The sequence below is a fragment of the Flavobacterium luteolum genome, from assembly GCF_027111275.1.
In the GTDB taxonomy this organism is placed as follows: domain Bacteria; phylum Bacteroidota; class Bacteroidia; order Flavobacteriales; family Flavobacteriaceae; genus Flavobacterium; species Flavobacterium luteolum.
Map to the genome: position 1 here is coordinate 3,272,501 of NZ_CP114286.1, position 57,671 is coordinate 3,330,171.

The 57,671-nt window shown below is 34.5% G+C and carries 35 protein-coding genes (2 of these 35 running past the window's edge); 30 read left to right on the forward strand and 5 right to left on the reverse strand.

The window, feature by feature from the left end:
• Window positions 1-1,010: the 5' end (the start) of a tetratricopeptide repeat-containing sensor histidine kinase gene (locus tag OZP10_RS14065; protein WP_281631420.1), read on the reverse strand. It extends 1,180 nt beyond the left edge of the window; only the first 1,010 of its 2,190 coding nucleotides appear in the window; the start codon lies at window positions 1,008-1,010; its stop codon lies beyond the left edge, outside the window.
• Window positions 1,011-1,308: 298 nt separating this feature from the next.
• Between OZP10_RS14065 and OZP10_RS14070 the strand changes: the two genes are divergently transcribed.
• The 20 genes from OZP10_RS14070 to OZP10_RS14165 all read left to right on the forward strand — a co-directional run bounded on the left by OZP10_RS14070 (window position 1,309) and on the right by OZP10_RS14165 (window position 34,631).
• The gene (locus OZP10_RS14070; protein ID WP_281631421.1) at window positions 1,309-1,746 is read left to right on the forward strand and encodes a PepSY-like domain-containing protein; all 438 of its coding nucleotides are present in this window, start codon (window positions 1,309-1,311) and stop codon (window positions 1,744-1,746) included.
• Window positions 1,747-1,885: 139 nt separating this feature from the next.
• A complete protein-coding gene (locus OZP10_RS14075; RefSeq protein ID WP_177210597.1) occupies window positions 1,886-2,917 on the forward strand; it encodes a LacI family DNA-binding transcriptional regulator in 1,032 nt (343 codons plus the stop codon).
• Between the two features lie 283 nt (window positions 2,918-3,200).
• A complete protein-coding gene (locus OZP10_RS14080; protein WP_281631422.1) occupies window positions 3,201-5,354 on the forward strand; it encodes an alpha-glucuronidase family glycosyl hydrolase in 2,154 nt (717 codons plus the stop codon).
• Between the two features lie 15 nt (window positions 5,355-5,369).
• Complete coding sequence (locus tag OZP10_RS14085) at window positions 5,370-6,107, forward strand: SDR family NAD(P)-dependent oxidoreductase (RefSeq protein ID WP_281631423.1); 738 nt, start codon at window positions 5,370-5,372, stop codon at window positions 6,105-6,107.
• A gap of 118 nt (window positions 6,108-6,225) precedes the next feature.
• Window positions 6,226-7,389: a mannonate dehydratase gene (gene uxuA / locus OZP10_RS14090; RefSeq protein ID WP_281634764.1), complete on the forward strand. Its 1,164-nt coding sequence runs from the start codon at window positions 6,226-6,228 to the stop codon at window positions 7,387-7,389.
• Window positions 7,390-7,714: 325 nt separating this feature from the next.
• Window positions 7,715-10,585: a glycosyl hydrolase 115 family protein gene (locus OZP10_RS14095; protein ID WP_281631424.1), complete on the forward strand. Its 2,871-nt coding sequence runs from the start codon at window positions 7,715-7,717 to the stop codon at window positions 10,583-10,585.
• A gap of 46 nt (window positions 10,586-10,631) precedes the next feature.
• Window positions 10,632-11,741, forward strand: coding sequence for an endo-1,4-beta-xylanase (locus OZP10_RS14100; protein WP_281631425.1), 1,110 nt, complete (start codon window positions 10,632-10,634; stop codon window positions 11,739-11,741).
• A 275-nt stretch (window positions 11,742-12,016) separates the two neighbouring features.
• Complete coding sequence (locus OZP10_RS14105) at window positions 12,017-13,450, forward strand: MFS transporter (RefSeq protein ID WP_281631426.1); 1,434 nt, start codon at window positions 12,017-12,019, stop codon at window positions 13,448-13,450.
• A gap of 21 nt (window positions 13,451-13,471) precedes the next feature.
• Window positions 13,472-14,506, forward strand: coding sequence for a glycoside hydrolase family 43 protein (locus OZP10_RS14110; protein WP_281631427.1), 1,035 nt, complete (start codon window positions 13,472-13,474; stop codon window positions 14,504-14,506).
• A 3-nt stretch (window positions 14,507-14,509) separates the two neighbouring features.
• Window positions 14,510-16,246, forward strand: a complete 1,737-nt coding sequence (locus tag OZP10_RS14115; protein WP_281631428.1) for a glycoside hydrolase family 43 protein — start codon at window positions 14,510-14,512, stop codon at window positions 16,244-16,246.
• Between the two features lie 502 nt (window positions 16,247-16,748).
• Window positions 16,749-17,756 (forward strand): GntR family transcriptional regulator, encoded by a 1,008-nt coding sequence (locus OZP10_RS14120; protein ID WP_281631429.1) that lies wholly within the window; start codon window positions 16,749-16,751, stop codon window positions 17,754-17,756.
• A gap of 1 nt (window position 17,757) precedes the next feature.
• Window positions 17,758-19,239, forward strand: coding sequence for a xylulokinase (locus tag OZP10_RS14125; protein WP_281631430.1), 1,482 nt, complete (start codon window positions 17,758-17,760; stop codon window positions 19,237-19,239).
• A 9-nt stretch (window positions 19,240-19,248) separates the two neighbouring features.
• Window positions 19,249-20,574, forward strand: a complete 1,326-nt coding sequence (xylA, locus tag OZP10_RS14130; RefSeq protein WP_281631431.1) for a xylose isomerase — start codon at window positions 19,249-19,251, stop codon at window positions 20,572-20,574.
• 600 nt (window positions 20,575-21,174) lie between these two features.
• Complete coding sequence (gene fsa / locus OZP10_RS14135; protein WP_281631432.1) at window positions 21,175-21,831, forward strand: fructose-6-phosphate aldolase; 657 nt, start codon at window positions 21,175-21,177, stop codon at window positions 21,829-21,831.
• Between the two features lie 575 nt (window positions 21,832-22,406).
• Window positions 22,407-25,574, forward strand: a complete 3,168-nt coding sequence (locus tag OZP10_RS14140; RefSeq protein ID WP_281631433.1) for a SusC/RagA family TonB-linked outer membrane protein — start codon at window positions 22,407-22,409, stop codon at window positions 25,572-25,574.
• A gap of 10 nt (window positions 25,575-25,584) precedes the next feature.
• Window positions 25,585-27,216, forward strand: coding sequence for a RagB/SusD family nutrient uptake outer membrane protein (locus tag OZP10_RS14145; RefSeq protein ID WP_281631434.1), 1,632 nt, complete (start codon window positions 25,585-25,587; stop codon window positions 27,214-27,216).
• A 31-nt stretch (window positions 27,217-27,247) separates the two neighbouring features.
• Window positions 27,248-28,612, forward strand: coding sequence for a glycan-binding surface protein (locus tag OZP10_RS14150; RefSeq protein WP_281631435.1), 1,365 nt, complete (start codon window positions 27,248-27,250; stop codon window positions 28,610-28,612).
• Window positions 28,613-28,627: 15 nt separating this feature from the next.
• The gene (locus tag OZP10_RS14155; RefSeq protein WP_281631436.1) at window positions 28,628-30,838 is read left to right on the forward strand and encodes an endo-1,4-beta-xylanase; all 2,211 of its coding nucleotides are present in this window, start codon (window positions 28,628-28,630) and stop codon (window positions 30,836-30,838) included.
• A 115-nt stretch (window positions 30,839-30,953) separates the two neighbouring features.
• On the forward strand, window positions 30,954-32,603 hold the full coding sequence (locus tag OZP10_RS14160; RefSeq protein WP_281631437.1) for a GH35 family beta-galactosidase: 1,650 nt from the start codon (window positions 30,954-30,956) through the stop codon (window positions 32,601-32,603).
• Between the two features lie 120 nt (window positions 32,604-32,723).
• A complete protein-coding gene (locus OZP10_RS14165; RefSeq protein ID WP_281631438.1) occupies window positions 32,724-34,631 on the forward strand; it encodes a sialate O-acetylesterase in 1,908 nt (635 codons plus the stop codon).
• Between the two features lie 260 nt (window positions 34,632-34,891).
• Here OZP10_RS14165 and OZP10_RS14170 read toward each other — a convergent pair whose 3' ends face one another.
• Entirely contained in the window at window positions 34,892-35,767 is an 876-nt protein-coding gene (locus OZP10_RS14170) for a LysR substrate-binding domain-containing protein (RefSeq protein ID WP_281631439.1), read from the reverse strand.
• Window positions 35,768-35,870: 103 nt separating this feature from the next.
• Here OZP10_RS14170 and OZP10_RS14175 point away from each other — a divergent pair, with 103 nt between their 5' ends.
• On the forward strand, window positions 35,871-36,620 hold the full coding sequence (locus tag OZP10_RS14175) for an MBL fold metallo-hydrolase (protein ID WP_281631440.1): 750 nt from the start codon (window positions 35,871-35,873) through the stop codon (window positions 36,618-36,620).
• Between the two features lie 43 nt (window positions 36,621-36,663).
• On the opposite strand, the gene OZP10_RS14180 is transcribed toward OZP10_RS14175, so the two are convergent.
• Window positions 36,664-37,275: an RNA polymerase sigma factor gene (locus OZP10_RS14180; RefSeq protein ID WP_281631441.1), complete on the reverse strand. Its 612-nt coding sequence runs from the start codon at window positions 37,273-37,275 to the stop codon at window positions 36,664-36,666.
• A 280-nt stretch (window positions 37,276-37,555) separates the two neighbouring features.
• On the opposite strand from OZP10_RS14180, the gene OZP10_RS14185 reads away from it, so the two are divergent.
• The 7 genes from OZP10_RS14185 (at window position 37,556) to OZP10_RS14215 (ending at window position 51,573) form a co-directional block, all read left to right on the forward strand.
• Window positions 37,556-38,707, forward strand: a complete 1,152-nt coding sequence (locus OZP10_RS14185) for a FecR family protein (protein ID WP_281631442.1) — start codon at window positions 37,556-37,558, stop codon at window positions 38,705-38,707.
• A gap of 192 nt (window positions 38,708-38,899) precedes the next feature.
• A complete protein-coding gene (locus OZP10_RS14190) occupies window positions 38,900-42,487 on the forward strand; it encodes a SusC/RagA family TonB-linked outer membrane protein (protein WP_281631443.1) in 3,588 nt (1,195 codons plus the stop codon).
• A 17-nt stretch (window positions 42,488-42,504) separates the two neighbouring features.
• Window positions 42,505-43,908 carry a RagB/SusD family nutrient uptake outer membrane protein gene (locus tag OZP10_RS14195; RefSeq protein WP_281631444.1) on the forward strand — a complete coding sequence of 468 codons (1,404 nt, stop codon included), beginning with the start codon at window positions 42,505-42,507 and terminating at the stop codon, window positions 43,906-43,908.
• Between the two features lie 66 nt (window positions 43,909-43,974).
• Entirely contained in the window at window positions 43,975-45,180 is a 1,206-nt protein-coding gene (locus tag OZP10_RS14200) for a TlpA disulfide reductase family protein (RefSeq protein WP_281631445.1), read from the forward strand.
• Window positions 45,181-45,258: 78 nt separating this feature from the next.
• The gene (locus OZP10_RS14205) at window positions 45,259-46,398 is read left to right on the forward strand and encodes a TlpA disulfide reductase family protein (protein ID WP_281631446.1); all 1,140 of its coding nucleotides are present in this window, start codon (window positions 45,259-45,261) and stop codon (window positions 46,396-46,398) included.
• A 100-nt stretch (window positions 46,399-46,498) separates the two neighbouring features.
• Entirely contained in the window at window positions 46,499-49,288 is a 2,790-nt protein-coding gene (locus tag OZP10_RS14210; RefSeq protein ID WP_281631447.1) for a M16 family metallopeptidase, read from the forward strand.
• Between the two features lie 272 nt (window positions 49,289-49,560).
• On the forward strand, window positions 49,561-51,573 hold the full coding sequence (locus tag OZP10_RS14215) for a protein-disulfide reductase DsbD family protein (RefSeq protein WP_281631448.1): 2,013 nt from the start codon (window positions 49,561-49,563) through the stop codon (window positions 51,571-51,573).
• Between the two features lie 62 nt (window positions 51,574-51,635).
• On the opposite strand, the gene OZP10_RS14220 is transcribed toward OZP10_RS14215, so the two are convergent.
• Window positions 51,636-52,553 (reverse strand): bifunctional helix-turn-helix transcriptional regulator/GNAT family N-acetyltransferase, encoded by a 918-nt coding sequence (locus OZP10_RS14220; RefSeq protein ID WP_281631449.1) that lies wholly within the window; start codon window positions 52,551-52,553, stop codon window positions 51,636-51,638.
• 103 nt (window positions 52,554-52,656) lie between these two features.
• Window positions 52,657-54,267, reverse strand: a complete 1,611-nt coding sequence (locus tag OZP10_RS14225) for a class I SAM-dependent methyltransferase (protein WP_281631450.1) — start codon at window positions 54,265-54,267, stop codon at window positions 52,657-52,659.
• Window positions 54,268-54,650: 383 nt separating this feature from the next.
• Between OZP10_RS14225 and OZP10_RS14230 the strand changes: the two genes are divergently transcribed.
• Together OZP10_RS14230 and OZP10_RS14235 are read left to right on the forward strand one after the other, a co-directional pair.
• Window positions 54,651-55,661, forward strand: coding sequence for a LacI family DNA-binding transcriptional regulator (locus tag OZP10_RS14230; protein ID WP_281631451.1), 1,011 nt, complete (start codon window positions 54,651-54,653; stop codon window positions 55,659-55,661).
• A gap of 201 nt (window positions 55,662-55,862) precedes the next feature.
• Window positions 55,863-57,671, forward strand: the 5' portion of a protein-coding gene (locus OZP10_RS14235; protein WP_281631452.1) for a SusC/RagA family TonB-linked outer membrane protein. 1,284 nt of this gene lie beyond the right edge of the window; the window shows 1,809 of its 3,093 coding nt (coding positions 1-1,809); the start codon lies at window positions 55,863-55,865; its stop codon lies off the right edge, out of view.

Genomic DNA, 57,671 nt, shown 5'->3' on the forward strand with positions numbered 1-57,671 from the left:
GCATTTTTAAAATCATCTTGTTTGATAGCAATTTTTCGCAACTCATCACAGATATCTATTTGATTTTGAAGTAATCCGAAGCTGGCTGATTTTTGTAGAGCTTCTGAAAGAATTAATTTTGCCTCATTATATTTTTTTTCAGAAATATAACAGTTGGCAATGGTGCATCTTGAAATAATAGCCAATTGGTTTAGTTCGTTTTCATCAGCAATAACAACTGCTTTTTGATACATTTTTAATGCACGATCGTATTTGTTCTGCAATTGATAGTTTTCGCCTAAACCAAGTAGAATAATGGCTTTTCCTTGAAAGTTATTGGTTTTTTCGCAGAGTATTTTTCCTTTTTTATAATAGATAATTGCGTTATCATAATCTTTCAGTCTCGAATAAAGGTCGCCAATATTGATATAACTTCCGAGAATTATTTCTGAATCATCTTTATATTCCAAACATTGCTTAAATAATTTTAAAGCATTTTGATAATCGCCCAGCTCTGTATACGTTTGTGCTAAACCATGTGTATGAGTATAAAAAAGATTTTTTTCATTGTATTTTTGAGAAGCCTCGATACCTTTAAGATGCCATTTTTTACTTTCATTAAACAATCCTTTTTTATTGTAATTAATAGCCAAAAGATTAAAACCTAATGAAAAAAGTCGGCTTTTTAAAGAGTCATTTGGAGTTGTATTGTATTTAAAAGCTTGATTGGTATAATAAATAGAAGAATCGATTATTGCTCTTTTATTGAAGTAGTAAGCAAGAAGAAGATTTGTACTCGCAATTGATCGGTTATCTATTTTCGATTTTAAAAGCAAATGCGCTTTTCTGAATGCTTTTTTTTCTTCGCCGTTATTATACAAATCATAAAGACTCAGAATTTGAGAATTCTGCTTAGTATTTAATGATTTTTTGACATCAAATGTCTTCTTTTTATTTTCAATCTGTGCTTGGAGACTGAAAGATAAAAAGACGAATAGCATTAAATAAAACCTTTCCGACCAGATTGCCATACGTTTTTGGTTTGTACTCTAAATGGTATTAGAATAAATTTTAAAGTTTTGTAAACTTGGGGTTTAAGGACTGCTTCTCTTGATTGGTAAGTAAAAGTACTACAAATCAATCGAAAAAATCTTCTAAAAAAATAAAATTTTTAAAGGAAGTTGTGAAACGGAAAACTGTATAAAATGATTTAAATTATTTGTAAATCAGTGTTTTATGATTTTTGAAAAGACTAAATGTTTCTTAAATAAATTTGAATGTAAATTTTCTTACAGTAAATTAGTGAGGCTATATTTAAACGAATGAATCATGAAAAAGAGAATATTTTTAGTCATAGGATTGTTAGTATTATCAATCTCGACTAGCGCACAAAAGAAAATAGAAGTGACAGAACTGCCAAAACCAGCACAAGATTTTTTAAAGAAGTATTTTAGTCATACAACTGTTGAAATTGCTAAAAAAGACGCAGAGCATGGAGAAAAGGGGTACGAAGTGAAACTGAAAGACGGCACGGAAGTAGAGTTCTGGAAAGATGGATCATATAGAGAAGTGGACGGCGGAGACAATCCAATTCCGACCGCTTTTATTCCAGAAAATGTAAAAGCTTATGTAGCCAAAAATCACCCGAACGAAAAAATAACGCACATCGACTATGGACATAAAGATTTGGATGTCGATTTGACTAATAATATTGATTTGGAATTTACTAAGGATGGTAAGATTTTAAAAGATAAGAAGGATGATTAATTTTTTAATTTATTCTAAAATGCTCTGGTTTGTTTTCACTTTCATGCTTAAATCAGGACATCTTAATTTGTAGCCTATTTTTTTGTAAATAGTAACGTGAAAGAAAATAGTTTATATTTACATTTCTATTTTTTATTTCATGGAAGAAAATAAACATGTAACGATTTACGATATTGCCGAGAGACTTAATCTGGCAACATCTACTATTTCACGAGCTTTAAAAGACCATCACACTATAAGTGATAAGACGATAAAAAAAGTGAAAAAAACTGCTGAAGAAATGGGATTTGTCCCAAATACTTTAGCAGCAGGTTTGCGTGGAAATAAAACAAGAACCATTGGTGTTTTAATTCCCACTGTTACACAGCCCTTTTTATCTTCTTTAATTAGCGGAATCGAGATCACAGCTCAAAAATCGGATTATACCGTGATCATTATGCAATCGCATGACTCGTATGAAGAAGAAGTAAATATGGCTAAATCTTTGTATTCCAATCGTGTGAGTGGTGTAATCTGTTCTTTGGCAATGGAAACTAGAGATACAGCACATTTTCAGCAGTTTTCAAACAATAATATTCCATTGGTTTTTGTTGACAGGGTTCCGAAAGATTACAATACTTTTAGGGTTGTAATTGATAATTATACAGCTGGTTATAAAGCGACAAAACATCTTATTGAACAAGGTTGCATTCGTATTGCCCATTTAACGGCTGGTTCAGAATTAGGTAATTTATATAACGAAAGAAAAAGAGGTTACATAGAAGCCTTAAAAGATCATAACATCGAGGTAGAAGAAGAATTGATCATTAGCTTAAATTCTGTTACTTACGAAGATGGAGTAAAAGCCAGTAACGCTTTGTTTGATTTAGATCCAATTCCTGACGGTTTATTTGCACCTGGAGATATTTTGGCCGTGAGTGCTATTCAGACTGCTAAAAAACGTGGCATTAAAGTGCCGGAGGAATTCAAAGTAATTGGTTTTAATAACGACCCGATTTCGCAGATAATAGATCCGAATTTATCGACTATTACGCATCCTGCCGAAAAGATGGGAAAAGCAGCAGCAGATATTATTATAAAAAATTTGAAATCATCTAAAAATGATGATGATGCCAAAGAAATTACATTCTTAAATACAGAAGTCTTGGCAAGAGAATCTTCGCAGAAATAGAGTCAAAAAAGAAAGGATTTAAATAGTAAATCCACCCCGTTAAAGCAGGATAGTTTTTATAATTATCCTGCTTTTATTTGTTATATAAATTATTTTTTTGAAAAAAAGACGGCTAAAATTTTTTTCTTAAATAACAATCTTATATTTTTACGCAACCGATTGCAATTGTTGTTTTATTTAGAATAATGTATTTTTTGAATTAAATTTTTGTCAAATACTTTTAAACGGAAATAAAATATTTGATTCTTTCGGAAAGATGTTTTGAAGAATTAAATTTAAGCCAATGACCTTATTAAGATTTGTATTATTGTTTTTTCTGGTTTCCTTTTCGGCTTTAGCACAAAAGGATTATAAATTGTGGCTTCAGTATAATACGGTAGTTAATTCTACAATAGCTGCAGAATATAAAAACACCTTTAAAGGAATTGTTCTTTTAGGAAATTCCGAAACCATAAAAATTGCAGGAAAAGAACTCAAAACAGGATTTTCGGATATGTTAGGAAATATTCCTCAAATCAATCCAGATATAAAAGGAGAAAATAATCTTATTGTTGGTTCAGAACCGAATTTAAATACCGAAATCAAAAACGAATTAAAGTCTGATTTTGATAAAATAAATAGCGAAGGATTTATCATTAAATCTATTTCGATTAAAAACAAAAAACAAATTATTATCACAGGAAAAAATGATGTAGCGGTTTTATATGGAGTTTTTAATTTTCTGAGAATATTGCAAACCAATAAATCTGTTAAGAATTTAAATAGTACTGATTCCCCGAAAACCAATATTAGAATCCTTAACCATTGGGATAATTTGGACCGAACAGTTGAAAGAGGTTACGCTGGATTTTCGCTTTGGAACTGGCAGAAATTGCCTGATTTTATTGATCAGCGCTATATTGATTATGCTAGAGCGAATGCCTCAATCGGAATCAACGGAACGGTTTTGACCAACGTAAACGCCAATGCTTTAATTCTGACTCCTCAATATTTAGAAAAAGTTGAAGCCTTAGCCGATGTTTTTAGACCTTATGGTATAAAAGTTTATTTAACTGCAAGATTTTCGGCTCCTATTGAAATTGGAAAACTAAAAACTGCCGATCCAAAAGATCCTGAAGTGATTGCTTGGTGGAAAAATAAAGCTGCAGAAATTTATAAACGAATTCCTGATTTTGGGGGTTTTTTGGTAAAAGCCAATTCAGAGGGTCAGCCTGGTCCACAAAATTATGGACGAGATCATGTCGATGGCGCTAATATGCTGGCAGATGCTGTTGCTCCTTTTGGCGGTATAGTTATGTGGAGAGCGTTCGTCTATTCAGAACATGATGCAAATGATCGCGCCAAACAGGCTTATGCTGAATTTCAACCGTATGATGGAAAATTCAAAGAAAATGTAATCGTTCAGGTTAAAAATGGAGCTATCGATTTTCAGCCAAGAGAACCTTTTCATCCTTTATTTGGAGCAATGCCGAAAACGCCTTTAATGATGGAATTTCAAATCACGCAGGAATATTTAGGTTTCAGCACACATTTGGTTTTTCTGCCAAAATTATTTCAGGAAGTTTTAGAATCTGATACATATCAAAAAGGAAAAGGTTCAACTGTTGCTAAAGTTATTGACGGCACTTTATATCAAAATAAATTAACGGGAATTGCAGGCGTTGCAAATATTGGAAATGATTTAAATTGGACAGGCCATCCTTTTGCACAGGCAAATTGGTATGGTTTTGGGCGATTGGCTTGGAATCCGTATTTAGATTCTGAAATTATTGCTGATGAATGGTTAAGAAGTACTTTTTCAAACGATGAAAATTTCATAAAACCTGTAAAAGATATGATGATCAAATCGCGTGAAGCAGTTGTTAATTATATGACACCACTTGGTTTGCATCATATTATGGATACGGGACATCATTATGGACCTGGGCCTTGGGTTTCTAATTTATCAAGACCAGAATGGAATCCGACCTACTATCATAAAGCAGATAAAAACGGAATTGGTTTTGACCGCTCAAAATCTGGCACCAATGCTGTTTCGCAATATGCACCAGAAGTTGCAAATGTTTTTGATAATTTAGAAACCTGTCCAGAGAAAGATCTATTATGGTTTCATCATGTTTCGTGGGATTATAAATTGAAAAACGGTCAGACGCTTTGGAACGGTATGGCGTTGAAATATCAGGAAGGTGTAAATCAGGTTGCAGCAATGCAAAATGTTTGGAATAAGGCAGAAAAATATGTTGACAGCGAACGTTTTAACGAAGTAAAAATGTTGTTAGAAATTCAGCATAAAGAAGCAGAATGGTGGCGTGATGCCTGCTTATTATATTTTCAGCAATTTTCAGGAAAAGAACTTCCGGCTGGAGTTGAAAAACCAACAAAAACTTTAGAGTATTTTAAATCATTAAAATTTCCATTTGCCCCTGGAAATGGATAGTATATAGTAAAAATTATGAGTAAAAAAACGGCAATAGTAACCGGAGGAAATTCAGGTTTAGGATTCGCAACAGCAAAGAAATTATGTGATAACGGAATCACGACCTACATCATCGGAAGATCAAAAGAAAAAACTGAAGATGCCTGCAAAGAAATAGGCGAGAATGCCATTCCGGTAATTTTTGATTTAAATGATCTAAAAGGAATTCCTGCGATGATTGAAAGTATCACAAAAGAAAACCCAATCGATATTTTGGTAAACAATGCCGGAATCAATATGAAAAAGGAATTTGCAGATGTGACTGATGAAGAATTTTTATCAATTATTCACACGAATCTTTTGAGTGTTTTTGCGGTGAGTAGAGAAGTCGTAAAAAACATGAAAGAAAACGGAGGCGGAAGTATTGTCAATATAAGTTCAATGGCATCACAATATGGAATTCCAAAAGTAATTGCGTATTCGTCAAGCAAAGGCGCAATCGAAGCTATGACTCGTGCTATGGCGGTTGAATTGGCTCAGTTTGGCATTCGTGCCAATTGTATTGCTCCGGGATTCATCAAAACTAAAATGTCATCGACAGCTTTAGACAATGATCCTGAAAGAAAAAATAAAGTGTTAGGCAGAACGCCAATGGGATATTTAGGAGAACCGTCTGATATTGCAGATGCAGTTTATTATTTCGCTTTAAGCGAATCAAAATATACTACTGGTACGGTTTTACCTGTTGATGGCGGAAATAGTATAGGATTTTAAGTCTAGATGAAATAGCTCGCAAAGGCGCGAAGCCGCAAAGTATTTTTTCTTTAAGTTTTTTTAAATAAAACTTTGTGACTTAGCGCCTTCGTGGCATAAAAAGAGAAGTATGATAAAAATGCAGCAAACCATGAGATGGTTCGGTTCAAACGACAATGTAAAGCTGATTGATATTCGACAAGCTGGCGCAACAGGAATTGTAACGGCATTGCATCAAATTCCCGTTGGTGATGTTTGGACAATTGAAGCGATAAAAGAAAGACAAGAAATCATTCGCAAGTATGGTTTGGAATGGACTGTGGTTGAAAGTCTTCCTGTTCACGAAGAAATCAAACGTGCTTCGGGAAATTATCTGCAATACATTGAAAATTATAAAATCAGCTTGCAGAATCTGGCCGAATGTGGAATCAAAATTATAACCTATAATTTCATGCCGATTTTGGATTGGGTAAGAACCAATCATAATTTTATAAATGAAGATGGAAGCAGAGCTTTACTTTACAATCAGGATGCATTTACTTATTTTGACGTTTTTCTTTTAAAAAGGCCAAATTCAGAAAATGATTATTCAGAAACTGAAAAAGAGAAAGCTTTGCAGTTTGGAAATCAATTGGCTGAAGATGAAAAAGCATTGTTGTTTAAAAATGTTTTATTAGGACTTCCTGGAAGTAAAATCAATTTTACAGCAGAACAGATTTTGTCCCTTTTAGAAAACTATGCCCAAATCGACAATCAAAAGCTGCGAGAAAATCTGATTTATTTTTTATCTGAAGTAACTCCAATTGCGGAGAAAAACGGGCAAAAATTAGCGATTCATCCAGACGATCCGCCGTTTTCGGTTTTAGGACTTCCAAGAATTGTTTCGACAGAAGCTGACTTGAAAGCTATTTTCAGCGCCGTTCCTTCAACAGCAAATGGATTGTGTTATTGTACAGGTTCTTTAAGTGCCGATCCAAAAAATAATCTTGAAAAAATAATAGACGATTTTGGAGACAGAATTCACTTTTTGCATCTGAGAAATACTATCCGCGAAAGCGAAACTATTTTCAGGGAATCAGAACATTTAAACGGCGATGTTAAAATGGAAGTGATTATAGAAAAATTACTTTTATTAATGAATAAAACGAAAACAAGTCTCCCAATGCGACCAGATCACGGTTTTCTGCATAGAGTTGATGAAGAAACGGAAACTTATCCAGGTTACTCTTTAACGGGAAGACTGAAAGGCTTGGCTGAGTTAAGAGGTTTGGAAATGGGAATTGGTTATAAATTGGGTTTATAAATAAAGTTAAGTATCCTAACATTTTTTTTAATCTGTTAGGTTTAAGATTATAAATGTACTGTTTTGTCATTTCGACGTAAGGAGAAATCTTCGCAAGAAACTCTACAAAGATTGGGTTTACGTTGCGGAGCTACTAACGAAGATTTCTCCTTACGTCGAAATGATAAAATGAGCAAAAAAGAAAAACGCACTGCTTGTCATTCCGAGGAACGAGGAATCTCCGTGAGAAACTCTACAAAGATTGGATTCTCGTTATGGAGCTACTTGCGGAGATTCCTCGTTCCTCGGAATGACAAAACATAACGAAAAATTGAAATATATTTCTATGTTTTTAAAAATTAAAACTTCATATCTAATTGTATTACTTCTCCTAATCGGATTAAGTACAAATTCGTACGCTATAAATCCTGATAAATATGTAGTAAATCAGGCTTCTGCTGAAAACTTTCCTTTAGTCAGTAAAGGAAAAACGGCTTCGATTTTAGTTGATGATAAAGATTATTCAGGAGTTTTAAAAGTAACAGGACATTTAGAAAATGACATTTTTCAGGTCTCCGATTTACATCCGAAAAGAATTAAAAAGATTTCGGAAGCAGAAGATTTTGTTGTTATAATTGGAACATTAGGGAAAAGTAAAATTATCGATCAATTAGCGAAAGAAGGCAAAATAGATGCTAGAGAACTTCAAGGAAAATGGGAGAAATTTACAACCCAAATTGTCGAAAATCCGTTTAAAGGAATCAAAAAAGCGTTGATAATTGCAGGTTCAGATAAACGAGGAACGATTTACGGAATCTACGATTTATCCAATCAAATAGGTATTTCGCCTTGGTATTATTGGGCAGATGTTCCAGTTAAAAAACAATCAGAACTATATGTTTTGCCTGGAATTTATTCGCAAGGAGAACCAAAAGTAAAATACAGAGGAATTTTTATAAATGATGAAGCGCCTGCACTTACAGGCTGGGCATTTGAGAAATTTGGCGGATTCAATTCAAAATTCTACGATAAAGTTTTTGAATTGATTCTGCGAATGAAAGGCAACTATTTATGGCCAGCAATGTGGGGCAGAATGTTTTATGTCGAAGATCCGCAGAATGCTGTTTTGGCTGATGAATATGGAATTGTAATGGGAACTTCGCATCACGAACCATTAACAAGAGCACACGCCGAATGGGGAAAATCAAATGGAAAATGGGATTTTAATTCCAATTCGGATGCTTTGATTAATTTCTGGAAAGACGGAATTAAACGAATGGGAGACAAAGAAACTATCGTTACAATCGGAATGCGTGGCGATGGCGACGAACCTATGACCGAAGGAACTGCGATTGAATTATTAGAAAATATCGTAAAAACTCAAAGAAATATTATTGCAGAAGTTACGAAAAAACCTGCTGAAGAAACGCCACAAATGTGGGCGCTTTATAAAGAAGTTCAAGATTATTACGACAAAGGAATGACTGTTCCAGACGATGTAACACTTTTATTGTGTGATGATAATTGGGGAAATATTCGAAAACTTCCTGAACTAGATGCAAAATCAAGAAAAGGCGGTTACGGAATTTACTATCATTACGATTATGTTGGTGGGCCAAGAAATTATAAATGGATCAACACCAATCAAATTGAGCGAACTTGGGAACAAATGGATTTGGCATATCAATACGGTGTCGATAAAATCTGGATTGTAAATGTCGGCGATATCAAACCAATGGAATTTCCGATTGAGTTTTTCCTAGATATGGCTTGGAATCCTGAAAATTTCAATGCTGGAAATTTGGAGCAATATTATGTGGATTGGGCAAAAGAGAATTTTGGCGATCAGTTTGCGGGAGAAATTGCTGAAATTTTAAAGTTATACACTAAATATAATTCACGAAGAAAACCAGAATTGCTAGATGCTAAAACGTACAGCATAACAAATTATAATGAAGCAGATAGAGTTGTAGCAGATTACCAAAAATTGGTTGAAAAAGCCAATTCAATAAATGAAAAATTAAAACCAGAATATAAAGATGCTTTTTACCAGCTGGTTTTATTTCCTGTTTTGGCAAGTTCGAATTTGAATGAAATGTATGTGGCACAGGCTAAAAATCAATTATATGCAGAACAGGGAAGAGCATCAGCAAATGATTATGCTAAAAAAGTAAAAGAGTTATTTGAAAAAGATGCCGAACTCACGAATTATTATCATGCCCAATTAGCAAATGGAAAGTGGAATCACATGATGTCACAAACGCATATTGGATATGATAATTGGCAGCAGCCTGAAAAAAATGTGATTCCGAAAACAAGAACTATCGAAATCCCGAATAAAGCAGAAGCTGGAATTTCTATTGAAGGTTCTTCAAAATATTGGATTGATAATAAAGAAGAAATTGTAATGACAACTTTGAATTCATTTGAAGGAAGTAAAATTACATATGTAGATTTATTTAACAGAGGAAATAAAGCCTTTGACTTTAAGATTACTTCAAAAAACAATTGGCTAGAGGTTTCAAAATCAGAAGGAAAAATTGATAAAGACGAAAGGATTTTTGTTGTAATTAATGGAGAAAAAGCGCCAAAAGGTAAAATTAGATCGAAGCTTATTATCACAACCGGAAAACAAAAAATTGAAGTTATTGTAAAAGCGGAAAATAATGATTTAAAGAATGCAAAGGGTTTTGTAGAGAGTGAAGGTTTTGTGGCCTTTGAAGCTCAAAGTTATTCGAAAGCAGTAAATGCTGATTCAATAAAATGGACTCTAATCTCGAATATTGGAAAAACATCATCAGGAGTAACCTTAAAACCTTCGAATAGTAAACAGATTGAAATCTCGGAACAGTCTCCAAGATTAGAATATAACGTTTATTTTTTTAATAAAGGAAAGATAAAAGTAAATGCCTATTTTTCGCCAACAATCAATTTTAAAAAAGGAGATGGTTTGAAATATGGAATTGGCTTTGACGATGAGAAACCGCAAATAATGAACCTCAATGCAGATTCTTCAGAAAAGGCATGGGCAGAATCGGTTGCGAATAATATTAAGGTTATAAGCTCCACGCATGAAATCGAAAAAGCAGGAAGTCATGTTTTGAAAATCTATGCAATTGATCCAGCTTTGGTGCTTCAAAAAATTGTAATTGAAACTGAAGAAGGAAAAGTTTTGCAGTCGTATTTGGGACCGCAAGAGAGTTTTAGGAAGGAATGACAAAACTAAACGAATAAAAAACGATTAACTATTTAAACCAAAAGATATGAAATGTATTAAACCTTATTTATTTGCCGTCACGGTTTTGCTGACTGTCAGCTGTACGTCGCAAAAAGAAACTGCTTCACTAAAAGATGCTTACAAAGATGATTTTTACATTGGAACAGCTTTAAGCGCGAATCAAATCGAACAAAAAGACAAAAAAGAAGATTCTTTGATTCGAAAAGAATTTAATGCAATTACGGCAGAAAACATCATGAAATCTATGTTTACGCATCCGCAAAAGGACAAATATGATTTTACTTTGTCTGATAAATTTGTGGCGTATGGAGAAAAGAATAAAATGTTTATTCACGGACATACTTTGATTTGGCACAGTCAATTGGCACCTTGGATGGAGAAGATTGCCGACAGTACAGAAATGAAAGCGTTTATGCAAGATCATATTACGACGATAGTTTCGAAATACAAAGGCAGGATCAATTCTTGGGATGTTGTAAACGAGGCGTTGAATGAGGATGGAACTTTGAGACAATCTGTTTTTTTTAAAACACTTGGAGAGAAATATCTGGTGGATGCTTTTAAATTAGCTGCAAAAGCAGATCCTAAAGCAGAATTGTATTACAACGATTATAATATTGAAGAACCAGCAAAAAGAGCAGGAGCGATTGCCTTAATCAAGAAAATAAAAGCAGAAGGCGGAAAAGTAGACGGCGTTGGGATTCAGGGACACTGGAGATTGCAAAGTCCGTCAATTGAAGAAATTGAAAAAAGCATTTTGGAATATTCAGCATTAGGAATCAAAGTAGCTTTTACAGAATTGGATATTACCGTTTTACCAAACCCGTGGGATTTAAAAGGAGCAGACGTAAATCAGAAATTTGAAGGAAATGCCAAAATGAATCCATATCCAGAAAAATTGCCAGATTCTATTCAAAACAAGCTCGCAGAACGTTATGAATCGATTTTTAAGCTATTTTTAAAACATAAAGACAAAATCAGCCGTGTGACTTTTTGGGGAGTTCATGATGGACAATCCTGGTTAAATGACTGGCCAATAAAAGGAAGAACCAATTATCCGCTTCCGTTTGACAAAGATTTAAAACATAAACCAGCTTACGACAGTATTTTAAAGTTAAAAGAAACTAAAGAATAAATACTAAAAAAGCGTAGGTTTTGAGAAAATGATCAACAATCGGTTGTGATATGAAAAATTACTTAAATAAAGTAAACTAAATTTGCATAATATGTTTTTTTGTCTAATTTTACACAACCGATTGTTTAAAATATAGTTCGCTTTCCTGCAAGGTTTTCTTAACCTTGCAGGTATAAAATTGAAGAGCAGTTTTAATCAATAGGAAACCTACAAGGTTATGAAAACCTTGCAGGAGTAAAAACTAACTAACCAACAAAATGACCACAAACCCACCAATGACTAAAATTTCACAAAAACTATCCATTAAAGAAAAAATTGGATACAGTTTAGGAGATCTTGCTGCCAATCTCGTTTTTCAGACTTTGATGACGTATCTAGCATATTTCTACACCGACATTTACGGATTATCACCAACAGATTCGTCGATCATTATGCTGATTGTTGGATTAATAGCAGCTTTTATTTTTAATCCGATCATTGGGGTTTTGGCAGACAGAACGAATACCAAATGGGGAAAATTTAGGCCTTGGATTTTATTAACTGCAATTCCACTCGGAATAGTCGCGCTATTAGCATTTTCAACACCTGATTTCTCATACAAAGGAAAAGTGATTTATGCGGTTATCACCTATACTTTGCTGCTGCTTTTTTATGCCGGAAACAATCTGCCGTATTCTGCTTTAAGCGGTGTTATTACGGGCGATATGAAAGAACGAAACAGTATGTCGTCCTATCGTTTTGTGGCAGTTATGTTTGCTCAGTTTTTTGTTCAGGTTTTTATGCTTGGCATCATCAAAAGTGCCGGAAACGGAGATAAAGCTATCGGAATCGAAAAAGTAATGACTGCATTGGCGATTATTGGAACTATCATGCTTTTAATTACCTTTTTAACTACAAAAGAAAGAATCATTCCGAAACCAGAACAAAAGTCAAGTGTAAAAGAAGATTTAATCGATTTAATCAAAAACAGACCTTGGGTAATTATGCTTTCGCTAACGACTTTGGTTTTTGTGACTTTGGCAATGAAAGGTGGTTCTTATGTGTATTATTTTGAGAATTATGTTGATAAAGAACAATTAGCCATTTTTATTCAGCCTATTCTCGATACTTTATCCAATATCGGATTGAATCATTTTGGAAATGATCCTGTTTCTGCAGGTTTCGGTTTATTCAACGCAGGCGGAATTATCTTTATGATTGTTGGCATTACACTTTCTAAAAATCTGGCAGACAAATACGGAAAACGAAATGTTTTTGGGGTGTTTTTATTCATTTCGACTTTATTCATTATTGCATTCTATTTTTATCCGCCAACATCAATTAGTCTGATGTTTTTCTCTCAAATATTACATGGATTTTTCTACGGAATCACCATCCCGATTCTTTGGGCAATGATTGCCGATGTAGCCGATTATTCAGAATGGTTAAATAACCGCCGCGCAACTGCTATTATATTCTCGGCAATGATGGTTGGGCTAAAAACGGGATTAAGTGTTGGAGGTGCTTTAACTACTTTGTTTTTAGGTTATTTCCATTACGTTCCAAATGCGCCTGAACAGTCTCAAACAGCCATAAACGGAATCAAATTACTAGTGAGTATTTTCCCTGCAATCCCTTTTTTAATTGGAGCTGGATTGCTGTTTTTCTATAAAATCAATAAAGAAATGGAAGTGCAAATCGAAACAGAACTAAAAAAAAGAAGAACTTAATTATTTAAACAAAATATAACTATGCCTGAAGATAGCATTGAACACATTAATTTTGAGGAAATTAATGACCTGGCGATTTCAAAGCCTTTAGTGTCCCATATGTACACAGCCGATCCTTCGGCGCATGTATTCAACGGAAAAATTTACATTTATCCATCTCATGACATTGATGCCGGAATTCCGTTTAATGATAATGGAGATCATTTCGGAATGGAAGATTACCATGTTTTTTCTATGGAAGATATTTCATCAGAAGTAGTTGATAATGGTGTTGCGTTGCATGTAAATGACGTTGCTTGGGCTGAAAAGCAAATGTGGGCACCTGATGCGGCTCATAAAAACGGAAAATATTATTTGTATTTCCCAGCTAAACGGGCTAACGGAATTTTCCAGATAGGAGTTGCCATTTCAGATTCGCCAGTTGGACCTTTTGTTCCTGAAAAAGAAGCAATAAAAGGAAGTTACAGCATTGATCCAGCCGTTTTTGAAGATGAAGATGGCAAACATTATATTTATTTTGGAGGAATATGGGGCGGACAGCTTCAGAAGTACCGTAATAATCAATACGATCAAAATAACGAAGAACCTTTGGCAGCAGAAAAAGCTTTAGGACCAATCGTAGCTTTATTAAGAGATGATATGCTTGAATTTGCGGAAGAACCAAAAGAGATTAAAATTTTGGATGAAAACGGAAATGAGATTCTTGCAGGCGATAACGACCGTCGTTTTTTTGAAGCTTCATGGGTTCATAAGTATAAAGGAAAATATTATTTCTCGTATTCAACGGGAGATACCCATTTTATCTGTTATGGTATTGGAGATAACCCTTATGGACCGTTTACGTATCAGGGAAGAATCCTGAATCCTGTTGTAGGCTGGACATCGCATCATTCAATTTGCAAAGTAGAAGGTGAATGGTATTTGTTTTATCACGATTCTAGTTTGTCAAAAGGAGTAACGCATTTGCGAAGCATGAAAGTTACCAAAATCGATTATTTAGAAGACGGTTCGATTATCACAATAGATCCTTACGGCATAAGAAGATTATTTGATTAAGTTATGAAAAGAAAAACAGGCTTTAAAATTGTTGCAGCAGTCATTTTGATGAGTGCGTTTTCTTCGTGTAAAAAAATTTCGCAAAAATCACAATCGGTTGTGTATTCCGATTATGCTTCTTTTGATTGGTTTGATTACAGAGGAAATGACGACGCATATCAAAATCTTACAAAATCTGATGGCGATTATTTAAATCCTGTTTTAGCTGGTTTTTATCCTGACCCTACGATTTGCAGAGTGGAGGATAAGTTTTATCTCGTCAATTCTTCTTTCTGCTATTTTCCGGGATTGCCCATTTTTGAAAGTACCGATTTAGTGCATTGGAAACAAATTGGAAACATCATCGATCGCCCTGAACAGGCCGATTTTGGAAACTCTCGTTTGTCTGGCGGAATGTACGCACCAACAATTCGCTATAACAAAGGAACATTTTATGTGATTTGCACCAATGTAAGCGGAGTAGGTAATTTTATTGTTACCGCTAAAAATCCTGCAGGACCTTGGTCAGACCCAATTGTGCTTCCAGATGTTAATGGAATCGATCCTGACATTTTCTTTGATGAAGATGGAAAAGTTTATATTACGCATAACGGACCTCCGCCAAATAATGTTTCGCTTCATGATGGCCATCGCGCCATTTATATGCTGGAATACGATTTGGAAAAACAAAAAACCACAACAAGCCCCAAATTGGTTATTAACGGCGGAACCGATATGTCTAAGAAACCAGTATGGATCGAAGGTCCGCATGTGCTTAAAAAGAACGGATTTTATTATTTGCTTTGCGCACAAGGAGGAACGGGTTTTAATCATTCTGAAGTAATTTTTAGAAGTAAAAACATTTATGGTCCTTATGAAAGTTATGCTAACAATCCGATTTTGACACAGTTGCATTTAGATCCGAATCGTAAAAATTTGGTTTCGACAACGGGACATGCCGATTTTGTTGAACTTCCAAACGGAGATTGGTGGTCAGTGTTTTTAGGATGCCGACCATACGAAGGAGATTTCTACAATATGGGAAGAGAAACCTTCATGATGCCTGTAGAATGGAAAAACGATTGGCCAGAAATTGTAGGCGGAAATGAACCAATTCCGATGATTCATAAACGTCCAAATCTTCCGCTTTCTAAAGAAAAAATAGAGCCATTGAATGGAAATTTCGTTTCGAAAGACGATTTTGACTCGAATAAATTAGATCTTAAATGGAGTTTTATTAGGACGCCAAAGGAAAAATGGTATGATTTGATTAATAGAAAATTATTAATTAAACCAAGACCAGAATCGATTCATAGCGAAACGAATTTTTCTTTTATTGGAAGAAGACAGCAACATTTAAAATTTGAAGCTTCAGTAAAGTTTGAATTCAATGCAAAAGATAATTTACAGGCTGTAGGTTTAACCGCTTTTCAAAACGAAAAACATTATTTGTTGATTGGAAAACGAATGAATGCTGATCATAAATTGGAAGTTTTTGTTGAAAGAACAGCAGATAAAATCAATAATGGGAAATCGGAAATTATTACGAAAAAAGAACTTTTAGATTCTGGTAAACCATTGTTTGTAAAGATTGAAGGAAACGGAAGATGGTATAGTTTTTATTATAAAACGACAGAAAAACAAGATTGGATTTTATTGATTAAAGATGTTGACGGGGTTATTTTGAGTACAAAAGAAGCAGGAGGATTTGTGGGGACGTATTTGGGGATGTATGCTTCGAGTGAGCATTTTAAGCAATAGTTTTTTCCGTCTAGTTTGTCATCCTGACGAAGGAAGGATCACACGCGGGATTCGACAAAAGTTGGTAGCGTTCTGTATAGTTTTTCGACCAGTTTGTCATTTCGACGAAGGAGAAATCTTCACGAGTAGCTCGACAAAGATTGGATTTTCGTTCCGGAGCTACTTGTGAAGATTTGCTTCGCCTGTTCACTATCGCTCGGGTCTCCTTCGTCGAAATGACAAGATTGTGTGGATTCCCGTTATGGAGTTGCTTGCGAAGTCCCAGAGGGACGAAATATTTATAGAAGGTTTGTTTTGCAACTTTACAAAAGCCCCAGCGGGGCGATATATTATTATGACAAATGTGTCGCTCCGCTGGAGCTTTTAATCTGTAACGATTGGAATTTTCTATAAATATTCCGCTCTTCCAGAGCTTAAAAAAAAATAACATAATTCATTTGAAAAATAATTTTTTATAAAATATTTTTAGCTACTTTAGCATAACAGAACGGAACAGAACGGTATGCTAAAAGAAGAAGAAAAATTTGAGTTTATAATTAATCACGATAGTGATATTCCGAAGTATCAGCAGTTGGTTGACGGAATTACGAATGCTATTGCCGAGAATATTTTACAAAAGGGAGATTTGCTTCCGTCGGTGAATGTAATCTGCAAGACGTATCAGCTTTCGAGAGACACGGTTTTTAAGGCTTATACGATTTTAAAAGACCAGAATACAATTGATTCTGTACCCAATAAAGGCTATTATGTGGCAGGCGAAACGAGAAAAGTGCTTTTGGTTTTGGATACGTTTAAGGCTTATAAAGAGGTTTTGTACCATTCGTTTGTGAATAATCTGCCAGATAATGTAATTACAGATGTGCAGTTTCATCATTATAATATTGATGTTTTTAAAACGATCATTAATAATGGAATTGGAAAGTACTACAAATACGTAGTCATGAATTTTGATCACAAGGATATCGCTCCGGCTTTGTCGGCAATTTCAAAAGATAAATTGCTTTTGATTGACTGGAATATTCAGGCAAAAAAGACAAATAATTATATTTTTCAGGATTTCGGGAAAGCATTTTACGAGTCATTGACAGAAGTAGCCGATTTGTTTAAAAAGTATAAAAAAATACAGTTTGTATATCCAGATTTTACAAATCATCCGTGGGAAACGGTAGAATATTTTAAGAAATTCTGTGCCGATTTTGGTTTTGAATATGAAGTGATTACAGATCCGAAAAAGTTCAATATTGAAAAAGGAATTGCTTATATCAGTGTAAGCGACAGGATTTTAGGGCACTTTTTAGAACAGTGTAAAGAAAAGGATTTTGAACCTGGGAAAGACGTTGGATTTTTATCGTACAACGAAACCCCAATGAAGAAATTTATATACAAAGGAATTTCGGTTGTTTCAACCGATTTTAAAGAAATGGGAACCAAAGCAGCGGCATTTATTACGCATGACGAAGAAACGAAGTGTTATGTGCCGACAAAATTAATAATAAGAGAATCATTATAGTATGTATTATATCGGATATGATATTGGAAGTTCTTCTGTCAAGGCGGCCTTGGTAGAAGCAGAAACAGGCAAAAAAGTAATCGTTTTGAATGAACCGCAGAACGAAATGGAAATCTTGTCAATTCACCCAGACTGGGCAGAGCAAGATCCTGAAATCTGGTGGCAGCACATTTGTACAGCGACTAAAAGAGCGATTAAAGAATCAAACATCGATGCTTCTAAAATTCAGGGAATTGGTATTTCGTACCAAATGCACGGATTGGTGATTGTGGATAATGACAGAAATGCGCTTCGAAATTCAATTATCTGGTGCGACAGTCGTGCAGTTGAAATTGGGAATAAGGCTTTCGCCGAAATTGGAGAAGAAAAATGCATGTCGCATTTATTGAATTCGCCAGGAAATTTTACTGCTTCAAAGCTAAAATGGGTGAAAGAAAACGAACCTGAAGTTTACAATAAAATTGCTAAATACATGCTTCCGGGAGATTATATAGCTTTGAAATTAACAGGTGAAGTAACGACTACTAAAAACGGATTGTCTGAAGGAATGCTTTGGGATTATAAAGAAAATAAAGTAGCCGACTGGCTTTTAGAATACTACGGAATCGACAAATCATTGACGCCTAGAATCGTCGAAAATTTTACAAATCAAGGAGTTGTTACTGAAAAAGCTTCGGCAGAATCAGGTCTTCCAGCTGGAATTCCGATTGTGTACAGAGCAGGAGATCAGCCTAATAATGCTTTGTCTCTGAATGTTTTGAATCCGGGAGAAGTGGCTGCGACTGGTGGAACTTCGGGAGTGTTTTATGCAGTGAGCGAAATGTCGTCTGGAAAAAGCACAAGAGTAAACAATTTCGTTCACGTAAACTACGAATTGGAAACGCCAAGAGTGGGTAAACTTTTAAATATTAACGGAGCAGGAATTCAGTACAGATGGCTTCGTAATAATATGGGCAACGAAAGTTATGAAGCAATGAATGAAAAAGCTTCAAATATTGAAGTTGGATCAGAAGGTGTTGTTGTAATTCCGTTTGGGAATGGTGCGGAACGTATGTTCAATAATAAAACCATCGGAACTCACTTTTTAAATCTGAATTTAAATATTCACAACAGCGCGCATTTGTTTAGAGCTTCTCTTGAAGGAATTGCGTTTTCGTTTGTGTACGGAATGGAATGTTTAAAAGATGACAATGCTACGATTAATGTGATTAGAGCTGGAAATGACAATCTTTTCCGTTCGGAGATTTTCTCTAATACCGTGGCAACTTTAATTGGTCACGAAATCGAAATTTACAATACAACAGGAGCGGTTGGTGCGGCGAGAGCAGTTGGTTTAAAAGACGGTGATTACAGCAAGTTTGGGGCTAATGTTAGTGACAACGATCACGTAATGACGTTTTTACCACTTCACAACAAAGAACCTTACGAGACGGCTTATAAAAAATGGAAACAAGAATTAGAATTAATATTAACAAATAAATAAAAAAATCAAATGATAGTTTTAGGAGATAAAGAATACTACAAAGGTATCGGCCAAATTAAATTTGAAGGAAAGGAATCTGATAATCCGTTGGCATTTAAATATTACAATCCAGATCAAATTGTAGCTGGAAAAACAATGCGTGAGCACTTTAAATTTGCAATCGCTTACTGGCATACTTTCTGCGGACAAGGTAGCGATCCATTTGGACCAGGAACACAACAATTTGCTTGGGATGCTTCGTCAGATCCATATCAAGCTGCAAAAGATAAGGCAGATGCCGCTTTTGAATTCATCAGTAAAATGGGATTCGATTATTTCTGTTTCCACGATTACGATTTGATCGCTGAAGGAGCAACTTTCGCAGAATCAGAAAAACGTTTGGCTTTTATTACTGATTATTTAAAACAGAAAAAAGCAGACTCTGGAATTAAATTGCTTTGGGGAACTTCAAACTGCTTCTCAAATCCAAGATTCATGAACGGAGCGGCTACAAATCCAGATTTTAATGTAGTAGCAAGAGCTGGAGGACAAGTAAAATTGGCTCTTGATGCAACAATCGCTTTAGGCGGAGAAAACTATGTATTCTGGGGTGGTAGAGAAGGTTATATGTCTTTATTAAACACAGATATGGGAAGAGAATTAGACCACATGGCGCAATTCTTAGCAATGTCTAGAGACTACGCAAGAGCTCAAGGTTTTAAAGGAACTTTCTTTATTGAGCCTAAACCAATGGAGCCATCAAAACACCAATACGATTTTGACTCAGCGACAGCGATTGGATTCTTGAAAAATTATGGTTTAGACAAAGATTTCAAAATCAACATTGAAGTAAACCACGCTACATTGGCACAACATACTTTCCAACACGAATTGGAAGTGGCTGCAAAAGCAGGAATGTTAGGAAGCATCGATGCAAACAGAGGTGATTACCAAAACGGATGGGATACAGATCAGTTTCCAAACAACATTCAAGAAACGACTGAAGCAATGTTGGTTTTCTTAAAAGCTGGCGGATTGCAAGGTGGTGGAGTTAACTTTGATGCTAAAATTAGAAGAAACTCTACAGACTTAGAAGATGTTTTCTTAGCACACATTGGCGGAGCTGATACTTTTGCAAGAGCTTTATTGACAGCAGATAAAATTATCACTTCTTCTCCTTACGAAAAATTAAGAAAAGAAAGATACAGCTCATTCGATTCTGGAAAAGGAAAAGACTTTGCTGATGGAAAATTAAATCTTAAAGATCTTTATACTATCGCTCACGAAAATGGAGAATTAAATCTTCAAAGCGGTAAGCAAGAATTGTTTGAAAATATCATTAACCAATATATTTAATTGGTAAACTTCTACAGCAAACCTAACAGGTTTTTAAAACCTGTTAGGTTTCTTAAAAAATTTAGTGAGAAAAAAATCTAGAAAAGGTTTAAATTTTTAAACATGATAGTTATAAAACGTTACGATGTTTAAAAATGTTTTTTAGATAAAAACTTCGAAAATGTGTATTAAGATTATGGCATTTTTACAATGAGATTTGAGAAAAATAGATTGAAGGTTTAGTTACTATTTTTTAAAAATTGAAATGAATAAAAGTCAGTTTGATAAAATAATAAGTGAGTTTTTTTTATTGAAGGTTTTTTGAAGAGCAGAATCAATCGAAATGCACATTTTTCACTCACTAGAATTTGGACACACTGCAGTGTGTCTCTACTAAATTTATCTACACAAAGAAAAAAAACGTACAGTTTTGTCATTTCGACGAAGGAGAAATCTCCGTAAGTAGCTCCACAAAGTAAATAACTAATCTTTGTCGAGTTTCTCGCGAAGATTTGCTTCGCCTGTTGGCTATCGCTCGGGTCTCCTTCGTCGAAATGACAAACTATGCGGTTCATTCGATGATAAAGAATTATTTATAACAACTAATAAACCAAAAAACTTATGAAATTTTTTATTGACACTGCTAATCTTCAAGACATTGAAGAAGCGCAGGCTTTAGGCGTTTTAGATGGTGTAACTACCAATCCGTCTTTAATGGCAAAAGAAGGCATTACAGGAAAAGCAAACATCCTGAAACATTATCTTGACATTTGTAATATCGTAGATGGCGATGTTTCGGCTGAGGTTATTTCGACTGATTTTGAAGGAATGATAAGAGAAGGAGAAGAATTAGCCGCCTTACATCCTCAGATCGTAGTGAAACTGCCAATGATTGGCGATGGTGTAAAGGCTTGCAAATATTTTTCTTCAAAAGGAATCCGTACCAATGTAACTTTGGTGTTTTCTGCTGGTCAGGCGTTATTGGCAGCAAAAGCTGGAGCGACTTACGTTTCTCCATTTTTAGGGCGTTTAGATGACGTTTCAACAGACGGAATGCATTTAATTGCTGAAATCAGAGAAATCTACGATAATTACAATTATCAGACTCAAATCCTTTCAGCTTCTGTAAGACATACCATGCATATTGTTAATTGTGCCAAAGTAGGGTCAGATGTTATGACAGGCCCTCTTTCTGCGATAAAAGGGCTACTGAAACACCCTTTAACTGATATTGGTTTAAAGCAATTTGTAGAAGACGCAAAAAAGATGAATTTATAATCTTTTCATTTCCATTTTTATAGTTTTTAAACTCTCTTCCAGCTATTTGGAGGGGAGTTTTTTTATGTAATAAAAGCAACCGATTGTCTCTGTTTTTTATTTTGTAAGAAATATAAGCTTTTGGTTCTAGTGTGGTGACTTTCAGATTATAATATTTTTTAAGTCCCATTTTATAAGGGATAACATAACATCTAATTTAGGAGGAATTTTTATACAGTCACTACAACGTTTTAGTGTTTCTTTAAAAAAACTTATATTTTAACATTTTATATTTTTTTTAAGATTTTGAATCAAACGATTTATTATCTCTAACGTTTTCGTGATATTAAATACTGTTTTTGCTAATTATTTAATATTTTATAATTATTTACATGTATAATTCTTTTTTTTAGTATGTTTTTTTTGAAATTGATAAAAAAAATTAACGCAACCGATTGTGTGTTGTTGTTTTTTGCATATATTTGTTTTGACTATAAGTTGTTATTTATTAGAAATGTTAAAATAAAAATGGATAGCAAAGTCAATCAAAACGAAAACTAACTAAACCAACTATTAACTCATTAAACCAATTATTTATGACTAACTTTTTAATTACTAAAAGCAGATCTAAATACTTTAAGAATCTGGGGTTCTTAATCCTGATGATGGTATTTTCTGCTTCGGTAAATGCGCAAATTACTGTTACAGGTACTGTATCTGATGGTAGCGGACCAATACCAGGTGTCAATATTATTGTAAAAGGAACCAAAACAAGTACGGTATCAAATTTTGACGGAACGTACACGCTTCAAGCTATTCCCAATAATAGCATTTTGGTTTTTAGTTTTATTGGATATAAACCGCATGAAGTTGCAGTGAACAATAAAACTAAAATTGATGCTGTACTAGAAGAGAACTTAAATGACTTAAAAGAAGTTGTTGTTATTGGATACGGAACCGCAAAAAGAGCAGATTTAACAGGAGCTATTTCTTCTATATCTAGTGCAGCAGTAACACAATCTGTTTCTACAACTATAGATCAGGTATTGCAAGGCCGTGCGGCAGGGGTGCAGATACAGCAAAATAGTGGTACTCCTGGAGGAAGCTCTTCGGTACGTATTCGTGGTATAAGCTCTATTACAGGTTCTAATGAGCCAATTTATGTAATTGATGGTGTGATTATAGATGGTAATTCAGGTTCTTTAAATACAAATCCGCTTTCAGGAATTAACCCTAATGATATTGCTTCTATCGATATATTGAAAGATGCGTCTGCAACTGCTATTTATGGTTCTAGAGCGGCAAATGGAGTAATTATGGTGACTACTAAAACAGGTAGAAAAGGAGATTTGACTTTAAATTTTGACACTTATGTAGGATGGCAGCAAATGCCAAAGGAATTGCAGGTGCTTAATTTAAGAGAATATGGAACACTTAAAAATACTCGTGCAGATTTAGGAATCGTTCAAAGAGATCCTTATTTTATTCGTCCTGATTTATTAGGAGAAGGCACAAATTGGCAAGACGAATTATTTCAAACAGGTTTAATTCAGAACTATAATCTATCTGCTTCTGGTGGTTCAGATACTACTACTTATGCATTAGGAATGTCTTACTTTGATCAGGAAGGAACAATTATTGGTTCTTCTTTTGATCGTATGACAATTCGTGCAGTTGTTGATTCGCAAGTAAAAAAATGGATGAAAGTTGGAGTAAACTTAAATGCTTACAAAACCAATCAGGTAACGACAGTTAATGATGATTCGGTAATTTTAACTGCTTTAAAACAAACTCCAAACGTAGCAGCTCGAAATGCTGATGGTACTTTTGACGGACCAGATACAACAGAATTTGTTCAGACAAATCCATTGGGAATTGCAATGTTGAAAGACAATCATGGAAAAGACTATGGAATTAGAGGAAATGTGTATGCAGAAATTGGTTTTACAAAAGATTTAAAACTTAAAACCCAGTATTCTATAGATTATGGTTTCGGGAATAGATATACTTTTAATCCATCGTATACTTTTGGAGCATTATCAAATGAAGTTAGAGAAGGATCAAGAACAAAATCTACCAGCGAAAACTGGATTTGGACTAACACTTTGACTTATAATAAAATGTTTGGAAAACATAATGTTAATGCATTAGTAGCTCAAGAGTTTCAAGAGCAAAACTGGGAAAATCTTTATGGTTACCGTTCAGGTTATTTAACAAACGGAGCTACAGATTTAAACGCTGGAGATCCAACAACGGCTAGAAATTCAAATGCAAGTTCTACAAAATCGCTTAGTTCTTACTTTGCAAGAGCAACGTATACATTTGATGATAGATATATCCTAACAGGGACAATCAGAAGAGATGGATCTTCGCAATTTGCTGAAGGCAATAAATGGGATTGGTTTCCATCTGCTTCTTTAGCATGGAAGGTTTCAAATGAATCATTTTTAAAAAACAATCAAACTATTAGTAATCTGAAATTACGTGCAGGATGGGGAGTAACAGGTAATTCAAGCGTACCAAATAATGCTTATACTTCTGTTTATGGAACTTCTGCAACCAATTGGGGAAGCGGACAAATTGCAACCAATACAGCAAATCCAGACCTTAAATGGGAAAAATCAAACCAGACTAATATTGGTTTAGACATCGGACTTCTAGACAACAGAATTGAAATTACAACAGATGTTTATTATAAAAGAACAGATGATTTATTACTAAGATTATCACTTCCTGCTTATGTAGGTACAACGGGTCAGGGAGCTACATCACCACCTTTTGCTAATATCGGATCTCTTGAAAACAAAGGTTTCGAGTTTACGATAAACACGATCAACATGCAGAGAAAAGATTTTCTTTGGAAATCAAATTTCAATATCTCTATGAACAGATTTAAAGTATTGAAATTAAATTCAGAATCGGGAGTTTATGACCAGACATTGCAGCAAGGTTCTGATGTAACAGTGGTTACTCGTACTGCAGTTGGACAGCCATTAGGACAATTTTACGGTTATAAAGTAATTGGACGTTTTGAAAAAGCAACAGATTTCTATTATAAAGATGCTAATGGAGTGGTAAAACCAACCGCATTGCCAGAAGGAATGGCAATTGGAGAAAATGGAGTTTGGATTGGAGATTACATGTTTGAAGATGTAAATAAAGATGGTGTAATCAACGAAAAAGATGCTGGATATATTGGAAATCCTAACCCAGATTTCACTTTTGGTTTCAATAATAGTTTCTCATTCAAAGGATTTGATGTGAGCATTTTGTTTACAGGTTCTTACGGAAACGATGTTTTAAACTATCAAAGACGCTGGTTAGAAAATCCTCGTGAGAATACTAATTTGTTGAAATCGGCTTTAGGATACGCACAATTAGAATTAATCGATCCGAATGGACCAAACGATTATCGTAACGTTCAAATTGTTGGCGGAGATCCTTACATGCCCAGAATTGCAGCTTCATCTGCGGCTTCAGCTTCAAATTATCGTTTAAGCAACAGATTTGTAGAAGATGGATCTTATGTAAGACTTAAAAATATTTCGATTGGTTATAATCTTCCAAAGGATTTGTATTCTAAATACGGAATTTCAAACATCAAAGTATATTCAAACATGCAGAATGTTTTAACCTTTACTAAATATAAAGGATATGATCCTGAGGTAGGTGCAATGTATCAAAACCAACTTTTAAATGGTATCGATAACGGACGTTATCCTTCGCCTATGGTAACTACGCTTGGATTAACTGTTAATTTCTAAAAAACGCACAATGAAAACAAAGAAAATATTTTACACGGCTTTAATTATTGCATTGCCATTTGTTTGGACGAGTTGCAGCGACATTTTAGACGTTGAACCAAATGATGTAATTACAAAAGAAAATTTTTATAAAACGGAATCTGATTTTCAGGCCGCAACAGGACCTTTATACAACAAAGTTTGGTTCGATTTTAATGATAAATTCTATTACGGATTAGGAGATGGACGTGCCGCAAACATGTACGCACCTTTCTCAGATTACGTTTATCCGTTTACAGATTTAACAGAAACGGGATTAACAGGGCCTTTAGTTTCAGCTTGGGCATCTTTGTATAATGTGATTCAGCAATCAAATAATGTGATTATTGGAATTTCTGGAAGTTCAATGAACGCAACTGTTAAAAACAAATATATTGCCGAAGCTCGCTTTATGAGAGGAACGGCATATTGGTATTTGGCTTCATTATGGGGAGATGTTATCATTTCTACTGACCCGAGCGAATTGGTAAAAAATCCAATCGTGAATAAAAACCCAATGAAAGATGTTTACGAATTTTCTATGCGCGATTTAGAATTTGCAGCTAAATATCTTCCAGAAACAGCAGGACAGGCTGGACGTTTAACAAAATACAGCGCTTACGGAATGTTGTCTCGTGTTTACTTATCATTTTCGGGAGTGAGCGACAATCCAAACAGCGGAACGCGCAATCAGGAATATCTTGATTTAGCCAAAAAAGCAGCAGAAAAAGTAATGAGTTCTGGACCTTACAGTTTAATGGCAAATTATGAAGATTTATTCATGATTGACAATAACAATAATACAGAATCGATGTTTGCGCTTCAATGGGTTCCTAATGGAGATTATGGAGTAAACAATACGCAGCAGGCCTATTTTGCATTAGGTTCTGATATTACAGGAGACGATGCAGCTTGGGGATATTGGACACGAGCTTCTTACAATGTTTTACAAGAATATGAGTCAAAAGATCTTCGCCGTAGAGCAACTTTTATGGGAGACAACGATCATTATGCTGAAATCAATAAAGCAAACGGCGGTTATACTGTAGATCACAGTGCTGATTTCCTTACAATTAAAAAAGGTGTTGTAGGTTCTACAAAAGACAATTCTAAAATTACCCGTATGAATTCTGCTTTAAATACTTACATGTTACGTCTAGCAGAAGTGTATTTGAACTATGCAGAAGCAGCTTTAGGAAACAATGCATCAACTGCAGATGCAACAGCGATTTCGGTTGTAAATAGACTTCGTACACGTGCAGGTTTAGATCCAAAAACAACATTGACTTATGCTGATATTATTCACGAAAGAAGAGTTGAATTGTGTATGGAAGGACAATATTGGTACGACTTAGTTAGAAGAGCTTACTACAAACAACAAGAAGTAATCAACTATATAACAGGACAAAACAGAGGAACAATAACTCCAATTTTGTACGACACAGCAACAAATACAGTTACGGTTGATGCTTCAAAAGCAACAAGTCCGAGAGCAATTGGTGTAATCGATGCGACAATTTTCACACTTCCTTATCCAGAATCTGAATTGGTTCAGAATCCGTTATTGAGAGAAAATCCAGTTCCGTATCAATTTACAGAAGAGAAAATAAAAGACTTATTCTAGTTTCAGAAATAAAAAACTAAAAGACATAAATATGAAATATATTTTAACTAAAAAGTATTGGGCACCAATTGCACTGTTAAGCATGATGGTTTTCGGTATGCTGTTTACTTCTTGCGACAACAACGATTCAGAAGGAAGCACAATTACAATTACAAAAGTGTTTTTAGAAGATGTAAATTCATCTGTGCCAGACAGAGAAGTAACTTTTGCCCGTTTAGGACAGCTATTACGTATAGAAGGCTCTGGATTTGAAGGATTGAAGAAAGTTTATATAAACGGATATTCAACTTACTTTAATGTGGTTTTTGTTTCTAATAATTCAATGCTGGTAAGCGTTTCTGCAGATACCCCAATTTTAGATGCAGATCCGTCAGTAAGAAATACAATCCGATTTGTAAATGATAATAGCGAATTTACTTTCCCTTTCGCAATTCGTTCAGGAAAACCAGCTATTTTAAGCATGTCGAATACAATGCCAAATCCAGGAGAAACAATTATTGTTTCAGGAACCGGCTTAACAGAAGTAAGCAAAGTAGTTTTCCCAGGAAATGTTGAAGTTACAACGGGAATCACTTCAGACGAAGAAGGAGAATCATTTACAGTTGTAGTTCCAAGCGGAATCTCAGATTTAGGAGGTTCAATTTATGCAGAAACATCAAACGGAGGCGTTTACTCTCCAGCTTATTTCAATTTCAAAAAAGGATTACTGCTTAATTTTGATGGACAAGGGTCTCATGGATATTGGGGAAGTTCAACAAGTATGATCCAGCCAGCAGATTTAGAATCGGCAGCACTAGGAACAGGAAATATTTCTCAAGGAAAATATGTACCTCATCGTCCAGCTCGTATTGCCTCTTTCGATCCAGCTAAAAACCGTTGTACAGAAGTTTGGACAGCAGGAAATGGAGTTGATAATTGGAGAGCTCAGTTAACACCATATATTCCAGCAAGTACACCGTTGGATAAAGTGGCCTTTCAATTTGATATTTATGTGCCAGATGTTTGGAAAGATTCAGGCTTCTTAAAAATCTGTATGATCAATAATTTTAATGGAGGAGAATGGACAGGAGCTTGTTACAATTATGTTCCATGGATTAAAGACGGAAAATCGATAGGAGTAAACACAACAGGATGGATTACAGTTACAATTCCATTAAACAAATTCTACGCTTGGTCTAAAGAAGCTTTTACTTTCGAAACAGTTTTAGCATATCGTGAAGCGGCAACATATCAAAACTTTGGTATTTATTTCGAAAATTCTGATGTAAAACTTTCAAATGTAACAGGAAACGCAAGCGAAGTAGAATTCCCTTCAAAAGCAACTTCTGTAAAAGTGTATACAGACAATTGGAGAATTGTACCATTAGATACGCCAGTCTATAATGATTTTAACTAACTCAACAACCACAAAATGAAATATAAATATATCATACCAATAATTGCTTCATCACTAATGATTTTGTCATCTTGCGATGATAATTTGATGGAGTGGGGAAAAGACCCAGAACATGGCGAAGTAACTGGAGCTGAGCTTCCGCTGGCTTTAGTAGAGAAAATAAGCCGTTACGAACCATTAAAAAACTATTCAGATTTTTCATTAGGAAACGGAATCGGAATCAGTTTATACATGAGCGATGCCAATTATAGAAAAATCGTAAACGAAAATTTTGATGAGGTTACGCCAGGTTATGAAATGAAACACGGTGCCATGGTAAATGCTAAAGGAGCAATTGATTTTGCCAATGTAGATGCTTTTATCGCTGCAACAAAAAGCGCAGGATTAAAAGTTTTTGGACACACTTTAGTTTGGCATTCCAACCAAAATGCAAGTTATCTAAACGGTATTATTGCCCCAACAGTAATTCCAGGTTCAAGCGGAACAAATGTTTTGGATCTAACACCTATTAAAAGCGGAACTTTCACAGGATGGGCTAGAAATAATCCAGGGAAAGGAATCACAACAGTTGCCAATTCTGGCCTAACCAGCACTTCTGCCGCAATCCAATTAGCGTCAAGCGCAAGTTCTTCTGCTGCTTACAGTTTGCAGCTTACTTCGCCAAATGTGCCAATTGTTTCAGGACATAATTATGAAATTTCATTTTATATCAAATCTGATGTTGCAGGTAAAGGGCGTATTTCATTCAACGCTTCGCTAACCAATCAATATCCATACAAAGACTGGTTTGCAACAGGAGGAACATGGACAGAAGCATTTGCAACAACTTCTACTTGGCAGCAGGTAAAAATCAAATTGGCTCCAGGCGATTTTGCATCAGGAAGTACAAGTTTTCAGTTTAATTTAGATTTAGGATATCTTCCAAACGTAACGTATTTAATCGACGCTTATACGTTGGCGGTCGTTGATTTGGATGCCGCAACAGGACCAGTTAATCTGATTGCTAACGGAAATTTTAATTCAGGTATTACAGGCTGGAGTAAAGCCAACGGAGCAGCAGATGCTTTAAGTGCAGGAACAGGAGCTTCAAATGTTTATGAGGGAAGTGGATCAATGAAAGTAGTAAACGCTACATCTGATGCTTCGAACCAATGGAAAACTCAAATTCAGACCACTTTTACTTCTGCATTAGTAGCAGGAAAAAGCTATACTATTTCTTATATGATTCGTTCTGAAGCAAATGGTTCTGTACGATGTTCAACAACACCATCAGGAGTAGCAAGTTATCAGGGAGATCAGACTACTACAACGACTTGGAAACAGATAGAATGGAAAATCACTGCAAAAGGAGGAGAGACTGGTTTTGGCTTTGATTTAGGAGGGGCCGCAGGAACTTATTATATCGATAATGTTCTGGTAACTGATGGATCAACTACTGGCGGAGGACCTACAGCGCCTGTAACAATTGAAAAGACAGATGCTGAGAAAACCAAAATTATTGGCGATGCCATGACAGATTGGATTTCTAAAATGATGACACACTACAAAACAAGCGTTTTTTCTTGGGACGTTGTCAATGAACCAATGAAAGAAGATGGAACATTAAGAAACGGTACTGAAGGAGATACTGCAACAGATTATTTTTCTTGGGTAAAATATCTAGGAAAAGATTACGCTGTAAAAGCATTCAAATTGGCACGCCAATACGGAAATGCAACCGACAAACTTTTCATAAACGATTACAACCTAGAATCTAGATTAGATAAATGTGACGGATTAATCGAATATGTAAAATACATTGAAAGCCAAGGTGCTCAAGTAGACGGAATTGGAACGCAGATGCACATTGGCTTGACAACTGATAAAGATAAAATTGTTCAAATGTTCCAAAAATTGGCAGCTACCGGAAAATTGATCAAAATTTCTGAGTTAGACATTAGATTAGGTACTGCTACGCCAACAGTTGCACAGCAGGCTTCTCAGGCAGAAATGTATCAGTATGTTATTGATATGTACAAAAAATACATTCCTGCAGGGCAACAATACGGAATTACAATTTGGGGAGTATCTGATAATTCTAAAGAACATGAATACTGGCTTCCAAACGAATCTCCAAATCTTTGGGATGCAAATTATGTTCGTAAACATGCCTACAAAGGCGCAGCAGACGGACTTGCAGGAAAAGACGTGAGTTTAGGTTTCTCAGGAGAATTACAAAAACCTTAAATATTTAATTAGTAATTATCCATAGTGCAAATCTGTAAAAATGGTTTGTACTATGGATTATTTATTTTCTTAATTTTTACAGCTCAAGATCTATACGAGCAAAAAACAAATCGAAATGGCTTTTACTCATAAAACAAATCGAATCAGTTTTTTTATAAAAAACAGCTTCCTTCTGATGGCTTTATTGACGATCCAATCTGGTTTTTGTCAAAACATACCTCATCTTCAGAAAAAAGGAAACAAAACACAATTAATTGTAAATGAAAAATCATTTTTGATTCGTGGAGGAGAACTTGGAAACTCTTCTGCCACAAGTATGGAAAGCATGGAAACCATTTGGCCAAAATTGGTAGACATGAACCTCAACACCGTTCTCACGCCTGTTTATTGGGAATTGATAGAGCCAGAAGAAGGTAAATTTGATTTTCAGTTGGTAGATGATTTAATTCTTCGTGCAAGAAAAGAAAACTTAAAACTTGTTTTTCTGTGGTTCGGATCCTGGAAAAACAGTATGTCAAGTCATGCGCCAGAATGGGTAAAACTCAATCAGAAAAAATATCCAAGAGTTAAAGACGATACCAACAAAAGTCATGAGATTCTAACGCCTTTTAGCGAAAACAATCTTCAAGCCGATTTGAATGCATTCAAAAAACTAATGGCTCATATTAAAGATTTCGATCAAAAAGAGCAAACCGTAATCATGATTCAGGTTGAGAATGAAATCGGAATGCTGCCAACTGCCCGTGATTATCATCCATTGGCGAATGAAGCTTTCAAAAAAGAAGTTCCAAAAGAATTGCTGCAATACCTTCAAAAAAATAAAGAAAAACTTGTTCCCGAATTTTCAGAAATCTGGAGCAAAAACGGATTCAAAACAAAAGGAAACTGGGAAGAAGTTTTTGGAAAAGGACTTCATACCGATGAAATTTTTATGGCTTGGTATTTCTCAAAATTTACCAACATAATCGCCAAAGCAGGAAAAGATATTTATCCGATTCCAATGTTTGTAAACGCGGCTCTAAATGCACCAGAAAAAAAACCGGGACAATACCCAAGCGCGGGACCTTTGCCACATATTATGGATGTATGGAAAGCGGCCGGAAATGCGATCGATTTTTTAGCGCCAGATTTTTACAATCCGTCGTTTAAACAATGGAATGATTTATTTACCCGTCAAGGCGATCCGTTATTTATTCCAGAACACCGTTTTGATGAAACCGCGCCTTTTAAAGGTTTATATGCCATCGGACATTATGAAGCGATTGGTTTTTCGCCATTTTCTATAGAATCTGTTGCCGATGCCAAAAAAGAACCTTTAGGAAAAATATACGATTTAGTCCAGCAATTAACCCCAACAATTGAAGCCAATAAAGGACAAGGAAAAATTGACGGTGTTTTGTTAGACAAAGAAAACAATACGCAAATCATTAAAATGGGCGATTACGAATTCACTTTCAAACATGATTATACCTTAAATTGGTCAGATGGAGCAAAAGCTGAAACTTGGCCAATGTCAAGTGCCATTATTATTGAAATTGCCAAAGATGAATTTTACATTTCAGGTTCAGGAATTGTAGTTACTTTTAAACCATTAAAAGGAAATGTAAATGCTGGAATTTTAAAAACCGATCAAGGCAAGTTTGAAAATGAAAAATGGAAAACCATCAGACATTTTAACGGAGATCAAACCCATCAAGGAAGACATTTAAGAATCTCAGTTGGCGATTACGAAATACAAAAAATAAAATTATATAGTTACGAATAGGTTTTTTTCGCCACGAATTTCCACTAATTATTTTAGCCACAGATTAAAAAGATTAACACAGATTATTTTTAAAAAATCCTTTTAATCCTTTTAATCTGTGGCAAAAAAAAACATAATACAATGAAAAAGATACTTCTAGCATTTTTAATAACAGTTAGCATCAATGCTCAAATAAAACTTCCGCGATTGATAAGTGACGGAATGATATTGCAGCGCGATACAAAAGTTAATATTTGGGGCTGGGCGTCGCCAAGCGAAAAAGTCGAACTCGAGTTTAATCGTAAAACATATAAAACCACAACGGCTCAAGACGGAAAATGGTCCATTCAGCTTCCATCTCAAAAAGCAGGTGGACCTTACGAAATGACTTTAAAAGCATCCAACACAATTGTCTTGAAAAATATCCTTTTTGGTGATGTTTGGCTGTGTTCTGGCCAGTCGAATATGGAATTGCCGATGGATCGCTTAAAAGACAAATACAAAGATGTTATTGCAAAATCTGCAAATCCGCAAATCCGACAATTTTTGGTTCCTGATGAATATTATTTCGAAAAAGAAAGAAACGATTTTTCATCTGGTTCTTGGGTTGAAGCAAATCCTGTAAACGTTTTACAGTTTACTGGAGTTGGATATTTCTTTGCTTTAGAAATATACGAAAAGTATAAAATTCCAATTGGGTTAATCAACAGCGCTTTAGGCGGTTCTCCTGCAGAATCTTGGATTAGCGAAGAAAGCATTAAAAAATTTCCCGAGTATTATGAAGAATATTTAAAATTTAAAGACGGAAAACTCGAAAAACAAATCGATGAAAATGATCGAAAAGTAAGTTCAGAATGGTATAAAAAACTGAATGAAGCCGATCTTGGACTGAAAGAGAAATGGAAAAATTCGGTTGAAACTTCAGATTGGAAAGTAATGAACGTTCCAGGTTATTGGGCTGATGGAGAACTTGGAAAAACAAACGGTTCGGTTTGGTTTAAAAAAGATTTTGTTCTGGAAAAAGTAAAAGAAAATCAGGCAAAATTGATTCTAGGAAGAATTGTAGACGCCGATTCGGTTTTTGTAAACGGAAATTTTGTCGGAACAACTTCGTACCAATATCCGCCAAGAATTTATTCTTTTAATACAAATGTTTTAAAAGAAGGTAAAAACGAAATTACAGTTCGTATTATCAACAATTCTGGAAGAGGAGGTTTTGTAACCGATAAACCTTACGAACTAATTATTGGCGATAATACAATTGATTTAAAAGGTGCTTGGAAATACAAATTAGGTTCTAAAATGGAACCGCTTCCTGGACAGACTTTCGTTCGCTGGAAACCAGTCGGACTTTACAATGCGATGATTGCACCTTTAAAAAATTATCCAATAAAAGGCGTTTTATGGTATCAAGGTGAAGCCAATACCAAAAAGCCTTTGGAATATGGACCTTTGATGGAAACGCTAATAACAAATTGGCGAGCACAATGGAAACAGGAAAATTTACCCTTTTTACTAGTGCAACTTCCAAATTTTATGGATCCAAAAACAGAGCCTTCAGAAAGCAGTTGGGCAGCTTTGAGACAACAGCAGTTAAATACGCTGAAAGTTCCGAATACAGGATTGGCTATAACTATAGATTTAGGCGAATGGAACGATATTCATCCATTAAATAAATATGATGTTGGCAGAAGATTAGCGCTTCAAGCAAAGAAGTTGGTTTATGGTGATAAAAACGTAACAGCTTCGGGTCCGCTTTTTCAATCGATGAAACAAAATGGAAACAAATTGGTTTTAAGTTTTTCGAATGTTGGATCTGGTTTCATGATTAAAAAAGAAAACGAATTAAAAGAATTTGCTATCGCGGGAACCGACGGAAAGTTTGTTTGGGCAAAAGCAATTATTGAAGGAGACAAAATCGTAGTTTGGAATGACTCGGTTGCAAATCCAGTAAAAGTTCGTTATGCTTGGGCAGATAATCCTTCTGATGCTAATTTATACAATAAAGAAGACTTGCCAGCTTCGCCTTTTGAAGCAGAGTTGAAATAGAATTTATTTAGGTAACGAGAACTTTGTCAAAGTTTAAAACTTTGACAAAGTTTGCCGTAAACATTTTTTTCTCAGGGTAAATTTCGGAGGAATGAAATATTTATAGCTTAATTGATCCACAATTGGTAGAAGCTCCAGAGGAGCGACATAATTGTTTGTAATCTATATTTCACCTCACTGGGCTCTTTTGAAATGGGAATAATTGTTTCTATAAATATTTCGTCCCGCTGGGACTTGCGGTAAAAATTGATGTTTAAAAATTACTTCAAATTTTCTACGAGCATTTTCAAAAATGCCGTAACCGCTTTTTTCTCATATACTTCCTTCAAAGAAATAAGCATTGCTGTTCGTGTCATATTTTTGCCTTGAATCGGAATGGCGTACAAATCTTTCTCGTCTTCAATAGTGGTTTTAGTCAAAATAGTATGCCATTTTCCTGTTTTAATTAATTCTAGCAATGTCGGAATATCGTTTATTTCAATCGTAACTTTTGGGTGTAAATTATTTTTTTCAAAAGCTTTATTAATAAATTGTGTTGTGCTGAAACCACTCGATGGAAGTGCAAGTGGCAAAGAACTTACCTCATCTAAAGAAATACTTTTTTTATGAGTTAAAGGTGTCTCTGATGCTGTAACCAAAGCCATTGGTGAAGTAAACAATTCGAGATATTTAAAATGTGCTTCGGCAGCAATTTCTTCAAAAGTCAGGATTACATCAAGTTCAAAATGATTTAGTTTCTGAATTAATTCCTGTGAAGTTCCAAACACAATTTCGAATTGAATTTTAGGATATTCCGAACTAAATAAAATCAGCGCTTTTGTCACCACATGGCGCAATGCATACGTTACGCCAATTGCCACTTTTCCCGTTTCCAGATTATTTAAGTCCTTTAGTAATTCCAATCCGTCAGAAGCTTTGTTGACAGATTGTTGGGCGTAAACGGCAAACAAATCTCCTGCTTCGGTAAGCGTAATTCTTTTTCCGATTCGGTTAAAAAGCGGAACCTGCAATTCGTCTTCAAGCTGTTTAATTTGTTGCGATAATGTGCTTTGGCTAATATAAAGTGCCGAAGCCGCTTCGGTAAAATTCAGTAATTCTTTTGCTTTGAGAAAATATTTTAGCTGTCGGAGTTCCATTTCTAAATCGGTTTTATCGATTGATTTTATCGAAAAATAAGGTTTTACAAATATAGAAATTCTTAAGAACTTTGTTGTGTTGCAAAATTAAAGCAGAAACAAAATGGAAATTATAGCATTACAAGAAGGAAATTATGTTGCCAATTCTAAAAAAGAATTTCAGCTTTTGACAGATGGATCAAACGTTTCAGGTTTAAAAATGGCCATTCAGCCTTTTGTGGTTATCACCGATAATGATGTTATTTTATTAGATTTCGGATTGGGATTTGTAAATAATGGTGTTCCGTTTATTTATGAAATTTTACGAAAAAACAATATCGAACCTCAACAGATAACAAAAGTTTTGGTTTCGCATTTACATAAAGATCATATTGAAGGAATTGGTTATTTTGAAAACGGAAATCTGGTTCAGAATTTTCCAAATGCGACGATTTATATTCAAAAACGCGAAATAGATTTTGCTTTAGATCAAATCAATAATCCGTCTTATGTTCCTGAAATATTGAATGAGTTGGAAAATCTTCCAAACGTGGAATTGTTAAATGCTGACAGCGGACAAATTACTAACGAAATTTTCTATGAAGTTTCGGCTGGACATACGCAATTTCATCAAGTTTTTTGGATCAAAGCTGATGATGAGATTGTTTTTTATGGAGCCGACGATTTACCGCAAAAAATATATTGGTCCATGCATGTTGCCTACAAAACCGACTTTGACGGGAAACGCGCTAGAGAATCTCGTAAAAAATGGGAACAACAGGCAAAAGATGAAAACTGGAAAGTGCTTTTTTATCACGATATGAAAGAGCCAATTCTAGAATTTATCGAAGAAGAAATGAAATACGTATCCTAAAGCTTTACAATCAATTTCAGCTTTAAAATAATAAAAGGAAAATTCAGATTAAATTATTTAGTCTGAATTTTTTTTTGGCAGAAAATAGAAGAAATAAAACGCTCTTTATTTTTTCTTCCAAAGAAGAACGCAGAATAGAAAATGCTTTGGTAATCTGTGCTTCGACAGTTTTTATTGAAATGTCAAGGTGTTCTGCAATTTCGATATTTGTTAAACCTTCTTTTTTACTCAGAATAAAAACCTCTTTACATTTTGGAGGCAGGTTTTGAATTTCTTTATTCACAGCATTCAAAACTCTTTGAAAAGCTTCTGAATCTTCTTCCTGAACAATTCCGTTCAAAGCATCGTAGTATGATTTTTCAAGAGAAAACAAAGACTGGTTTTTTCGATATAAATCGATAAATTCATTATAAGTCAATTTATAAAGAAAGCTTTTTAGAGAATGATCTGCTTTTAATCTCGTTCGCTGTTCCCAGACTTTAATAAAAACATTTTGAACAATATCTTCGGCGCTGTAAACATTCTTAACCAGACTGTTGGCATATACGCAAAGTTTATGATGATAAGTATCAATAATGTAGGTATAAGCGCTTTCATCTCCATTTTTTAGAGATTCAATTAAAATCGTATTGTCGCTGTAATCCTCAATCTTCATAAAAACAAATATATAAATTAATAGTTTTTTAGGTTAAAAAGTAAACCGAATTTGCTCAAAACGACTTCTTTTTTACTTTTCTATTTGAAATTTATTACAAATAAAAAAGGAATAAAAATGCAAATATAAATCTTTTACTTTATAATTTCTACCTAACTAGTAGAGTTTTGTTGAAAGAAAACACTTGCATGAAATAAAAAAATCATCAAAATGAAAAAAACTTTATCAAATTGTTAGGGTTTTGTTTTTTAGCTTCGTAATAATATTAAAAACGACTAAAATGACAGTAAAAAAGTCAGAGCGACTAATTGTTAAATTTATCACAAATCAAGCCTCTCAAGAAGAGATTGAGCAGCTTACAGAGTGGTTAAAAGAAGAAGAGAATCAAATTGTATTCAAGGATTTTATAAAAACCAATTATGCAATTGATACTGCTTTGAACACTTTTGATTCGACCGAAGTTAGAAAACAGCTTTCGGAACGAATCAATAAGGAAAAGAATGTTTTTTATAAACGAAGATTTTCATCTTATTATAAATATGCTGCGGTTTTAATTGTGGCTTTGGGAGGTTTTTATTTCTATAAAAATTCTAGTGCAGAACAAGTTAAACAAAATGTTATTGTACCGAGAGTTGATGAGATTGTTTTACAATTGGGTAACGGTGCATCTGAAACTATTGATATTTTTGGAGAAAAAAATGTTACGGACAAAGACGGAAATATTATTGGAAAACAAGAGAAAAACAGATTGGTTTATAATAAAGCTTTTGCTGAAGGAGAATTGGTTTACAATACATTGAAAATTCCATACGGTAAAAAATTTGAGGTGCAGCTATCAGACGGAACTTTAGTGCATTTGAATTCTGGAACGTCATTTAAATATCCAGTTCAGTTTGTCAAAAAACAAAATAGAGAAGTGTATTTAACGGGTGAAGCTTATTTTGAAGTTAGTAAAGATAAAAACCATCCGTTTACGGTAAACGCGCAACAAGTGAATGTTGAGGTTTTAGGAACTAAGTTCAATGTTGATTCTTACAACAACAATAGTAGTACAGACGTGGTTTTGGTTGAGGGAAAAGTTTCGCTTTATAAAAATCAGAAAACAAGCCAAAATCAGGTTTATTTAATGCCAGGTTATAAAGGCTCGAATCAGAAAGGTGCAGACGATATAAAAATAGAACAAGTTAATACAGATTATTATACTGATTGGTTAAAAGGAAGCTTGGTTTTTAAAAATGCCTCTTTTGATGCTATTATCAAAAAACTAGAACGCCAATACAATGTGACTTTCATTAACAGAAATAAAACACTCGGAAAAGAAATTTTCAACGCCCGTTTTGATAATGAACCTATTGAAGTGGTCTTGAAATATTTTAGCGACAGTTATAAGATTGATTATGATATTGACCGAGACAGAATTACAATTAAATAAAAAAAAGATATAAGAAGCAAGATTGAGAAATCTAAAATCAATAATCAGAAATCTAAAATAAACAAGCCTATGTAATAAAAATCCAAAACAAAAAGGATCGTTATAAAAAAACCGGAAAATGCGCCAACATTTCCCGGTAGAGTATATCGGTCAGTTAATTAACCAACCAACATTAAAAAACATTTTAAAAGTATGAAAAAACTCTTGAACAGAATCAGGTTTGATAAGCCTTTTTTGAAATTTGATTTGAAAATGAAATTGACCACATTATTTCTGCTAACTGCCTTAACAGTAATGCACGCCGGAACCACTTATTCTCAAAAAAACAAGATTTCTTTTAATGCCAGCAACCTGACCGTTGCCAAAGTCATTGAAAGACTTGAATATACTACAGATTATAGATTTGTCTACAATGTCAGATCTGTAGATTTAAACAGAGTAATCGACGTAAATGCATACGAAGCTTCAATAGAAGTTATTTTAAATAAAATTTTTAATAATACGAGTACCGATTTTAAAGTGTCTGGAAACCACATTATTCTGACGCCTAGAAAAGTCTCTGCCGAAAAAACGGAAGAGAAAAAAACTGTAGGAGATTTTATCGTAAAAGGTAAAGTTACAGATGAAAAAGGAATGCCTTTGGTAGGTGCGGCGATTTCTGATAACGGTTCAGGAAGAGGTGTAGAAACCGATTTTAATGGTGAATATCAGATAATTGCGGTAAGCAGTGAAACTACTTTGGCTTTTGCTTATTTAGGATATGTTAGGCAAGAAATAAAAGTTGAAGGAAGAAGTGTTATTAACGTTGTTTTGAAAGAAGATATTTTTGAACTTGAAGGACTGGTTTTGAAGACTGGTTATCAGGATATATCTGCAGAAAAGGCAACGGGATCTTTCTCAAGTTTAAAAGCAAAGGATTTTCAAGAACAGCGTTTAAACAGCTTAGATAAAATTTTAGAAGGACGTATCGTTGGTTATCAAGATGGAAAAATTCGTGGTACAACTTCTATGAACGGAGTTACCACGCCATTGTATGTTATTGATGGTTTTCCGATAGAAAACACTAAATATAATCAGAATTTTGGTTTAGAAGAAAATCTTCCAAACTTAAACTTAGAAGATATTGAAACGATTACAGTTCTTAAAGATGCTGCTGCAGCTTCTATTTATGGAGCGCGTGCTGCTAATGGAGTTATAGTAATTACAACTAAAAAAGCAAAAGCAGGAAGAACCAACATTTCTTATACAAGTAATATCACAGTAACACCATACAGAAATTATACTGATAATCTGACTAACTCGGCTGATATTATTGATTTAGAGAGAGGCTGGGCAGCTTCAAATCCTAATCTTCAAGGAGCAAACGCAAGTACTTATGCGCAATCATTATTAAATAATGCAGCTTTTACAAGTTTAGGTATGCAGACTATTTTAAAAGGATATTCGGGAGCGATTTCTCAAACAGATGCTTCTAACCAGCTAAATCATTTGGCATCTCTAGGTTACAAATATTTTGATGATGTAGCGAGATATGCTAAACGTGATCAATTTTATACACAGCACAATATTAGTTTAGGAAAAGCATCTGAATCAAACAGTTTTAATGCATCTCTGACCTATAAAAATAATCAGCTGGAAGATATTTATTCTGAAAATGAGAGTATTGGACTTAACTTAAAAAACTCAACTCAAATAAATCACTGGCTTTCTGTAGATTTAGGTAGTTATACCAATTTTGGTAAAAGCGATTTACAGAGTTATTATCCTTATAAACCTAGTTATTTAGCAAGTGCAGGATTTAAATATCAGCCATACAATCAATTGGTTAATGATGATGGATCTTATTTTACCTCTACAGCGGCTTCGCGATACAATAACTTTACGCTTCAGTCCATGCAGAATTATGGCATGTACAATATGGATATTACGCCAATGGATGAGTTGGGCAGAAATGTAAGCGAGACTAAAAGTTTCTTAAACCGTACGTTTGCAAAATTTAATGTAAAGTTTAGTAATGCGTTTACTTACAATGCAATGTTTCAGTATGAATTTGGTGTAGATCGTACAAATTATTTAAGAGAAAAAGAATCATTTAGCGTAAGAGAACAGGTAAACGCAATGATGACTATTGCAAACAATGCAGCAGTTTACAATTTGCCGTACGGTGATATTTTAAAAGAAACCAATCAATTTACAAATGCTTATAATTTCCGTCAGCAATTAAATTTTGCTCAGATATTTAATGATAAGCACGATATTTCTGCAATTGCAGGTATGGAAATACGCCATAATAAAGCAGAGTACAGAGATGATACACGTTATGGCTGGGACGAACAAACTTTATCTTTCGCACCAATCAATCAAGTTGATTTATTAAAAGTATACGGCAGTGTTTTTAATGGCTATATGTCTACTAATGATTTTTCTGCAGAAAGAGAATTCCAGAATCGCTATGTTTCTGTTTACAGTACAGCAGGATATACTTACGACAAAAAATATACTTTAAGCGGAAGTTTGCGTTGGGATCGTTCTAATTTATGGGGAACAAATAATAAATACCAAAATAAACCGACTTGGTCTGCAGGGGCGGGATGGAATATTAATCAAGAATCATTCTTTGTCGTAAATTGGGTAGATGCGCTTAAACTGCGTGCTTCGTACGGTATTGGAGGAAATATAGCCAAAGATTCAGCTCCTTATTTAACAGCGTATTATACCAATAATGGTAATGTAGGAGGTGTTCAGGGAAGCGTTAATTCTAGACCAAACCCTGAATTATCTTGGGAAAAAACCACAACAAAAAATATTGGATTTGATTTTAGTTTATTTAAAAGCAGATTGAGCGGAACTTTTGATTTTTACAATAAAAAAGGAGAAGATTTATTGGCAAGCAGTACAGGAGTTCCAACAGAAGGTTGGGGATATTCTACTTACAATTTAAACAACGGAGAAATGACCAATAGAGGTTATGAAGTAAGTTTAAGAGGAACAATTGTTAAAACGCCATCTTTCTCTTGGGATGCATCAGTACTGTATGCTAATAACAAAAATAAAGTGGATTATGTTAATGTAAAAGCGCCAGTTTACTATTTACAATTAGATTATCCATCTGCTTATCCTAGAGTTGGGAATAACTACAATTCTATTTACGGATACAAATGGGCAGGCTTAAGCGATAAAGGTTTGCCACAAGTATACGATGCTTCAGGAACTGCTATAATTTATAATCCTGCCGATTTAGAAGCAATACACGATTACGGTTCTACAGTACCAAATCATAGCGGATCTTTTCATACTACTGTAGCTTACAAAGGCTTTTCTCTTTCAGCATTATTTATTTACGAACTGGGGCATAAACTTAGGAATACCTTCTTGCCTATGTTAAATAACAACTATTCTGGAGCGTTAGGCGGCTATGTAACTGATATTACAGTAATAAACAAAAATATTGTAAACCGTTGGCAGCAGCCAGGTGATGAGGCTTTTACTAATGTACCTCGCGCAGTTTATGAATATGAGTCTGATTTCAACAGTGCTTCACGTGATATTTATCGTTATGCAGATATTAACATTCTAGATGCTTCAAATGTGAGATTAAGTAATGTTTCATTAGCATATCAATTGCCAAAGAATGTTGTTCAGAAAGTAAATCTATATGAAGTACGATTTAATTTGAATGCAGAAAATGTATACACTTGGGCAAAAAGCAGAGATGCTAAATATATGCTGAACGGTTTCCAGTCACCAAGTTTTGTTTTTGGTGTAAATGTTAATTTCTAATTTTAAAAGAAGACAAAATGAAAAATCTATATAAAAATATACTGTTTGTATTAGCATTAGGAATAACTTTTGCCTCTTGTGAAAATTATTTGGATGATGTGCCAAAAGGCTCTAAAACTCCCACTACATTAGCAGATTTTGAAGCTTTTATAAGAGACGAATATGGCAATCAAGTCGTAAACGTAGAGCAAGCAATAAGTTTGATGAACGATAGATTTCAAACTGCTGCCAATTTGGCCTACTACCGATTGACAAATGCTAATTATATGTGGGATGAAAGTGCAGATCGTATTGATTTGAATCAGGCAGATGAAACTACATATTATAGAACTTATGCTGGAATTTCGACTTTTAATTTGATTATCGAAAATGCTTTGAAAACAACCGAAGCAACGGAGGCTGATAAAAGAATTCTTTGGGCTCAGGCAAAAATATTGCGAGCGATGTCTTATTTTACGCTGACCAATTTTTATGCAGATACTTACACTACTGCAAATGCAAGTAAATTATCAGTGCCTTTAATTACTAGTGCCGATATTAATGCGCCAAGCAAACAGGTAACAATTCAGGAAATGTACGATTTCATTCTAAAAGATGTAAATGAAGCAATTCCATATTTACCAAAAGTTTCGCAAACGGCTTTGCATCCAAATTTAGGAGCTGGTTATGCATTTTATTCACGTGTTTATTTACAAATGAATAATTATACAGAGGCTTTAAAATATGCAGACATGGCTTTGGCAGAAAACAATAAATTATTTGATTGGGTAGGTTATTATAACGCTAACAAAACAGTAATTGATTTACCAAATTCATATACTACAACGCCATCGCCAATGGGGTATAACTATGTTGAAAATTATACTTTTCGTCATGGTTCTTCTTATTCGTTAGGAAGAGAATTAAGTATTCCGGTAGAAAGAGCACAACGTTTTGAAGCAGGAGATGTTAAATACAAATCACGTTGGAAAATTAGAACTGTTGGTTCAGATACCTATTTTTATTCAACTATGTCAGGAATGTATAATTTTGGAGGAATCACTACTGTTGAAGTTTATTTAATCAAAGCAGAATGTTTGGCTCGTGAAAATAAAGTAAACGAAGCCCTGAAAATTTTAAACACTGTTCGCAAAACACGTATTTTGCCTGCATCTTATGCAGACATTTCGACAACTGACAAAGCAACGGCTTTGAACGCTATTTTCAATACTAAGCGTAACGAACTTATTTTAACCTTAATACCTTTTGCAGACGCACGTCGTCTGAATGCAGAAGGAACTTATCCGTTTAGTTTATCTAAAGTTGTATCAGGTGTAACTTATAACTTGTCTTCAACATCACATATGTGGACAATGCCTTTCCCGCAAGGAGCAACGCAAAATCCAGGAAACGGAACCATTACACAAAATGTAGAAAAATAACAACTCAAAAGCTTCCTGATTAGATTTCCCCGAAAGGGAAGCTTTTTCTAAAAATATCAATCAAAAATGAAAGCAATTCAAAATAAAATAGTAGCATTCTGTCTGTGCTTGTTTATGGTTTCCATTAACATTCAGGCACAAAAGAAAAAAGCAACCTCAACACCAGTTTCTTCTTATACAATTGAAGGAACAATAACAGGTTTAGCAGACGGAACTGAGGTAAAATTGATTCCCGGCGCGACACATTCTTCTGAACTGCCAATTGCTGAAACAACTTTAAAAGACGGGAAATTTACTTTTTCAGGAAAATTAAACGAACCACGTTTTTTCTATGTTGTCTTTGGTAAAAACAAAGGAAATATTTCTGTAATGGTCGAAAATGCAAAAATAAAAGTATCAGCAGCTGGTACAGTTTCAGATAAAGAAGGAGAGTGGATAACATTTAAAGATGTAGTAATTACGGGCTCTAAATCACATGATTACTATGCCAAAGAAATTGCTTATAAAGATCAGCTTGATAAAGATTACAAAGCTTATCACACAAAAGAGTCCGACGAATTGAGTAAATTAATCGGTGCGGCAAGACGCGATAAAAATACAAAAGCGTTAGACTCACTTCAGAATCTTCCAGTTTGGAAAAAATTTGAAGCAGATGAAAAAGCATTTTTTACAAATGTCGAAAAAACAACATTAGCTCTTATTGCAAAACATAAAGCAACTTGGTGGGGGCCGTTCTTTATGATGACCAATTTTAGCTATTTCACAGCAGAGCAAAAACCTTTGTACGATCAGTTTTCTGATGCAGCAAAAAAAAGTTATTATGGACAAATTTTAGATAAAGATTTGAATCCGAAATCTTTAATTGGAACAAGTATAGCAAATTTCAGTTTAAAAGATAAAGACGGAAAAGCATATAGTGCAAAAGATATTGTAGCAGGAAAAAAATATATTTTGGTAGATTTTTGGGCTTCTTGGTGTGGTCCATGCCGAAAAGAAATTCCGAACTTAAAAACGGCTTATGCTGAATATGCTCCAAAAGGATTTGAAATTTTAAGCGTGTCGATTGATAAAGACGAAAAAGCTTGGCAGAAAGCACTTGGACAAGAAAACATGCAATGGCACAATCTTCTGGACGATGATAAAGTGAGTAAATCATTCAATGTAAAAGCAATTCCGGCAACTTATTTAGTAGATAGTAAAGGTGTAATTATCGGCGACAATTTAAGAGGTGCAGAATTGGAAGCGAAATTAAAAGAGCTTTTGAAATCGTAATTAAGTTTTCAGTTATAGTCGAAAATTAAAACTGAAAACCTAAACTGAAATTAAAACAACAAACAAAAAAATATCAACATGAAAAGTACAATCTTAAAATCAGGTTTATCGGCGTTAGCATTACTGACCGTGCTGAATTCTTGCTCTAAAAAAGAAGAAGGATTTACAATCAATGGCACAATCGCTGGACTGGATAAAGGAATGGTTTATCTGGAAAATACAGATGAAAAAGGAAATAAAAAAATTGCAGATTCAGCGCAAATACAAAAAGACGGAACCTTTACTCTAGCAGGAAAAGTTTCAGAACCGTTATTGCATACTATTAAATTAAAAGGGGAAGAATACGGTGCTTATTTTCTTTTATCGAATGAAGAAATAAAAGTGGAAGCTCAAAAGGATTCTATTTTCAAAGCTAAAGTTACGGGAGCAACTCAAAACGATATTTATAGATCGTTTTACGATAACGAGTTCAAAAAAATACAAAATATTGCTGGTCCAATTTACAAATTATCCGATTCGTTGACACAAGGCGGAAAAGTGAAATTAACTCCAGAACAGCAAACGGCAATGGATAAAAAATGGAAAGATCTTCAATCTTTTGCCGATGATTTAACGGATAAATTTATCAGAAAAAATAAAGATAAAATAGCTGGTGCTTTGGTAATTAATGACCGAATTGTTTCGTACGGAACACCAGAACAGGTAAAAATGTATTACGGAGTTTTAACTCCAGAAATACAGAAATCGGTTTACGGAAAACAGCTCAAACAGGCGATTGATCTTAACGATAAAACTGCTGTGGGTGTTACAGCACCAGAGTTTTCTCAAACAGATGTAAACGGAAAAGTGGTAAAACTTTCAGACTATAAAGGTAAATATGTTTTAGTAGATTTCTGGGCAAGCTGGTGCGGTCCTTGCCGAAAAGAAAATCCAAATGTAGTTTTAGCTTACAAAACGTATCATGAAAAAGGATTTGACGTTTTGGGAGTTTCTCTAGACGACAAAAAGAAACTTTGGGAAAAAGCAATCGAAAAAGACGGTTTAACTTGGACGCATGTTTCAGACTTAAAAGGATGGCAGAATGAAGCGGCTGTTTTATACGGTGTAAAAATGGTTCCGACTAACTACTTAATCGGTCCAGACGGAAAAATCGTGGCTAAGAACCTTAGAGAAGCTGAACTTCAATCTAAACTAAAAGAAATTTTTAGTAAATCGTAAATATTCAGTGTTCAGTATTTAGTGTTCAGTTGTAGTTTAGTATTGCACTGAACACCAAATGCTGGACACTGAACACTCCAATAAAATCTCTCAACAAAAAATGAAAAAATACATCTTTCTGGGCTATTGCTCACTAGCTTTCTGCGCGCTTGTTTCAGCGCAAAGTAAATTGGTTAACTTCAAGAAAATAAAAGAATTAGGCGGGATAGAAGAATATTTATACCAGCCAAACGGAATGAATATTTTGCTTTTGCAAGACAATGCTTCACCAGTTGCAACTGTACAAATTGTATATCGAGTAGGTTCTAAACATGAAGTTTTAGGAAACACGGGATCAACGCATCTTTTAGAACATTTAATGTTTAAAGGAACTTCAACTTTCAACAAGAAAAACGGAAACTCGATTACAGATGTTCTGCAGAATACAGGAGCACAATTGAATGCAACAACTTGGTACGATCGCACCAATTATTTTGAAACATTGCCAAGTGATAAAATCGAATTGGCAATCCAGATTGAAGCCGATAGAATGCGTAATTCTTTATTATTAAAAGAAGATAAAGAAGCAGAAATGACTGTGGTTCGTAACGAATTTGAGCGTGGCGAAAATAACCCGAACAGTTTATTGGACAAAGAAATTTGGGCTTCGGCATATATTGCGCATCCATATCACCATTCTACAATTGGCTGGAAATCGGATATAGAAAATGCGCCGATCGAAGTTTTACGTAATTTCTATAATACCTATTATTGGCCAGATAATGCCACTTTGACCGTTATTGGAGATTTTAAAAAAGACAATGTTTTTGAATTAGTAGAAAAGTATTTTGGGAAAATTACAAAAGCGCCAAATGCAATGCCACAGCCTTATACACAAGAACCACAGCAATATGGTGCGCGCAAAATTACAGTGAAAAAACCTGGAGAATTAGGAGTTGTAAGCAAAGCCTATAAAATTCCGGGAGCTTTGCACGAAGACCTTCCTGCGTTGAATATTTTGGCTCAGATTATTGGTGTTGGACCAACAGCTATTTTAAATAAAACTTTTGTGGATACTCGTTTAGGAATTTACTCGTACGCAGAAGCAACAAATTTTAAAGAAGTTGGACTTTTTACAATTGGCGTTGGCTTTCCTACGAATTCGAAACATGAAGATATTGACGCTAAAATCAGCGAAGTTGTGGCTAAAATTCAAAAAGAAGGCGTAACTCAAGATGAGGTGAATCGAGTTGTAGCAAAAATTAGTGCGCAGACTATTTTGGCTCGCGACGGTTCTGGCGTAATTGCATCTGAATTAAATGAGGCAATCGCTTCTGGAGATTGGACGGACTACATTACAGGTGTTGACCGATTGAAAAAAGTGACTCCAGCAGATGTTTTGCGAGTGGCTCAAAAATATCTGGTTGAAGACCAGAGTACAACAGGATATTTTATTCCGAAACAAGCTGGTGCTCAAAATCAGGACACGGCAAAAGCGGTTAATTATATGCCAGAAAATGGGCCATTTTATTATAGACATTCAGACGATAGACATATTCATGAAGAAAAATCATCTGCTCCATCTTTAGTTACGAATACGTCAGAAGAGCTGATTTCTTTCGAAAATGCCACTGAAAAATCGGCTTCTGCTTTCAAGAGAGAAAAAGTATCAGGAATTGATGTTGTTTCGGTAAAAACTTCAGCAAAAGATTTTGTAACTATTGCTGCCAGTATTTCGTTAGGAAATTATGCCGGTGAAACTAAAAATGATATGATTCCAGCGCTTACGGCTTCAATGCTGTCAAAAGGGACAACGTTAAATGATAAATTTAAATTCTCAGAAAAACTGCAGAAACTGGGTGTTTCATTAAATGTAAATGCTTCAGCTTTTAAAATTAATATCGGATTCAAATGTTTGAAAAAAGATTTAGATCAGGTCATTGCTTTATTGGCAGAAGAATTGAGAAATCCGTTGTTTGATGCCAAAGAATTTGAAAATTTAAAACAGCAATTTATTGGAAATACACAGCAGGATTTAAACGATCCAGGAGAAAGAGGAAGCATTGCATTATCTCAGGCGATTTATCCAAAAGTAAATCCAAATTACAGTTTAAGCGTTGAGGATAATATCGCAAACATTAAAAATGCAACTTTGGATGAAGTGAAAGCTTTCCACAAAAAATATTTCGGAACAGCTTCAATGAGACTTGTAATTGTGGGAGATACCGATGGAGCAAATTTAAATGCTTCATTAAAAAAATCATTTAAAAATTGGAATGGAGGAGTTACTGAAAAACTAAAATTTGAAGAAGCTACAAAAGCAGCCTCAAAAACAGAAGTGGTTACAATTCCAGAAAAACCAAGTGCCGAATTATTCATCGGACAGTTTACAGGTTTAAAAAGAGCCGATGCCGATTATATTCCGTTTTACATTGGAAATTACACTTTAGGAGCAGGTTTTGCAGGACGTTTAATGCAGACTGTTCGTGATAATGACGGTTTAACATACAACATTTCTTCTGGTTTAGGTGGAAATATCGAAACGGGCGGTTACTGGTTTGTAAACGCTTCTTTCAACCCGAATTTATTTCAAAAAGGACTTGACGCGACAATGGTTCAGGTAAATAAATGGGTAAAAAACGGTATCACAGCCGAAGAATTAGCAAACAAGAAAACTAATCTTATTGGAAGTTTTAAAGTTGGAATGTCAACCACAAGCGGTATGGCCAGAACGATTTTGGGTTTTATCGAAAGAGGTTTGGAGCCAACATACATTGACCAGTACCCAAAAGATATCGAAAAAGCAACTTTACAGCAGGTAAACGATGCGATTAAGAAATACATTCAATTGGATAAAATGATTGTCATTAAATCGGGTTCTCTAGATAAAGATGGAAATCCTTTGAAGTAGTATTTAGTAGTAATCAGTGGTCAGTTTTTTAGTGTTCAGTCTCAGCTAGGAAAAACAACTTTGTAAAAGTTTTAAACTTTGACAAAGTTTCAGACTGCGACTGAATACTAAAAAAAAACTGACCACTGACCACTAAAAACTAATACCAATAATTTTAATAGTCGTCTTTCATTATTTCATTTTAGAATCTGAATTAGTAAGCCATTTTCTGTGAAAGACAAAAAGAGCTGTTTTGCCGACAGCTCTTTTTTTAAACATCAAACCAAAAAACAATGAAAAAAATCATAATAATAGTACTGCTGTTTTTTTCTGCAAGTATGTTTGCCCAAATGTACAATCCGGTAAAATGGTCGACGGCTGTAGAAAAAATTTCAGATAAAGAATATATTTTAAAAGCTAAGGCCACAATACAATCTGGCTGGCATTTATACGGACAATATATCGAAGAGGGCGGGCCTTCGAGAACAGCTTTTACTTTCAAAAAACCGAATAAAAATTTCGAATTAATCGGAAAAACAACCGAAGAAAAAGGACATGAAGTAGTCGATAAAATCTTTGATATGAAAATTAAATATTTTGAAGATAAAGCGCTTTTCACACAAAAGATCAAATTTACTTCAGATAACATTTCAAATATTGAGGGCGAAGTCGAATTTATGGTTTGCGATGATAGCAATTGTTTGCCGCCAACATCGGAAGAGTTAGCATTTAAAATTCCGACTGAAAAGAAACTTGTTACTGCTGAAGAAACTGCAATCGTAAAAGAAGATTCTACTACAGCTAAAACAGGAGAAAAATCAGTTGTTCAGACAGAAGAAAAAGCAATAAAACCAGTTGTTTCTTCACCAAAAACACCAGAATCTAGAGGATTGCTAACAATTTTTATTTTAGCGTTTTTATCGGGTTTTGCAGCTTTGCTGACACCTTGCGTTTTTCCAATGATTCCGATGACAGTAAGTTATTTTACCAAACAAAGTAAAACCAAAGCTGCAGGAATAAGAAATGCGATGATTTACGGAATTTCAATCGTAATTATTTATGTTTTATTGGGGTCAATTGTAACCGCAGTTTTTGGTGCAGATTCATTAAATGCGCTTTCAACCAATGTTTGGTTCAACTTGATTTTCTTTATTTTATTGGTTGTTTTTGCCTGTTCTTTTTTGGGCGCTTTCGAAATTATGCTGCCAAATGCATTAGCCAATAAAGTAGATTCACAGGCCGATAAAGGAGGATTGATAGGGATTTTCTTTATGGCATTAGCTTTAGCGATTGTATCATTTTCGTGTACAGGACCAATCGTAGGGACTTTATTGGTTGAAGCTGCGTCTAAGGGCGGAATTGCACCAATTGTTGGAATGTTAGGTTTTTCAATTGCCATTGCTTTGCCATTTTCATTGTTTGCAGCTTTCCCAGGCTGGCTAAACGCTCTGCCAAAATCGGGCGGATGGCTGAATACGGTAAAAGTAGTTTTAGGATTTTTGGAATTGGCTCTGGCTTTCAAATTTTTATCAAATGCCGACTTAGTTTTGCAGTTGCATTGGCTAGAAAGAGAAGTATTTCTTGCCATCTGGATTGCTGTTTTTGGAATGTTGGCTTATTATTTATTCGGAAAAATTACGTTGCCACACGATTCTCCGCTAAATCATATTTCTGTTGGAAGATTAGGTTTCGGATTGCTAGTTTTAAGTTTTACGATTTATCTGATTCCAGGACTTTGGGGAGCGCCTCTTAAATTAATCAGCGGATTTCCTCCGCCTATGCAGTACAGCGAATCTCCAAACGGACTAGGGGTTTCGGGAAATTCGGAGTTGAAAATTACAGGTTCGTTACCAGAAGGAGCAGAGCATGGGCCACAAAACATTATTACTTTTCATGATTATGATAAAGGAATTGAATACGCCAAAAAAATCGGGAAACCAGTTTTGTTAGATTTTACTGGCTATGCCTGTGTAAACTGCCGAAAAATGGAAGAATTGGTTTGGTCAGACCCAAAAGTTTTGGGAGTTTTAAATAATGATGTTGTTTTGATTTCGCTCTATGTTGATGATAAAAAGGAACTTCCTGAAAGCGACCAATATGTTTCTGAAACTACTGGGAAAAAAATTAAAACAATTGGCAACAAATGGAGCGATTTACAGATTAAAACCTACAAAGCAAATGCACAGCCATTTTATGTTATTGTGGATCATAATAGTGCAAACTTGATAGAACCATCTGCATATAATCCGAGTATTGAGGAGTATTATAATTGGTTGCAGAGTGGGATTAGGAATTTTAAGAAGTAGATATTTTAGAAATGTTATTTAGAAAACCTCCAAAGTCAATTTCACTTTGGAGGTTTGTTTTTTTATAGTTTAAGATCATAACGCTCATCACGAAATGTTTTTCCCCATTGGTTTACTTCTGTTGATTGAGTAAGCTTAAATCCTGCGATTTTATACATTTCAAGCGCTTTATCTTGCATACTCGTTGTTAGCAGAAATACATTTTTGAATTTTTTCTCTTTGCAGAAATCTACGGCATTGTTCAATAATTTTTTACCAATTCCAAGCCCTCTAAAAGAAGGATCAAGAAGAAACCATCTTAGTTGCGCTTCATTTTCCGGCTGATGCTGAATGGCAATACAGCCAACAATTTTATTATTGTATTCTGCCATCCAAATGCGGTCATTTTCAGGGGAATAATTTTCTAAGAAATGGTAAAAAGTCTTGATCACATACTTTTCAAATTCATTAGAAAAATTCGATTCATTGCCATAAATAAATCCGTGGAGATAAATGATATAGCCAATGTCGCCTGGATTAATTTCATGACGATAGGAAATATGTTCTTGAGCTATTTTATTTTCTGTTAACAGACTTCTTATGGTGGTCATCGACTCGACTAAAATTTCTTTTTCAAAAGAATTTAGATTTTCAATTTTACCTTCAATCTTGTTTTCAGATTTGGTATTCAAAACCGCCAGTAAGTCTTTTCCTGTATCCGAAAGTTTAATGTTGAAGGCACGTTTGTCTCCTGTAGAAGCAACTTTTACAATTAAATTTTCTTTTAAAAAACGTTTTAAAATTCGGCTTAAATATCCTTTATCAAGATGTAAAATTTCGGTGATTTTCTGTGCCGTTATGTTTTTGCTTTCGCTGATTTCATAGAGAATTCGTATCTCTGTTAAAGAATATTCACTGTCTAAATAATGCTGACTTAATATATCTAAATGTGCCGTATAGAATCGGTTAAAACTTCTGATTTTTGAAGTTGTGGCATTCATAAATTGAGATAATGTATTGTTGAAGTGCAAATATATAAAATTAGTTGCTTTTGTCAACTAATTTTATATGGTTTTTAGAAATGAGTTAGAAAAATTTTAAATTTTAATTTCTTTCTCCTTTCAATAAATTGATGCTTACTGTTGCAGTATCAGCATCCGGAAAGCGTTTAAAAATTGATTTATCTGCAAATAATCCTGCTTCTGCTGCGATTGCATTAAATACATCAATTTCAACAATATATTGATCAGAAAAGCCGTGTGTGGCATCATAAGCTGTTGCTGGAGTTCGTCCTAAATTACTGGCCGTAAGTTTTGGATTTATGGTATGAAGTTCAATCAAAAGAAGACCAAATTTGCGTACGTAAGGTGACCATTTTTGCAAATGTTCTAAAAGATTATCTTCAACCAGATTGTTGCTGATTCTTTTTCCTCTGAAAGCAAATGCCCCCGTTGAGGTGCTGACTCTTTTTTCGTTAATGTGTTTCGGATCTTGCCAGATTCTATTATGATCTAAAAAGGTTCTAACATTTAGCAAATCTTTGAGATCAATATTATAATTTTCTTTTAAATCCTCTGCAAGCAAATCAGGACGCCCAATATCTCCCCAAATTACTTTTGCCCAAATATCAGCATTTATCAGATTGGCTCGAGTTACTTTCAATGCGGTTTGATTGTAATCTACTCCAACCAAAAATAACGGATATTCATCAAGCATTTTTCCCCTTAAAGTCTGTCTGTCGATAACTTCAAAAATATGTTGTAGAAAAGCGCCATTTCCACATCCCATATCTAGAATACCTTTAGGCTGTTCTTTAATAGGAAGATTGAAAAGTTTGATCAGAATTTCGTCGACTACTTTAAAATAAGTGTCGTGAGCGCCACCGCTTCCCCAAACGTTCATTTCGCGATCTACATGAAGTTCATTTTCTCCTTCGGAGGTTCTTAAAATATCTGGATTTCCAAAAATCAATTCTTCTATTTTGGCAAAAGTTGGAAGATAAGAAACGGTAACACCATAAGCACTGGCTCTTTTGGCAAAAAACAAACCAGCTTCAGTAAATTGATAATTGCCATTTTTTTCCAAAAACCAGTTCAAATGCACAAAAAAGTCTAATATCTTTTTAAAATTTTCTGGAGATTTATGAAACTCTTCGGGTCTGAAAGAAGTTTCCATAAAATATTTATGAAACATTCCGTTCATTGCCAAACGCACAATGGTCGGCCCAATAAGATAGCCTTCAATATGTTTTAAAATCTGTTCTTGAATACTGTTTTTCAGTAGATCGTCTGAAGGTTCAATTCCGTAGCGCTTTTTATACTTTTCAAAAATAATATTGAGCTTTTCAAACGGCGTATCTTCAAACAAACGAGGATGAAACTGAATCGACAACTGAAGCAAATTCACAACATCTTCATAAAGATAAAATAGTGAAAAAGCTGTTTCTGTTTTTTCATTCACAGAAATGGTGATTTCCTGTGTTTTGTTATCGACTTCATAATCAAGAAAGCCTTGAGAAGCTAAAACTCGCAAACCCACATTCAGATAACCTTCGTTAGCGTTAAAAGCAGCAGTAAGCTCAGATAATGTGAGCTGTTCTTTGTTTAGTATAAATTCTAAAACAGATTTGTTTTTGAATGCCACCGCTACAGGAGCTGTAACTAATCCGTCGAGATGCCTAAAAATAGAACTTAAAAGTTGTGATTTATCGGTCATAATACAAAGAATGAAGGTTAGATTAAAAATAGTGAATTTTTTCTTAGTTAGGGTGTCTCATTTTTTGTTGATTTTATTCTTTTTCTATTGAATATCTTTCAATCAATTTCAACTTTTTTGAACTTTGATTTCAAATAAACGAGATTAAAAATCAATAAAAACTCTACCGAAATTCGTTCAAATCTGTATAAAAAAATAAAAATTTATATTAAAAGTCAAAATGACAATAACCGAGTAAAATCCAATATTTACTGCATTTTTCATTTAATTTTAGCTCTAAAAAAGAGATTTATTGAAAAAAAATTTTACTAAAACGTTTTTGTAAGTTTTGCTTACATATATTTGCGATGTACTAAAATATTCAACAATAAATTTTTAGCCCGATGAAAAAGATTACAATTAGAGATATTGCGAAACAGGCAGAAGTTTCTATTTCTACTGTGTCTTTTGTGATCAATGGTAAAGGCGAAAAAATGGCCATTAGTCCAACGGTAATCAAAAAAGTTCAAGATGTAGCACAAAAACTGCAATATAAACCAAGCATGATTGCGAGCAGTTTGCGAACTGGAAAAACAAGATCTATCGGACTTATTGTGGAAGATATATCCAATCAGTTTTTTGCAGACTTGGCAAGGGTCATTGAAGACGAAGCAAAAAATATAAATTACAGAGTTTTTTATTGCAGTACAGGAGATGATAATGAGCGTTCTGAGGAATTAATTCAGAGTCTTTTACAGGCTAATGTGGAAGGTTTTATCATTACGCCAACCCGAAATTTAGAGAAAACAATCAGTCAGCTCTTAAAATTGCAAAAGCCAGTAGTGTTAATTGACAGGTATTTTGCGAATCAAAAAGTAAGTCATGTTGTAATGGACAATTACGAAGGATCTTATTCAGCAACTAAATTTTTGATTGATAAAGGAAGAAAAAATATTGCTGTTGTAAATAATGAGTCTGGAATGATTCAGATGAAATTAAGAGAAAAAGGATATATCGCAGCGCTGAAAGAAGAAGGAATTTATAATGAAAACTACACGCTTCATTTAGATTTTCATGCAAGTGAACAGAGTAGAATTGAGGCGATTATCAATTTCTTTAAGAAAAATAAAGAGATAGATGCTGTTCTTTTTTTAGCCAATTATCTTGGACTTGCGGGACTTCAGGCTTTTAGAGCTTTAAAATACAGAATTCCAGACGATATTTCGGTCATCAGTTTTGATGATCATGATAGTTTCAAACTCCATACGCCAACAATATCTGTAGTTGCTCAGCCTATAGAAGAAATAGCGGTAAAATCAATACAGTTATTAATGAGTCAGATGACAAACTTTGATGATTTTAAAGTAGAGAAAGTTCTAAAGAAAGGAACTTTGATTGTCAGGGAATCCGTTTAAAAATTGAATTTTAAAAAGCTGAGGCTTTTTTTTAATCATTTCACTAAAACGTTTTAGTAAGAATAGAAATACAGCAGGAATTCAAAAAGCTGCTAGGAATAATATTGCAAACAGAGAACAAATTTTTATTAATTATTTAAAAACAAACAACAGATCAAATCAACAAAACAAAATCAAAACCAATAACCAAAAAGAATGCTTATGAGACGAATATTAGCAGTGTTAGGAGTGATATTGCTTAGCAGTTTAAGTGCTGCTGCGCAAAATCGATTAATAACCGGCATAGTTACAGATGCAGAAAACAAGGGAATTGTTGCTGCATCAATCGAGGTTCAAGGAAAGCCATTTAGTGCTGTTACAGATGCCGAAGGGCGATTTAAAATGAATGTTCCAGAAGGTAAAGTTACCCTTAATGTGTCTTCTATAGGGTTTCAAACAAGATTAGTAGTGCTTCAGGAAAAAGAAACAAGAATTGCTGTCATGTTAGTTGAAACTACGCAAGAATTAAAAGATGTTGTAGTAACTTCATTTGGAGTAAAAAAACAAAAGAAAAGTTTAGGTTACGCAGTTGGGGAACTAAAAGGCGAGGATCTGACAAAAAATAAGGAAATTAATTTAGGAAACGCTCTTCAAGGTAAAATTGCTGGAGTAAACGTTTCGGCGCCAGTTACAGGGCCTTCGGGTTCTAGTCGCGTGGTAATTCGTGGAGCAACTTCTGCCTCTGGACTTAATCAGCCGCTTTATGTTGTAGATGGAATTCCGATCGATAATACACAGCAGGGAAATGCTGGAATGTGGGGAGGAGCCGATAAAGGAGATGGTATGTCTTCTTTCAATCCAGATGATATTGCTTCGATGTCAGTTCTTAAAGGTAGTGCCGCTTCTGCTCTTTACGGGTACAGAGGATCAAATGGTGTTATCTTAATTACAACCAAAAAAGGTAAAAACGGAACAGGAATCGGAGTAGATTTCAGTACAAATTCTTCCTTCAATACGCCTGCAAGCCTTTTAAAATGGCAAGATCAATATGGTGCTGGAGCTCCAGATGCGAACGGTGTGCCAACCAGATTTAACAATTTACAAGAACTTAGAGATTCCTATTATTTTGCATGGGGAGATAAATATGACGGAACTCCTTCATTATCACTTGATGGTAAAACAAGACCATATCAGGCTTATGGAAAAGATAATGTGGAGAATTTCTACAGAACTGGATATTCTTTCAGTAATACTTTAGCGATTTCTGGAGGAAACGAATCAACAAACTTTAGATTGTCTTTTGGAAATACTAAAGACGAATCTATTTTACCAGAAACTACTTTTGGAAGAAATAACGTGGCTTTGAGTTTAAATTCGGCTCCAAATAAAAGAATTAGCATAGAAAGTAATGCTCAATATATTTCAGAGAAAAGCCATAATCGTCCATATTTAAATGATTCGCCAAGAAATCCGTCTTTCCCAACAACATTCATGACGCCAGGAACAGATATCAGATGGATAAGCAATCCTTATGATGCAAACGGTGGAGAAGAAGACTTTTTTGGAGCAAACGTATATCATACAAATCCTTATTTTGCTACAAAATCGCCGCTAAACGATGACCTTAGAAAACGTTTTATTGGTTCAGCAAAAGTAAATTACAACATTACAGATAAAATTTATGCTAAGGCTGTTATTGGTATTGATGATATTAATTATGAATATACTGAAATCGAGCCTACTGGAATAAATTACAGCCCAGGCGGATCTATTGAAAACAGAGTTGAAACTCGTTCTGAAGTAAATGCTTCTGGTTTCTTAGGCTACAAAGGAGATATTGCTAAAGATCTTTCATTGGATGCTTTTATTGGAGCAAACCGTCAGCATAATAGATACAGCGGCATCAAAATGAAAGGAAATAATTTTATTGTTCCGTTCAAATATTTCTACGGAAATACACAGCCAGATAAAACAGAAAAATTATTCTCAGAAAGCGAAGTAAACTCTCTTTTCTATTCTGCAGATATTGGA

Bases quoted from the DNA above. Each gene is read 5' to 3' on its own strand.
- OZP10_RS14070 (WP_281631421.1), top strand. From the start codon at position 1,309: ATGAAAAAGAGAATATTTTTAGTCATAGGATTGTTAGTATTATCAATC.
- OZP10_RS14075 (WP_177210597.1), top strand. From the start codon at position 1,886: ATGGAAGAAAATAAACATGTAACGATTTACGATATTGCCGAGAGACTT.
- OZP10_RS14080 (WP_281631422.1), top strand. From the start codon at position 3,201: ATGACCTTATTAAGATTTGTATTATTGTTTTTTCTGGTTTCCTTTTCG.
- OZP10_RS14085 (WP_281631423.1), top strand. From the start codon at position 5,370: ATGAGTAAAAAAACGGCAATAGTAACCGGAGGAAATTCAGGTTTAGGA.
- uxuA (WP_281634764.1), top strand. From the start codon at position 6,226: ATGCAGCAAACCATGAGATGGTTCGGTTCAAACGACAATGTAAAGCTG.
- OZP10_RS14095 (WP_281631424.1), top strand. From the start codon at position 7,715: ATGTTTTTAAAAATTAAAACTTCATATCTAATTGTATTACTTCTCCTA.
- OZP10_RS14100 (WP_281631425.1), top strand. From the start codon at position 10,632: ATGAAATGTATTAAACCTTATTTATTTGCCGTCACGGTTTTGCTGACT.
- OZP10_RS14105 (WP_281631426.1), top strand. From the start codon at position 12,017: ATGACTAAAATTTCACAAAAACTATCCATTAAAGAAAAAATTGGATAC.
- OZP10_RS14110 (WP_281631427.1), top strand. From the start codon at position 13,472: ATGCCTGAAGATAGCATTGAACACATTAATTTTGAGGAAATTAATGAC.
- OZP10_RS14115 (WP_281631428.1), top strand. From the start codon at position 14,510: ATGAAAAGAAAAACAGGCTTTAAAATTGTTGCAGCAGTCATTTTGATG.
- OZP10_RS14120 (WP_281631429.1), top strand. From the start codon at position 16,749: ATGCTAAAAGAAGAAGAAAAATTTGAGTTTATAATTAATCACGATAGT.
- OZP10_RS14125 (WP_281631430.1), top strand. From the start codon at position 17,758: ATGTATTATATCGGATATGATATTGGAAGTTCTTCTGTCAAGGCGGCC.
- xylA (WP_281631431.1), top strand. From the start codon at position 19,249: ATGATAGTTTTAGGAGATAAAGAATACTACAAAGGTATCGGCCAAATT.
- fsa (WP_281631432.1), top strand. From the start codon at position 21,175: ATGAAATTTTTTATTGACACTGCTAATCTTCAAGACATTGAAGAAGCG.
- OZP10_RS14140 (WP_281631433.1), top strand. From the start codon at position 22,407: ATGACTAACTTTTTAATTACTAAAAGCAGATCTAAATACTTTAAGAAT.
- OZP10_RS14145 (WP_281631434.1), top strand. From the start codon at position 25,585: ATGAAAACAAAGAAAATATTTTACACGGCTTTAATTATTGCATTGCCA.
- OZP10_RS14150 (WP_281631435.1), top strand. From the start codon at position 27,248: ATGAAATATATTTTAACTAAAAAGTATTGGGCACCAATTGCACTGTTA.
- OZP10_RS14155 (WP_281631436.1), top strand. From the start codon at position 28,628: ATGAAATATAAATATATCATACCAATAATTGCTTCATCACTAATGATT.
- OZP10_RS14160 (WP_281631437.1), top strand. From the start codon at position 30,954: ATGGCTTTTACTCATAAAACAAATCGAATCAGTTTTTTTATAAAAAAC.
- OZP10_RS14165 (WP_281631438.1), top strand. From the start codon at position 32,724: ATGAAAAAGATACTTCTAGCATTTTTAATAACAGTTAGCATCAATGCT.
- OZP10_RS14170 (WP_281631439.1), bottom strand. From the start codon at position 35,767: ATGGAACTCCGACAGCTAAAATATTTTCTCAAAGCAAAAGAATTACTG.
- OZP10_RS14175 (WP_281631440.1), top strand. From the start codon at position 35,871: ATGGAAATTATAGCATTACAAGAAGGAAATTATGTTGCCAATTCTAAA.
- OZP10_RS14180 (WP_281631441.1), bottom strand. From the start codon at position 37,275: ATGAAGATTGAGGATTACAGCGACAATACGATTTTAATTGAATCTCTA.
- OZP10_RS14185 (WP_281631442.1), top strand. From the start codon at position 37,556: ATGACAGTAAAAAAGTCAGAGCGACTAATTGTTAAATTTATCACAAAT.
- OZP10_RS14190 (WP_281631443.1), top strand. From the start codon at position 38,900: ATGAAAAAACTCTTGAACAGAATCAGGTTTGATAAGCCTTTTTTGAAA.
- OZP10_RS14195 (WP_281631444.1), top strand. From the start codon at position 42,505: ATGAAAAATCTATATAAAAATATACTGTTTGTATTAGCATTAGGAATA.
- OZP10_RS14200 (WP_281631445.1), top strand. From the start codon at position 43,975: ATGAAAGCAATTCAAAATAAAATAGTAGCATTCTGTCTGTGCTTGTTT.
- OZP10_RS14205 (WP_281631446.1), top strand. From the start codon at position 45,259: ATGAAAAGTACAATCTTAAAATCAGGTTTATCGGCGTTAGCATTACTG.
- OZP10_RS14210 (WP_281631447.1), top strand. From the start codon at position 46,499: ATGAAAAAATACATCTTTCTGGGCTATTGCTCACTAGCTTTCTGCGCG.
- OZP10_RS14215 (WP_281631448.1), top strand. From the start codon at position 49,561: ATGAAAAAAATCATAATAATAGTACTGCTGTTTTTTTCTGCAAGTATG.
- OZP10_RS14220 (WP_281631449.1), bottom strand. From the start codon at position 52,553: ATGAATGCCACAACTTCAAAAATCAGAAGTTTTAACCGATTCTATACG.
- OZP10_RS14225 (WP_281631450.1), bottom strand. From the start codon at position 54,267: ATGACCGATAAATCACAACTTTTAAGTTCTATTTTTAGGCATCTCGAC.
- OZP10_RS14230 (WP_281631451.1), top strand. From the start codon at position 54,651: ATGAAAAAGATTACAATTAGAGATATTGCGAAACAGGCAGAAGTTTCT.